At 72.3% G+C, this 56671-nt stretch carries 48 protein-coding genes, 1 tRNA gene and 1 pseudogene (1 of these 50 running past the window's edge); 26 read left to right on the forward strand and 24 right to left on the reverse strand.

The window, feature by feature from the left end:
- Positions 1 to 9 precede the first annotated feature (9 nt).
- Together ETU37_RS16215 and ETU37_RS16220 are read left to right on the forward strand one after the other, a co-directional pair.
- Positions 10 to 645 (forward strand): nitroreductase family protein, encoded by a 636-nt coding sequence (locus tag ETU37_RS16215; RefSeq protein ID WP_129988378.1) that lies wholly within the window; start codon positions 10 to 12, stop codon positions 643 to 645.
- 21 nt (positions 646 to 666) lie between these two features.
- Positions 667 to 1281 (forward strand): DnaJ family domain-containing protein, encoded by a 615-nt coding sequence (locus ETU37_RS16220; protein ID WP_240755780.1) that lies wholly within the window; start codon positions 667 to 669, stop codon positions 1279 to 1281.
- On the opposite strand, the gene hutU is transcribed toward ETU37_RS16220, so the two are convergent.
- Together hutU and hutH are read right to left on the reverse strand one after the other, a co-directional pair.
- Positions 1278 to 2993 (reverse strand): urocanate hydratase, encoded by a 1716-nt coding sequence (gene hutU / locus ETU37_RS16225; RefSeq protein ID WP_129988379.1) that lies wholly within the window; start codon positions 2991 to 2993, stop codon positions 1278 to 1280. The two genes, ETU37_RS16220 and hutU, sit on opposite strands and share 4 nt — an antisense overlap.
- Positions 2990 to 4585, reverse strand: coding sequence for a histidine ammonia-lyase (hutH, locus tag ETU37_RS16230; RefSeq protein WP_129988380.1), 1596 nt, complete (start codon positions 4583 to 4585; stop codon positions 2990 to 2992). Before hutH ends, hutU begins: the two co-directional genes overlap by 4 nt.
- A gap of 87 nt (positions 4586 to 4672) precedes the next feature.
- On the opposite strand from hutH, the gene ETU37_RS16235 reads away from it, so the two are divergent.
- The 4 genes from ETU37_RS16235 to ETU37_RS16250 all read left to right on the forward strand — a co-directional run bounded on the left by ETU37_RS16235 (position 4673) and on the right by ETU37_RS16250 (position 10429).
- Positions 4673 to 5542, forward strand: a complete 870-nt coding sequence (locus ETU37_RS16235) for a GNAT family N-acetyltransferase (protein WP_129988381.1) — start codon at positions 4673 to 4675, stop codon at positions 5540 to 5542.
- The gene (locus tag ETU37_RS16240) at positions 5539 to 6300 is read left to right on the forward strand and encodes an IclR family transcriptional regulator (protein WP_129988382.1); all 762 of its coding nucleotides are present in this window, start codon (positions 5539 to 5541) and stop codon (positions 6298 to 6300) included. The genes ETU37_RS16235 and ETU37_RS16240 overlap by 4 nt, the downstream gene beginning before the upstream one ends.
- Positions 6301 to 6329: 29 nt before the next feature.
- Entirely contained in the window at positions 6330 to 9008 is a 2679-nt protein-coding gene (locus ETU37_RS16245) for an amidohydrolase family protein (RefSeq protein WP_129988383.1), read from the forward strand.
- A 95-nt stretch (positions 9009 to 9103) separates the two neighbouring features.
- On the forward strand, positions 9104 to 10429 hold the full coding sequence (locus tag ETU37_RS16250; protein ID WP_129988384.1) for a ferredoxin reductase family protein: 1326 nt from the start codon (positions 9104 to 9106) through the stop codon (positions 10427 to 10429).
- A gap of 25 nt (positions 10430 to 10454) precedes the next feature.
- On the opposite strand, the gene ETU37_RS16255 is transcribed toward ETU37_RS16250, so the two are convergent.
- Positions 10455 to 10985 (reverse strand): SRPBCC domain-containing protein, encoded by a 531-nt coding sequence (locus ETU37_RS16255; RefSeq protein WP_129988385.1) that lies wholly within the window; start codon positions 10983 to 10985, stop codon positions 10455 to 10457.
- Positions 10985 to 11314: an ArsR/SmtB family transcription factor gene (locus tag ETU37_RS16260; protein ID WP_129988386.1), complete on the reverse strand. Its 330-nt coding sequence runs from the start codon at positions 11312 to 11314 to the stop codon at positions 10985 to 10987. Before ETU37_RS16260 ends, ETU37_RS16255 begins: the two co-directional genes overlap by 1 nt.
- 174 nt (positions 11315 to 11488) lie before the next feature.
- Between ETU37_RS16260 and ETU37_RS16265 the strand changes: the two genes are divergently transcribed.
- Complete coding sequence (locus ETU37_RS16265; RefSeq protein WP_129988387.1) at positions 11489 to 14050, forward strand: heterodisulfide reductase-related iron-sulfur binding cluster; 2562 nt, start codon at positions 11489 to 11491, stop codon at positions 14048 to 14050.
- Between the two features lie 90 nt (positions 14051 to 14140).
- Here the strand turns inward: ETU37_RS16265 and ETU37_RS16270 are convergent, their stop codons facing one another.
- On the reverse strand, positions 14141 to 14911 hold the full coding sequence (locus ETU37_RS16270; RefSeq protein WP_129988388.1) for a phytanoyl-CoA dioxygenase family protein: 771 nt from the start codon (positions 14909 to 14911) through the stop codon (positions 14141 to 14143).
- Positions 14912 to 15037: 126 nt separating this feature from the next.
- Here ETU37_RS16270 and ETU37_RS16275 point away from each other — a divergent pair, with 126 nt between their 5' ends.
- The 3 genes from ETU37_RS16275 (at position 15038) to ETU37_RS16285 (ending at position 19518) form a co-directional block, all read left to right on the forward strand.
- Positions 15038 to 15844 (forward strand): helix-turn-helix transcriptional regulator, encoded by an 807-nt coding sequence (locus tag ETU37_RS16275; protein ID WP_129988389.1) that lies wholly within the window; start codon positions 15038 to 15040, stop codon positions 15842 to 15844.
- Between the two features lie 102 nt (positions 15845 to 15946).
- The gene (locus tag ETU37_RS16280; protein WP_129988390.1) at positions 15947 to 17785 is read left to right on the forward strand and encodes a GH39 family glycosyl hydrolase; all 1839 of its coding nucleotides are present in this window, start codon (positions 15947 to 15949) and stop codon (positions 17783 to 17785) included.
- Positions 17782 to 19518, forward strand: a complete 1737-nt coding sequence (locus tag ETU37_RS16285; protein WP_165372557.1) for a GH39 family glycosyl hydrolase — start codon at positions 17782 to 17784, stop codon at positions 19516 to 19518. The genes ETU37_RS16280 and ETU37_RS16285 overlap by 4 nt, the downstream gene beginning before the upstream one ends.
- Before the next feature lie 75 nt (positions 19519 to 19593).
- Here ETU37_RS16285 and ETU37_RS16290 read toward each other — a convergent pair whose 3' ends face one another.
- The 5 genes from ETU37_RS16290 to ETU37_RS16310 form a co-directional block, all read right to left on the reverse strand.
- Positions 19594 to 21498 carry an ABC transporter ATP-binding protein gene (locus ETU37_RS16290; protein ID WP_129988392.1) on the reverse strand — a complete coding sequence of 635 codons (1905 nt, stop codon included), beginning with the start codon at positions 21496 to 21498 and terminating at the stop codon, positions 19594 to 19596.
- A gap of 5 nt (positions 21499 to 21503) precedes the next feature.
- Positions 21504 to 22442: an ABC transporter permease gene (locus ETU37_RS16295; protein ID WP_129988393.1), complete on the reverse strand. Its 939-nt coding sequence runs from the start codon at positions 22440 to 22442 to the stop codon at positions 21504 to 21506.
- Complete coding sequence (locus ETU37_RS16300) at positions 22439 to 23434, reverse strand: ABC transporter permease (RefSeq protein WP_129988394.1); 996 nt, start codon at positions 23432 to 23434, stop codon at positions 22439 to 22441. The genes ETU37_RS16295 and ETU37_RS16300 overlap by 4 nt, the downstream gene beginning before the upstream one ends.
- 3 nt (positions 23435 to 23437) lie before the next feature.
- Positions 23438 to 25123 (reverse strand): ABC transporter substrate-binding protein, encoded by a 1686-nt coding sequence (locus ETU37_RS16305; protein ID WP_129988395.1) that lies wholly within the window; start codon positions 25121 to 25123, stop codon positions 23438 to 23440.
- A 135-nt stretch (positions 25124 to 25258) separates the two neighbouring features.
- Positions 25259 to 26260, reverse strand: coding sequence for a LacI family DNA-binding transcriptional regulator (locus ETU37_RS16310; RefSeq protein ID WP_129988396.1), 1002 nt, complete (start codon positions 26258 to 26260; stop codon positions 25259 to 25261).
- 152 nt (positions 26261 to 26412) lie between these two features.
- Here ETU37_RS16310 and ETU37_RS16315 point away from each other — a divergent pair, with 152 nt between their 5' ends.
- Complete coding sequence (locus tag ETU37_RS16315; RefSeq protein ID WP_129988397.1) at positions 26413 to 28884, forward strand: beta-galactosidase; 2472 nt, start codon at positions 26413 to 26415, stop codon at positions 28882 to 28884.
- Entirely contained in the window at positions 28884 to 29690 is an 807-nt protein-coding gene (locus ETU37_RS16320; RefSeq protein ID WP_129988398.1) for an ROK family protein, read from the forward strand. The genes ETU37_RS16315 and ETU37_RS16320 overlap by 1 nt, the downstream gene beginning before the upstream one ends.
- 2 nt (positions 29691 to 29692) lie before the next feature.
- On the opposite strand, the gene ETU37_RS16325 is transcribed toward ETU37_RS16320, so the two are convergent.
- Both ETU37_RS16325 and ETU37_RS16330 read right to left on the reverse strand, forming a co-directional pair.
- Positions 29693 to 30577, reverse strand: a complete 885-nt coding sequence (locus ETU37_RS16325; protein WP_165372558.1) for a cupin domain-containing protein — start codon at positions 30575 to 30577, stop codon at positions 29693 to 29695.
- Between the two features lie 32 nt (positions 30578 to 30609).
- The gene (locus tag ETU37_RS16330; protein WP_165372559.1) at positions 30610 to 31323 is read right to left on the reverse strand and encodes a GntR family transcriptional regulator; all 714 of its coding nucleotides are present in this window, start codon (positions 31321 to 31323) and stop codon (positions 30610 to 30612) included.
- An 87-nt stretch (positions 31324 to 31410) separates the two neighbouring features.
- On the opposite strand from ETU37_RS16330, the gene ETU37_RS16335 reads away from it, so the two are divergent.
- The 6 genes from ETU37_RS16335 (at position 31411) to ETU37_RS16355 (ending at position 35967) form a co-directional block, all read left to right on the forward strand.
- Complete coding sequence (locus ETU37_RS16335; protein WP_165372560.1) at positions 31411 to 32178, forward strand: phytanoyl-CoA dioxygenase family protein; 768 nt, start codon at positions 31411 to 31413, stop codon at positions 32176 to 32178.
- Positions 32175 to 33281, forward strand: coding sequence for a Gfo/Idh/MocA family protein (locus ETU37_RS16340; RefSeq protein ID WP_129988402.1), 1107 nt, complete (start codon positions 32175 to 32177; stop codon positions 33279 to 33281). The genes ETU37_RS16335 and ETU37_RS16340 overlap by 4 nt, the downstream gene beginning before the upstream one ends.
- Before the next feature lie 169 nt (positions 33282 to 33450).
- Complete coding sequence (locus ETU37_RS16345; RefSeq protein WP_129988403.1) at positions 33451 to 34029, forward strand: toxin-antitoxin system HicB family antitoxin; 579 nt, start codon at positions 33451 to 33453, stop codon at positions 34027 to 34029.
- A gap of 80 nt (positions 34030 to 34109) precedes the next feature.
- On the forward strand, positions 34110 to 34955 hold the full coding sequence (locus tag ETU37_RS16350) for a DUF4097 family beta strand repeat-containing protein (RefSeq protein ID WP_165372561.1): 846 nt from the start codon (positions 34110 to 34112) through the stop codon (positions 34953 to 34955).
- A 32-nt stretch (positions 34956 to 34987) separates the two neighbouring features.
- A complete protein-coding gene (locus ETU37_RS23295) occupies positions 34988 to 35149 on the forward strand; it encodes a hypothetical protein (RefSeq protein ID WP_165372562.1) in 162 nt (53 codons plus the stop codon).
- A 38-nt stretch (positions 35150 to 35187) separates the two neighbouring features.
- Positions 35188 to 35967, forward strand: coding sequence for an SGNH/GDSL hydrolase family protein (locus ETU37_RS16355; protein ID WP_129988405.1), 780 nt, complete (start codon positions 35188 to 35190; stop codon positions 35965 to 35967).
- A gap of 8 nt (positions 35968 to 35975) precedes the next feature.
- Here ETU37_RS16355 and dcd read toward each other — a convergent pair whose 3' ends face one another.
- Positions 35976 to 36551 (reverse strand): dCTP deaminase, encoded by a 576-nt coding sequence (gene dcd, locus ETU37_RS16360; RefSeq protein ID WP_129988406.1) that lies wholly within the window; start codon positions 36549 to 36551, stop codon positions 35976 to 35978.
- 84 nt (positions 36552 to 36635) lie between these two features.
- On the opposite strand from dcd, the gene ETU37_RS16365 reads away from it, so the two are divergent.
- Positions 36636 to 36711, forward strand: a tRNA-Gly gene (locus ETU37_RS16365).
- A 56-nt stretch (positions 36712 to 36767) separates the two neighbouring features.
- On the opposite strand, the gene ETU37_RS16370 is transcribed toward ETU37_RS16365, so the two are convergent.
- The gene (locus tag ETU37_RS16370; RefSeq protein WP_129988407.1) at positions 36768 to 38342 is read right to left on the reverse strand and encodes a hypothetical protein; all 1575 of its coding nucleotides are present in this window, start codon (positions 38340 to 38342) and stop codon (positions 36768 to 36770) included.
- Between the two features lie 121 nt (positions 38343 to 38463).
- The gene (locus tag ETU37_RS16375; protein ID WP_129988408.1) at positions 38464 to 39783 is read right to left on the reverse strand and encodes a GGDEF domain-containing protein; all 1320 of its coding nucleotides are present in this window, start codon (positions 39781 to 39783) and stop codon (positions 38464 to 38466) included.
- Between the two features lie 51 nt (positions 39784 to 39834).
- On the opposite strand from ETU37_RS16375, the gene ETU37_RS16380 reads away from it, so the two are divergent.
- Positions 39835 to 40464, forward strand: a complete 630-nt coding sequence (locus ETU37_RS16380; protein WP_129988409.1) for a DUF2461 domain-containing protein — start codon at positions 39835 to 39837, stop codon at positions 40462 to 40464.
- A 3-nt stretch (positions 40465 to 40467) separates the two neighbouring features.
- On the opposite strand, the gene lon is transcribed toward ETU37_RS16380, so the two are convergent.
- The 4 genes from lon to ETU37_RS16400 form a co-directional block, all read right to left on the reverse strand.
- Positions 40468 to 42810 carry an endopeptidase La gene (gene lon, locus ETU37_RS16385; protein ID WP_129988410.1) on the reverse strand — a complete coding sequence of 781 codons (2343 nt, stop codon included), beginning with the start codon at positions 42808 to 42810 and terminating at the stop codon, positions 40468 to 40470.
- Positions 42811 to 42907: 97 nt separating this feature from the next.
- Positions 42908 to 43741, reverse strand: a complete 834-nt coding sequence (locus ETU37_RS16390; RefSeq protein WP_129988411.1) for a type 1 periplasmic-binding domain-containing protein — start codon at positions 43739 to 43741, stop codon at positions 42908 to 42910.
- A gap of 14 nt (positions 43742 to 43755) precedes the next feature.
- Complete coding sequence (locus tag ETU37_RS16395) at positions 43756 to 44214, reverse strand: RrF2 family transcriptional regulator (protein WP_129988412.1); 459 nt, start codon at positions 44212 to 44214, stop codon at positions 43756 to 43758.
- Positions 44215 to 44454: 240 nt separating this feature from the next.
- Complete coding sequence (locus ETU37_RS16400) at positions 44455 to 45345, reverse strand: sulfite exporter TauE/SafE family protein (RefSeq protein ID WP_129988413.1); 891 nt, start codon at positions 45343 to 45345, stop codon at positions 44455 to 44457.
- A 178-nt stretch (positions 45346 to 45523) separates the two neighbouring features.
- Here ETU37_RS16400 and ETU37_RS16405 point away from each other — a divergent pair, with 178 nt between their 5' ends.
- A complete protein-coding gene (locus tag ETU37_RS16405) occupies positions 45524 to 46669 on the forward strand; it encodes a hypothetical protein (protein WP_129988414.1) in 1146 nt (381 codons plus the stop codon).
- 55 nt (positions 46670 to 46724) lie between these two features.
- Complete coding sequence (locus tag ETU37_RS16410; protein WP_129988415.1) at positions 46725 to 46925, forward strand: hypothetical protein; 201 nt, start codon at positions 46725 to 46727, stop codon at positions 46923 to 46925.
- Between the two features lie 13 nt (positions 46926 to 46938).
- Here the strand turns inward: ETU37_RS16410 and folE are convergent, their stop codons facing one another.
- Positions 46939 to 47565: a GTP cyclohydrolase I FolE gene (folE, locus tag ETU37_RS16415; RefSeq protein ID WP_129988416.1), complete on the reverse strand. Its 627-nt coding sequence runs from the start codon at positions 47563 to 47565 to the stop codon at positions 46939 to 46941.
- Positions 47562 to 47996, reverse strand: a complete 435-nt coding sequence (locus ETU37_RS16420) for a hypothetical protein (protein ID WP_129988417.1) — start codon at positions 47994 to 47996, stop codon at positions 47562 to 47564. The genes folE and ETU37_RS16420 overlap by 4 nt, the downstream gene beginning before the upstream one ends.
- Before the next feature lie 130 nt (positions 47997 to 48126).
- Between ETU37_RS16420 and ETU37_RS16425 the strand changes: the two genes are divergently transcribed.
- A complete protein-coding gene (locus tag ETU37_RS16425) occupies positions 48127 to 48894 on the forward strand; it encodes a helix-turn-helix transcriptional regulator (RefSeq protein ID WP_129988418.1) in 768 nt (255 codons plus the stop codon).
- 2 nt (positions 48895 to 48896) lie between these two features.
- Here the strand turns inward: ETU37_RS16425 and ETU37_RS23920 are convergent.
- A pseudogene (locus ETU37_RS23920) lies at positions 48897 to 49871 on the reverse strand (PP2C family protein-serine/threonine phosphatase); the annotation flags it as partial.
- Between the two features lie 136 nt (positions 49872 to 50007).
- Here ETU37_RS23920 and ETU37_RS16435 point away from each other — a divergent pair.
- Positions 50008 to 51012 (forward strand): serine hydrolase domain-containing protein, encoded by a 1005-nt coding sequence (locus ETU37_RS16435; protein ID WP_129988420.1) that lies wholly within the window; start codon positions 50008 to 50010, stop codon positions 51010 to 51012.
- 63 nt (positions 51013 to 51075) lie between these two features.
- Here ETU37_RS16435 and ETU37_RS16440 read toward each other — a convergent pair whose 3' ends face one another.
- A complete protein-coding gene (locus ETU37_RS16440) occupies positions 51076 to 52680 on the reverse strand; it encodes an MFS transporter (RefSeq protein WP_206053978.1) in 1605 nt (534 codons plus the stop codon).
- Between the two features lie 313 nt (positions 52681 to 52993).
- Positions 52994 to 54319, reverse strand: a complete 1326-nt coding sequence (locus tag ETU37_RS16445; RefSeq protein WP_129988421.1) for an ABC1 kinase family protein — start codon at positions 54317 to 54319, stop codon at positions 52994 to 52996.
- A 528-nt stretch (positions 54320 to 54847) separates the two neighbouring features.
- Between ETU37_RS16445 and ETU37_RS16450 the strand changes: the two genes are divergently transcribed.
- A complete protein-coding gene (locus ETU37_RS16450) occupies positions 54848 to 56050 on the forward strand; it encodes an NAD(P)/FAD-dependent oxidoreductase (RefSeq protein WP_165372564.1) in 1203 nt (400 codons plus the stop codon).
- Positions 56051 to 56377: 327 nt separating this feature from the next.
- Positions 56378 to 56671 carry the beginning of an acyl-CoA dehydrogenase gene (locus tag ETU37_RS16455; RefSeq protein WP_129988423.1) on the forward strand. The gene runs 1569 nt beyond the window's last position, so only the first 294 of its 1863 coding nucleotides appear in the window; its start codon is at positions 56378 to 56380; the stop codon falls past the right edge of the window.

Consider the following 56671-nt stretch of genomic DNA (forward strand, 5'->3'; position numbering starts at 1 on the left):
ATGGCTCCCATGGAGTTCCAGGATGTCGTACGTCGTCGTCGGATGGTGCGCAGCTACGACCCCGACCGCCCGGTGGACCCCGCGGTGGTGGAGCGGCTGCTGGACAACGCGGTCCGGGCGCCGAGCGCGGGGTTCAGCCAGGGCTGGGGGTTCCTCGTGCTGGAGTCTGCCGAGGACCGCGCCCGGTTCTGGGAGGCCACCTCCGACGACGCCGGCGACGACGGGGCGCCGGACGGCTGGCTCACCGGGATGATGACGGCGCCGTTGATCGTGGTTCCCCTGTCCTGCAAGGAGATCTACCTCGAGCGCTACGCCCAGGACGACAAGGGCTGGACCGACAAGGACGAGTCGCGCTGGCCGGTGCCGTACTGGGACATCGACACCGGCATGGCGTCGCTGCTGATCCTGCAGACCGCCGTCGACGAGGGCCTGGGGGCGTGCTTCTTCGGCGTGCCGCCGGCGAGGATGGAGGCGTTCCGCACGGCGTTCGACGTGCCGGCGGCGTACACCCCGATCGGCGCGATCACCGTCGGCCACAAGCCGGCCGACCCCGCGCAGACCGGCGCGAAGGGCAGCCCGACGCGACGGGCGCGTCGGGATCCGGGCGAGGTGGTGCACCGCGGCCGCTGGACGGCGCGTCCGTAGGATGAGGGCGGGGTGAACGCGATGAGCGACAAGCAGACCAACCGCCTGGCCGAGTGGCAGGACGAGGAACGCCGGTTGCGCGAGGCAGCCGTGACCAAGGCGATGGGCGCCGCGCCCGAGCCGGAGGTCGAGGCCGCCGACGAGGCCGCCGAGGAGAGCGCCCGCGCCCGCATCGACCAGCAGACCGCGTGGGTGGACCGTCAGGTGCGCGCGGCGATCGCGCGCGGGGAGTTCGACAACCTGCCCGGAGCGGGCAAGCCGCTGAAGCTGCCGGATACGCACGACCCCGACTGGTGGACCAAGCGGCTCATCGAGCGCGAGAAGATCACCGGCATCGCGCCGCCGGCCATCGGCCTGCGCGCCGAGGACGCCGCGCTCGACGCGGAGCTCGACCGGATGGCGACCGAGGAGCAGGTGCGCGAGGCGCTCGCCGACTTCAACCGCCGTGTCGTCGAGGCGCGCCGCCAGCTCCAGGGCGGTCCGCCCGTGGTGACGCCCACGCGCAACGTCGAGGACGAGGTCAACGCCTGGCGGCAGCGCCGCGCGGAGCGCCGGGCCGTCGTGCGCGCCGCCGAGCTGCGCGAGAAGGCCGAGACCCCGCGCCGCCGTTGGTGGCAGCGCCGGGCAACCCACTAGCCCTCCTGCATCGGGACACGCACGCCGCGCTCACGCGCGACCTCGACCGCGTCGTCGTAGCCCGCGTCGACGTGCCGGATCACGCCCATGCCCGGGTCGTTGGTGAGGACCCGCTCGATCTTCTGCGCCGCGAGGTCGGTGCCGTCGGCGACCGTGACCTGGCCGGCGTGGATCGAGCGGCCCATGCCGACACCGCCGCCGTGGTGGATCGAGACCCAGGTCGCGCCGGAGGCGGTGTTGACCAGCGCGTTGAGCAGCGGCCAGTCGGCGATGGCGTCGGAGCCGTCGAGCATCCCCTCGGTCTCGCGGTACGGCGAGGCGACCGAGCCGCAGTCGAGGTGGTCGCGGCCGATCGCGATCGGGCCCTTGAGCTCGCCCGACGCGACCATCTCGTTGAACTTCAGGCCCGCCCGGTGCCGCTCGCCGTACCCGAGCCAGCAGATCCGCGCCGGCAGACCCTGGAAGTGCACCCGCTCGCCGGCCATGGTGATCCACTTCCGCAGCCGCTCGTTGTCGGGGAAGAGCTCGAGGATCGCCTTGTCGGTCGCGGCGATGTCGGCCGGGTCGCCGGACAGCGCGGCCCAGCGGAACGGGCCCTTGCCCTCGCAGAACAGCGGCCGGATGTACGCCGGAACGAAGCCGGGGAACTCGAACGCCCGGGCGAAGCCGCCCTTGCGCGCCTCGTCGCGGATCGAGTTGCCGTAGTCGAAGACCTCGGCGCCCTTGTCCTGGAAGCCGACCATCGCCTCGACGTGGCGGGCCATCGACTCCTGGGCCTTCTCGGTGAGCAGCTGCGGGTCCTTGTCGCGCATCGCCGCCCACTTGTCGAACGGCACGCCGGTCGGCAGGTAGTACAGCGGGTCGTGCGCCGAGGTCTGGTCGGTGACGATGTCGATCGGTGCCTCCTTGGCCAGCAGCGCCGGCACCATGTCGGCGGCGTTGCCGAGCACGCCGATCGACAGCGGGCGCCGCTCGTCGCGCGCCTCGACCGCGAGCCGCAGGGCCTCGTCGAGGTTGTCGGCCTGCACGTCGAGGTAGCGGTGCTCGATGCGGCGGGTGATCCGCGACTGGTCGCACTCGATGCAGATGACCACGCCGTCGTTCATCGTCACGGCCAGCGGCTGCGCGCCGCCCATGCCGCCGAGGCCGGCGGTCAGCGTGATCGTCCCGGCGAGGGTGCCGTCGAACCGCTTGTCGGCCACCGCCGCGAACGTCTCGAACGTGCCCTGCAGGATGCCCTGGGTGCCGATGTAGATCCACGAGCCCGCGGTCATCTGGCCGTACATCGTCAGCCCGAGGTGCTCGAGCCGGCGGAACTCCTCCCAGTTGGCCCAGTCGCCGACGAGGTTGGAGTTGGCGATCAGCACGCGCGGCGCCCACTCGTGGGTGCGCATCACGCCGACCGGCTTGCCCGACTGCACCAGCAGCGTCTCGTCGGCCTCGAGGTCCTGGAGCGTCCGGACGATCGCGTCGTACGCCGCCCACGACCGCGCGGCCTTGCCGGTGCCGCCGTACACGACGAGGTCGTCGGGGCGCTCGGCGTTCTCCGGGTCGAGGTTGTTCATCAGCATGCGCAGCGGCGCCTCGGTCTGCCACGACTTGGCGGTCAGCTCGGGGCCACGGGGGGCGCGCACCTCGCGCGGCCCCGGCTCGTTCGGGTGGTCGAGCTTGCGATGTCCTGAGCCTGTCGAAGGGTCGAGACCACTACTCATTGCAGCTCTCCAATCGTCTCCTCGACCACGCGGACCAGGGCGCCGGAGACGACGTCCTGGTAGGCGTGCTCGATCTCGGGAGCGAGGTGCCGGTCGGGACCCGGCCCCTCGACGTTGCGGCGCAGCAGCGCCAGCGCGGCGCCCGTGGCGGGCGACGGGGTCAGCGGCGCGCGCATGTCGAGCGCGCGGGCGGCGGTGAGGTACTCGATCGCGACCACGCGGGCCAGGCCGTCGACCGACCGGCGCAGCTTGCGCGCGGCCGACCAGCCCATCGACACGTGGTCCTCCTGCATCGCGCTGCTCGGGATCGAGTCGACCGAGGCGGGCACCGCGAGGCGCTTCATCTCCGAGACGATCGCGGCCTGGGTGTACTGCGCGATCATGTGGCCCGAGTCGACGCCGGGGTCGTCGGCGAGGAACGGGTGCAGGCCGTGGTTGCGGGCCTTGTCGAGGAACCGGTCGGTGCGGCGCTCGCTGATCGAGGCGACGTCGGCCGCCGCGATCGCGAGGAAGTCGAGCACGTAGGCGACCGGCGCCCCGTGGAAGTTGCCGTTGCTCTCGACCCGGCCGTCGTCGAGCACCACCGGGTTGTCGACCGCGCTCGTCAGCTCGCGGCCGGCGACGGTCGCGGCGTGGTCGACCGTGTCGCGCGCGGCGCCGTGCACCTGGGGGGAGCAGCGCAGGGAGTACGCGTCCTGGACCCGGTTGCAGTCCGGCCCGCGGTGGCTGGCCACGACGCCGGAGTCGGCCAGGAGGAGGCGCAGGTTGGACGCGCTCGCGCCCTGGCCGGGGTGCGGCCGCAGCGCCTGGAGGTCCTCGGCGAACACCCGGTCGGTTGCGAGCTGGGCCTCGACCGACATCGCGGCGGTGACGTCGACGGCCTTGAGCAGGTTGCGCAGGTCGGCGATCGCCATGACGAGCATGCCGAGCATGCCGTCCGTGCCGTTGATCAGCGCGAGGCCCTCCTTGGCGGCCAGCTCGACCGGGGTCAGGCCGGCCTCGCTGAGCGCGACCGCCGCAGGGCGCTTCACACCGTCCTTGTCGTGGACGTCGCCCTCGCCCATCAGCGCGAGCGCGCAGTGCGAGAGCGGCGCGAGGTCGCCGGAGCAGCCGAGCGAGCCGTACTCGTGCACGACCGGCGTGATCCCGTGGGTCAGCATCCCGGCGAGGGTCTGCGCGGTCCGGAGCCGGACGCCGGTGTGGCCGGTCGCCAGCGTCGAGAGGCGCAGCAGCATCAGCGCGCGCACCACCTCGCGCTCCACCTCGGGCCCGCTGCCCGCGGCGTGCGAGCGGACCAGCGACCGCTGCAGCTGGGCGCGCAGGTCGGTCGGGATGTGCCGGGTCGCCAGCGCGCCGAACCCGGTCGAGATGCCGTACGCCGGCGTCGCCGCCGCGGCCAGCGTCTCCACCGCGTCGCGCGCCCGCCCGATCGCAGCGACCGCGTCCTCGCCGAGCTCGACGGCCGCGCCTCCGCGGGCGACCGCGACGACGTCCTCGAACGACACGGGACCGGTGCCGACGACCACGACCCGGGTGGTCGAGCCGTCCCGGGTGGTCGAGCCGTCCCGGGTGATTGAGCTTGTCGAAACCATGACCTCATCCCACCGCAGCCGCGGCCCCGGCACCACGCCCGCCGTACGTCCGCTGTCTCGGATCCGAGACAAGGCTAGAGTGACGCCGTGCAGCTGAGGTTCGCGACCGGAGGCGCCGCCGAGGGGTGGGCGCAGGTCCAGATGTCCGCCAGCCCGTTCCTGGTCAGCTCGGAGGAGGCGGTGCTCCACGACATGGCGCACCACCCCGCGACGCTGGCGCGCTACGTCGTCGTCGAGGACGGCCAGGTGCTCGGCCTGACGCGCGTGCGCGACAGCCGGCCGGGCGAGGTGCGCGCGATGATCCAGGTGCACGTCGACCACCGCGGTCGCGGCGTCGGCACGCTGCTGCTCGCCCAGGTCCTGCGCGTCGCCGGCGACCGCAGCGTCGCGGGCGTGGTGAACGGCGACGACCACTCGGTCGGGGTCAGCGACCACTGGGGCTTCGTCCGCGAGCGGTCGCACCGCATCTCCGCGGTCGACCCGCGCGACGCGCCTCCCGCGCCGCCGACCCCCGACGACCTCACCGTCGTCCCCCTCACCGACGTCGACCCCGCGGGCGTCTGGGCCTGCCTGCAGGAGGTCGCGCTGGACGACCCGTCCGGACTCACCCGGCCGGTCCCCCTCGACGAGTTCCTGGCCACCGAGTGGGCCGACCCGCTGCACCGGCCCGACCTCGGCCGGGCGGCCGTCACGGCGGACGGCACGCCCGTCGCGTACGCCGAGATCACCGCCGCCCACGGCCGCGCCTGGAACGCCATGACCGGCACGCTGCCGTCGCACCGCGGCCGCGGCCTCGCCACCCTGGTCAAGGCGCACGCCCTCGCCGCCTGCGCCGCCGCCGGGATCACCAGCTGCGGCACCGGCAACGACGACGCCAACGCACCGATGCTGGCGGTCAACGACCGGCTCGGCTACCGGCCGTCGGCGGTCACCTGGAGCGCGCGGCGAGCGGGATGAGCAACGTCCCCGCGGCGACCCGCGCGCTGCGGGTGCTGCGCTACCTCGCCAGCCAGCCCGACCCGGTCAGCCTCGACCGGCTCGCGTCGGCGGTGGGGCTGCCCCGGTCCACGGCCTACCACCTGATGGCCGCGATGGAGGCCGAGGGCTTCGTCACCCACCTGCCCGACGAGCACCGCTACGGCCTCGGCGTCGCGGCCTTCGAGGTCGGCAGCGGCTACAGCCGGCAGGCGCCGCTGCAGCGCATCGCCCGCCGCCCGCTCGCCGCACTCGTCGACACGCTCGGCCAGAGCGCGCACCTCGCGGTGCTGCACGGCCGCGACGTGCTGTACGTCGTCGAGGAGCGCGCCCCCGGCCGCCCGCCGCTCGTCACCGACGTCGGCGTCCGGCTGCCCGCGCACCTCACCGCCAGCGGGCGCGCGGTGCTCGCGGCGCTGCCGGCCAACCAGGTGCGCGCCCTCTACCCCGACCGGGCCGCGTTCGTCACCCGCCACGGCTCCGGGCCCGCGTCGCCCAGCGCGCTCCGGGCACTGCTCGCCGAGACCCGCCAGCGCGGCCACGCGGTCGAGGACGGCGAGGTGACGCCGGGGTTCGCCTCCGTCGCCGCGGCGGTGCTCGACCACAACGGGCACCCCGTCGCCGGGGTCGCGGTCACCTACCCCTCGGCCGAGCAGCCGGACTTGCCGTCGCTCGCCGGCCACGTCCGCCGTACCGCCGCGGGACTGAGCCGACGGCTCGGCGGCGCACCGGTGACGTAACCCCCCGGCGTGGAACTCGTTCTACCTGCATGGTGACCCCTGCGCCCGACGACCGCGCCCCGCAACGCCGCCGCCTCGTCGCGGCCGCCGTGCTCGCCGCCGGCACGCTGGTGGGCAGCGCCGTCGTCGTGCCGACGTACGGGATCCCCTTCACCGGTGACGAGTCCGCCACCGAGGCCACGACCAACCGCTGGGCGGGTGACGGCTCCCTCGCCCAGCGGTACGACGCCGCGGTGCGCGAGACCCGCCGGGCCGACGCGCTCCGCGCCCACGCCGAGGCCGAGGCGAAGGCGCTCGCCGACGCCGGCCTCGACGACGGGCACGGGCACAGCCACACCGACGCGACCACCAAGAACGCCGTGTCGCGCAGCGCCGACGACGGACCCGCCACCGAGGACCCGACCACGCTCGGTCAACGGCTCGCCGGGATGCAGGCCGTCGCGCGGCAGCGCGCCGAGAGGGACCCCGAGCTCGTCCCGGTCGCCAAGCGGCCCGACCGGCAGCGCAGCCCCGAGGACCGCTACGCGATGGCGGGCGGCTGCTACGCGCTGCGCAGCACCACGACCGGGCAGTGGGTCGCCCGTGCCGGGGCGGGCTACGCCGCGACCGCCGGTGCGAAGACGCAGGCGGAGCCGTTCCACTTCCAGGCGACCGACCTCGGGACGTACCTCCTGTTCGGGCGCGACAAGACCTTCGCCGCCCGCAAGCCCGGCGTGCCGCTGCTGCAGCCCACGTCGGTCGCCGCCGCCGCGCAGCCCAGTGCCGACGCCGACTGGACCGCACGAAGGGTCGGCACGACGTACTCCTTCGGCTTCCCGAGCGGCGACCGCCTGGCCGTCGACGACACCGGCGCGGTCGTGCTCGGCCCCGACGCGGAGCGCTTCGCCCTGCGCACCACGACGGGCTGCGCGCCGTGGGACGAGATCACGACCAACGTCCAGGGTCGCCCGTTCCGCGGCGTCTCCGCCATCCAGGAGACCCGCGGCTACGTCGACGCGCACACCCACGGCATGGCCTTCGAGTTCCTCGGCGGACGCGCCCACTGCGGCAAGCCGTGGGACCCGTACGGCGTGCAGTACGCCCTCGTCGACTGCCCGGACCACAGCGCCACCGGCGGCTACGGCGCGCTGCTCGAGACCGCGCTGTCCGAGCGCGTCGGCCACGACCCGGTCGGCTGGCCGACGTTCAAGGACTGGCCGGCGCCTGACTCGCTCACCCACGAGGGCACCTACTGGAAGTGGATGGAGCGCTCCTGGCGCGGCGGCCTGCGGGTGTTCGTGAACCTGCTCGTCGAGAACAACAAGCTCTGCGAGCTCTACCCGCTGAAGAAGAACTCCTGCGACGACATGGACTCGATCCGCCTGCAGGCGCGGCAGATGCGTGCGTTCGAGCGCTACATCGACGCGCAGTACGGCGGCCCGGGCGAGGGCTGGTACCGCATCGTCACCAACCCGTTCCAGGCACGCCGCGTCGTCAACGAGGGCAAGCTCGCCGTCGTCATGGGGATCGAGACCTCCGTGCCGTTCACCTGCACGATGAAGGCCGACGTCCCCCAGTGCGACGCCGCCACCATCGACCGGCAGCTCGCCGAGGTGCACAGGATGGGGGTGCGCCAGATGGAGCTGGTCAACAAGTTCGACAACGCCCTCTCCGGCGTCGCCGGCGACGAGGGCTCGACCGGGCTGCTGGTCAACAGCGCCAACTTCCTCGAGACCGGCTCCTACTGGGCGATGGAGCACTGCGCCGGCACCGACGGCAAGCACGACAAGGCCCAGTACGCCGCCCCGGCCGGCATCGACCCGGAGCAGCAGGACGCCCTGTTCGGCGCGATCGCCGAGGTCAGCGGCGTGCAGCCGGCCCCGCTCTACGGGCCGCCCGAGCACTGCAACCGGCGCGGCCTCACCGACCTGGGCAGGCACCTGATCAACCGGCTCGCGCAGCGCGGCATGATCTTCGACCCCGACCACATGTCCGTCGCCGGCCGCGACGCCGCGCTCGACCTGCTCGAGCAGATCGACTACCCCGGCGTCGTCTCCAGCCACTCGTGGTCGACGCCCGACGCCTACCCGCGCATCTACCGCCTCGGCGGCACGATCACGCCGTACGCCGGCGACTCCACCGGCTTCGTCGAGAAGTGGAAGCGGCACCTGTCGTGGGCCGACCCGCGCTACTACTTCGGCTTCGGGTACGGCGCCGACATGAACGGCCTCGGCGCGCAGGGTGACCCGCGCGGCGCCGACGTGCCGAACCCGGTCACCTACCCCTTCACCGGCCTCGGCGGCGTGACGGTCGACAGGAACGTCAGCGGCCAGCGGGTCTACGACGTCAACGTCGACGGCGTCGCGCAGTACGGCCTCTACCCCGACTGGATCGAGGACCTCCGCAAGGTCGCCGACGCGCAGTCGCCGGGCGAGGGCGCGCAGATCGCCGACGACATGGCGCGCGGCACCGAGGCCTACCTGCAGATGTGGGAGCGGGCGGTCGGTGTCGGCAACGACGCCTGCCGGGACCCCGAGGTCGCCAAGCACGCCCGAGTGATCCGCAGGCTGCCGGTCGGCTCGCCGGTCCGCCGGGTGCTGCTCACCGCCGGACAGCCGCACGCCCGCCTCGACGACACCTTCACCTACTGCGCGACCACCAGGTCCGGTGCGACCACGAAGGTCTGGCTGTCCTTCGACGACCGCGGCCGGCTCACCCGGATCCACTAACGGAACTCGCCGTTCACGGCAACAGGTCCAGTCCGGTTCGCTGGTCCGGCTCCAGGACGGTGACACCGCGCCGCGGCCCGTGGCAGGTTCGACAGATGCACGGGTCCCGTGCCCTGGTGGCTCGGATCGGATGGTGGGTGGCCTACTTCGCGGTCATCGGCGTCCCGCTCGCCCTCGCGTGGAGGTCGTTGGAGACGGCCCCCACCCTGGCCACCTGGTACTCCATCGTGACCGGGCTGCTCGCCTTCTCGATGCTGGTCGTCACGGTGGTGCTGATCGCGCGGCTGCCGTTCGTGGTCTCCGCCTTCGGGATCGAGACCGCGCTGCTGATGCACCGCCTCGCCGCCGTCACGCTGGCGGTGCTCGTCGTCGCCCACATCGCCCTGGTCCTCGGCAGCGACCCGCGGGGGTTGACGATCCTCGACCTCACCGACACCACCGCGGCGGCCCGGGCGGCGGTCGTCTCCACCCTGACGCTGACGGCCGCCGTGCTGCTCGCGCTGTGGCGCAAGCGCCGTCAGCCGCGCTACGAGGGATGGCGGTTGGTGCACGTGACCCTGGCCGCGATCACCTTCCTGGCCGCGTTCCTACACATCTGGTGGCTGAACCACCTACGCGCGACCACCTCGATCGCGGTCCTCTTCGACGTGCTGGCCATCGTCGTGGTCCTCGTCGGACTTCGCCGCTGGGCCTGGCTGCCGCTGCGTGCGCGCCGCCGCCAGTACGTCGTCGAGGAGGTGGCTCCGGGTCCGAGCAGCTCGGTCACGTTGGTGCTGCGGGCGCACGGGCACCGCGGCGTGCCCTTCCACGCCGGCCAGTTCGCCTGGCTCAAGGTGAGTTCCTCGCCGTTCGCCTTCGAGGAGCACCCGTTCTCGATCGCCTCGACCGCGCACACCCCGCACCGCAAGGAGTTCACGATCAAGGCGCTGGGCGACTTCACCAGCGCGCTCGGCCAGCTGACCCCGGGGCGTCGCGTCTACCTGGACGGCCCCTACGGCGGGTTCACTATCGACGGCCTGGAGAAGTCACCGGGCTTCGTGTTCATCGCGGGCGGCGTCGGGCTCACCCCGATGCTGAGCATGCTCCGGACGCTGCGTGACCGTGGTGACCAGCGCCGCCACCATCTCGTCGTCGGCGCCCGCAGCCTCGACGACCTGATGCTGCGCGAGGAGATCGCCGGGCTCACGACCGGGCTCGACGTCCGGGTGACCGAGGTGATCGAGTCCCCCGGCGAGAGCTGGGCCGGGGAGACCGGACGGATCGACGGCCGGCTGCTCGACCGGGTCCTGCCCCGCCACGCGCGCCACTACGACTACTTCCTCTGCGGTCCGCCGGCCATGGTGGCCGCCGTCGGGCAGCAGCTGCGCGCGCTCCGCATCCCGGCGGGGCGCATCCACACCGAGCGGTTCGAGGTCGTCTGACACACGTGTCGCGATCCCACCCCGCTCACGCGGATCTCGTCGCCACCGCCCGGTACTCCTCCTCGGTGGCCGCGATCCTGGCGTCCTCGAGGTACCCGACCTCACCCGTGTCCAGCAGCTCCTCGAGCATGGCCAGGCAGAGGTGGTAGCCGGCGCCGGACTTGGTGAGGTACTCCTCGCCGGGTTCACCGAACCACGTCGACAGCACCAGCCGGGTGCCACCGTCGTGGGGCTCCAGCTCCCAGCGCAGCCGGTCTCCCTCCCAGATCCACTCCAGCAGCGTCGGCTCCTCCCACGCGACCAGCTCGCCGTGCGTCACCGGCTCGTCGATCTGCCAGCGCTCCACCTGGCGCGGCCAGAACGGCAGCTCCAGCTCGGCCCCGGGCACCCGCTCGCCGCCCACGACCACCAGGTCGGTCGGGAACCAGTGCACGAGGTGCTCCCCTTCGGTCAGCGCGCGCCACACCTTCGCAGGCTGGTGCTTGAGGTGCCGCACGAACTGCACACCGCCGTCGGGCAGCAGTCGCCCCAGCCGGGCGTCCTCGGTCGTCGTCATCAGTCCTCACTGCCTTTCATGTCGTCCATGGCATCCAGCCGGGCCTCGAGCGCGTCGAGCCGCTCGGCCCAGAACCTGCGGTACGGCGCCAGCCACACGTCGAGCTCGCGGAGCGGCTCCGGCCGCAGCGCGTACACCCGCCGCCGACCCTCCGGCCGCGCCCGCACGAGGCCGGCCTCGGTCAGCGCCCGCAGGTGCTTCGACACGTTGGGCTGCGCGACGCCGAGCGCCGCCACCAGGTCGTTCACCGGCAGCTCGCCCTGCCGCAGCAGGTCGAGGATCCGGCGACGGGTGGTGTCCGCCAGGGCGTCGTACAGCGTGGTGCTCATCGTCCTGAAAATATGCCTCGGTCGGCATATGTTGGTCAACCCGAGCCACGAGGTTTGCCGAAAGTTACTCGTTGGTAGGCTGCGGGCGCACCGTGTGACTTTCACCGCTGACGCGGCCGTCCGCGCGGCACTAGGCTCAGCCGACGCGCGAGCCGTCGCCGCAGAGGAGACTTGATGCAGATCTTCGCCATCGTGGTGTCCCTGGCCATCACCGCCGTCGGTGTCGCCCTGTTCGTGAAGGCGATCCGGCACATCATCGCGGTGGTCAAGCTGGGCCAGCCGACCGCGTCGCGCACCGGCAACCCGAAGGCGCGCACGGTGACGCTCCTCAAGGAGTCGCTCGGCCACACCCGGATGCTGCAGTGGACGGCGGTCGGCGTCGGGCACTGGTTCGTGTTCATCGGCTTCGGGCTGCTGTTCTTCACGCTGCTGACGGCGTTCGGCCAGCTGTTCGACCCGCACTTCGCGCTGCCGCTGATCGGCCATTTCTTCCTCTACGAGTGGATCACCGAGCTCTTCACCTGGGCGATGCTCGTCGCGATCGTCGCGTTCATCGGCTACCGGCTGAGCCGGCCCAAGGAGCGCGAGCGCGGCACTACCGGCCGCTTCTACGGCTCGACGATGTGGCAGGCCTACTTCGTCGAGGCCGTCATCCTCGGCGTCGGGCTCTGCATCGTCACGCTCCGCGGCCTCGAGTACGCCCTGGTGGCCGACGAGGGCGACGCGTCGGTGTTCCACTTCCCGCTGACCTTCTGGCTCGGCGAGGCGTTCGGCGGCCTGTCCACCACCGGCGTCGAGAACGCCATCTACCTCGTCGCGATGCTCAAGATCGTCATCTCGTTCACCTGGATGATCGTCATCTCGCTCAACACCACGATGGGCGTCGCGTGGCACCGGTTCACGGCGTTCTTCAACATCTTCTTCAAGCGCAAGGACACCGGCGGTACGGCGCTCGGCGGGCTGCAGCCGATGATGGTCAACGGCGAGCCGATCGACTTCGAGAACATCGAGGACCTCGACGAGGACGCCGCGATGGGCGTCGGCAACATCGAGGACTTCGCCTGGAAGGGCATCCTCGACTTCACGTCCTGCACCGAGTGCGGCCGCTGCCAGTCGCAGTGCCCGGCGTGGAACACCGACAAGCCGCTGTCCCCGAAGCTGCTCATCACCAACCTCCGCGACCACGCCTACGCCAAGGCGCCGTACCTCCTCGCCGACCCCGACGAGCGCGACGGCCTGCCCGACGAGGTCAAGGCCGCGGCCGAGCGCGAGCTCGTCGGCGCCACCGAGGGCGACCCGACGCTGCCGAGCGGCGGCGCGGTGATCGACCCCGACGTGCTGTGGTCGTGCACGTCCTGCGGCGCCTGCGTGCAGCAGTGCCCGGTCGACATCGAGCACGTCGACCACATCGTCGACATGCGCCGCTACCAGGTGCTGATCGAGTCGAGCTTCCCGTCCGAGCTCAACGGCCTGTTCAAGGGCCTGGAGAACAAGGGCAACCCCTGGAACATGTCGCCCAACGCGCGGATGGACTGGGCGAAGGACCTCGACTTCGAGGTCAAGCAGGTCGGCGTCGACGTCGAGGACCTCGACGAGGTCGACTGGCTGTTCTGGGTCGGCTGCGCCGGCGCCTACGAGGACCGCGCCAAGAAGACCACCCGCGCGGTCGCGGAGCTGCTCACCACCGCGGGCGTCTCGTTCGCCGTGCTCGGCGACGGCGAGACCTGCACCGGCGACCCGGCTCGCCGCGCCGGCAACGAGTTCGTGTTCCAGCAGCTCGCGATGCAGAACGCCGAGGTGTTCAAGGAGACCAAGGTCAAGAAGGTCGTCTCCACCTGCGCGCACTGCTTCAACACGCTGAAGAACGAGTACTCCCAGTTCGGCGTCGAGCTCGAGGTCGTGCACCACACGCAGCTGCTCAACCGGCTCGTCCGCGAGGGAAAGCTGACCCCAGTCGCCGACCGGTCCGCCGGCAACGGCGCGAAGCGGTCCGTCACCTACCACGACCCCTGCTACCTGGGCCGGCACAACCAGGTCTACAGCCCGCCGCGCGAGCTGCTCGACGTGATCCCCGACGCGAAGCTCACCGAGATGCCGCGCAACAGCGAGCGGTCCTTCTGCTGCGGCGCCGGCGGTGCCCGCATGTGGATGGAGGAGAACCTCGGCGAGCGGATCAACCTGAACCGCACGACCGAGGCCCTGGAGACCGGTGCCGACCAGATCGCCACCGGCTGCCCGTTCTGCCGGGTGATGCTGTCCGACGGGCTCACCGCCAAGCAGGCCGACGGCTCGGCCCGCGAGGAGGTCGAGGTGCTCGACGTGGCGCAGCTGCTGCTCGCCTCGGTCAAGCGCGCCCCGAAGCCCCAGGCTCCGGCCGAGCCGGCCGCTGCCGAGCCCGAGCCGGTCGCCGCGGCGACGGCGACCGCGGTGCTCGACCGGCCCGAGGAGACCAGCGAGTCGAGCGGGACCGACGAGGCCGTGAAGGCCGAGCCGGAGCCCGAGGACGTCACGCAGACCGAGGACACGGTGACCGAGCCGAGCGAGGTGGGCCCTGCCGCGGAGGCGAGCGAGGAGCCGACCCCGACGCCGGAGGATCCGGCCGCAGAGACCGAGCCGGCCGATGTCACCGAGCCCGACCCGGCCACGTCCGACGAGCCCGACTCCTCGACCGAGCCCGAGGACGACGCCGCGGTCCAGGCAGACAAGGACGAGAAGCGGGACGACACCCTCTTCTGAGGCACGCTCCCCACGCGAAACTGCCGCATCCGGTGCGAAGTTTCGCGTGGGGCGCGCTGGTTTCCCACCAGATGGTGGGAAACCGACAGCTCACTCCGCGACGACCTCGCCGCCGTCGAGGAACCTCTCGAACGAGCCCTGCGGCTCGGTGCTGCCCTTGGCCGGGATGACCTCGCTGGAGTACTGCGCGAGGTAGACCCGGCGCATCCGGTCGGTCGTGTTCGCGCCGCTCCGGTGGATGACGACCGACGAGAAGCACACGATCGATCCGGCCGGCGCGGTCACCGGCATGCCCGGGTCGGAGCCGAAGTAGCAGACCTGGTCGTTGGTCACCGGGTCCGCGACGTGCTTGATGTAGGAGCGGATTCCCGAGCGGGAGTACGGCAGCAGGTACACCGAGCCGTTCTCCTCGGTGACGTCGTCGAGCGCGATCCAGCAGGTGAGGTACGGCTCGTGGTCCTCGTGGACGTACCCCGAGTCCTGGTGCCAGGCGAACGACGTGTCGGGGTCGCCGGCCTTGATGACGTACTGCTCCCAGAACAGGTAGGCGCTGTCGCCGAGCACGGCCCGGCAGATGTCGGCCATGGTGTCGCCGAACAGGAACCGCCGCAGCTCCGGCCGGTCGTGGTAGATGAAGTTGCTGAAGTAGCGCTTGCCGCGCGCGTTGATGCCGATCCGGTCGACGCCGGCCTCGTCCATCGCCGCGTCGAGCTTGTCGATCGAGAACTGCGCGCCGCTGCGCAGCAGCTCGAGCTCCTCCTCGCCGAGCACGCCGGGCAGCACGAAGTAGCCCTCGGTGCGGTACTGCTCGAGCATCTCCGGCGTCACCAGTGAGGCGCGGGTGTCGGTCGTGGTGGTCATGGGTCCTCCGAGACAGGGGCAGTGCTTGAGGTGCTGACGTCCACGACGCTAGGCAGCACGGCGTACGGCGGGGAATGGCGCGATCCGGACCGGACATGAACGTTCTGGCGCGGCTAGGGTCGCGGCATGCGCAGCGTCGTCGCGGTCTCCGACGGCCCGGTCACCCGGCTCGGCCGGCTCGTGCTGGCCGGCGAGGTGCTCGACGACGAGCCGATCATGCCGCGCAGCCTGCGCACGATGGACGCGTGGGTGCTGTCCGTCGTGGTCGACGGCGAGGGGCACTACCGCGACGGCGACGGCCGGGACGAGGCGCTCGGCCCCGGCGCGCACACCCTGGTGGCGCCGGGGTTCCCGCACACCTACGGCACGACCCCCGGCCGGCGCTGGACCGAGCTCTTCGCCGTGTTCTCCGGGCCCCTGTTCGACTCCCTGGCGGACCTCGGCCTGCTGTCCGGGACCGGCCCGCGGTACCCCCGGCCGGCGCCACCCGTCGAGGCGCTGCGGCTCCTGCTGCGCAAGCCCCCTCAGTCCGAGCGCGCCGCCGAGCACCAGCTCCTCGCCCTGGCCGACTGGCTCGTGGACGTGCAGGACGCCGACGCGGCGCCGGACGAGCGCGAGCTCACCCCGGAGATCGCGCTCGCCGCCGCACGGCTCACTGACGACCAGACGGCCGCGCTCGACCTGGACGAGCTCGCCGGCGAAGCCGGGCTGAGCTACGACACGTTCCGCCGCCGGTTCACCGCCCAGGTCGGCCAGCCACCCTCGACGTACCGCACCAGCCGACGCCTGCAGACCGCCGCCACCCTGCTCCGGCTGACCGACATGACGCACCGCGAGATCGCGCGCACGCTGGGCTTCGCCGACGAGTTCCACCTCTCGCGCCGGTTCCGCGCGATGTACGGCGTGGCCCCGCGCGACTACCGGCGCGGCTGAGCGACCCCGGCCCTTGACACCCCGGCGTCACGGCTGGTGGGGTGTGAGAAACCGGTTTCTGAATCCGGCCTCGCCGCACCACCGCCCCTGGAGGACTCCCCCATGACCACCGGCACCGACCGCGAGATCTCGGCCCGCGACGACTGGGAGCAGCGGATCTCGACCCGCTCCGACCAGCGCGATGCCACGGCCGTCCCCGACCTGCCGCCGCCGGACGCCCTGTCCGCCACCCCCGGCCAGGGTCACGTGACCCTGCGCTGGGCCGCCGTGCCGGGCGCCGTCGGCTACCTCGTCCACCGCGCCCCCGCCGGCTCCCCGCGCGACGCCTTCGTCCCCGTCGACCACCGGGGCGGGGACGTGCTGTCGGTGCCGGACACCTGGTACGTCGACACGACGGGCGAGCCCGGCACGGCGTACGACTACGCCGTCGCGTCGGTACCCACCGTCAACGAGTGCGGCGTCCTCGGCGACCCGGTCACCGCCACCGCGCTCCCCGGCGACGGCTCGGTGCCCGAGGTGCGCGTCGCCGTCGACACCACCGCGGAGGGCACCCCGCTCCCGCGGCCGTGGCAGCCGATGATCGGCAGCGAGCGGCTGAGCCAGCTGCTCTGCGAGGACCTCTCCGGCGGCCGGGTGATCGGCACCGAGCTGCGCGCGGCGCTCGCCCGCGTGCACGACGAGGTCGGCGTCGCGACCGTGCGCGCGCACTCGATCCTGCACGACGACCTCGGCGTGTACCGCGAGGTCGACGGCGAGCCGGTGCACGACTTCACGCTGGTCGACCGGGTCTACGACACGATCCTCGACATCGGGCTGCGGCCGTGCGTCGAGCTCGGCTTCATGCCGCGCGACCTGGCCAGCGACCCCGACAAGAAGGTCTTCGAGTACGGCGGGATCATCTCGCCGCCCAAGGACTACGACCGCTGGGCGGACCTGGTCAGCGCGCTGGTGCGGCACCTGATCGACCGCTACGGCGAGGACGAGGTGCTGGGCTGGGACTTCGAGGTCTGGAACGAAGCGAACCTCACCGTCTTCTGGTCCTCCACCCGACCCGAGTGGATGAAGCTGTACGACGTCACCGCCGCCGCCGTGAAGTCCGTCGACGAACGTCTCGCCGTCGGTGGCCCGTCGTCCGCGGCGGCCGGCTGGGTCGACGAGCTGCTGGAGCACACCAGCCGGTCCGGCTCGCCGGTCGACTTCGTCACGACGCACACCTACGGCAACGCGCCGCTCGACGTACGCCCGACGCTGGAGCGGTACGGCAGCGACGCCCGCATCGTCTGGACCGAGTGGGGCGTCACGCCGACCCACTTCAACCCGGTGAACGACACCGTGTCGTCGGCGACGTTCCTGCTGCACGGCATGAAGTCGTCGGCGGGGCGGCTCGACGCGCTGTCCTACTGGGTGGCCAGCGACCACTTCGAGGAGCTCGGCCGCCCGCCGCGCTTCCTGCACGGCGGCTTCGGGCTGATCACGGTCGGTGGCATCGCCAAGTCGCGCTACCACGCGCTGCACCTGCTCGCCCACCTCGGCGAGACCGAGCTGCCGGTGAGCGCGGACGGCGACGGCGCCGACGGCCTCGTGCAGACCTGGGCCTCGCGGCACGACGACGGCAGCCTCACCCTGCTGCTCTGGAACCACACCCTCGACCAGGGCAAGGCCGAGGGCGACCCCGCGCTCGCGCGCACGGTCCGGCTCGAGCTCGACGGTGTGGCGTCCGGCGCCGACGTCACGGCCACCCGGCTCGACGCCGACCACGGTGACGTCACCACGCTGGCCGCGGGGCTCGGCGTCGGCGACTGGCCGACCGACGAGCAGTGGGAGCAGCTGAAGGCCGCGGACTCGCTCACCGCCGAGCCGGCGACGCTCGACGGGAACGTCCTCGAGGTCGCCCTGGCCCAGCCGTCCGCCGTGCTGGTCCGCATCGCCGCCCCGGCGTGAGCTCGCTGCGCGCCGAGGCGGGGGTCGGCCAGGTCACGCTGACCTGGCCGGCCGTCGCCGACGCGGTCGGGTACGTCGTGCACCACGGCGCCGGTCCCGACTCGCTGGCGCCGCTCGACCACGGCGGCGGCGACCTGCTCGTCGTCCCGTGCGCGCCGTACGCCGACACCCGGCGGGAGGCCGGCGGCTGGTACGCCGTGGCCCCCGTGCGCAGCGTCGAGGACGCTCCGGGCACGCCCGGGAGCCCGGTGCACGCGGAGCCGCTCCCGGCCGACGCCGTCCCGGAGGTCGCGGTCCGCGTCGACGTCGCCGACCGCCGCGGACGGCTGCCCCGCCCGTGGCGCACCTGCATCGGGAGCGAGCACCTCAGCCACCTGCTCTCCACCGACGAGTGCGGCGGCCGGCCGATCGGTGCCGAGTCGGTCGCGGCGCTGGCCCGCGTGCACGCCGAGCTCGGCGTCGAGCGGGTCCGTGCGCACGGCACGCTCGGCGACGACCTGGGCGTCGTCACCACCGGTGTCGACGGCGCTCCCCTGCATGACTTCTCCCGGCTCGACGCGGTCCTCGACACCGCGCTCGGCACCGGCGTACGACCGGTGCTGGAGCTCGGCTGGACCCCGCGGGCCCTCGCCCCTGACGAGCCGTGGCACGAGATCACCCCGGCCGGGCTCGCCGACCCGCCCCGCGACCTGTCCGCCTGGGCGGACCTGGTCGAGGCGTTCGTCCGCCACCTGCGCGAGCGGTACGGCGACGACGAGCTCGCCCGCGGCTGGGCGCTCGAGGTCTGGAACGAGCCCAACCTCGGCTGCTTCTGGACCGGCGACCAGCAGGACTACCTCGACCTCTACGACGCCAGCGTCGCCGCCATCCGGCGCGCGCACCCGACCCTCCCGGTGGCCGGACCCGCGACCGCCGCGGTCGGCTGGCTCGACGCGTTCCTGAAGCACGCCGGCGGCCTCGACATCCTCACCCCGCACGCCTACGGCATCCCGCCGCTCGACCTCCGGCCGGTGCTCGCCCGGCACGGCCGCGAGGACGTCGCCGTGTGGTGGACCGAGTGGGGCCCGACGCCGACGCACTTCCACCCGGTCAACGACCACCCCTGGGTCGCGTCCTTCACCGCCCGCGGCATGCTCGCCGCCGCTCGCGCCGACGCCGCCGTGGCGTGCTGGGTGTCCAGCGACCACTTCGAGGAGCTCGGCCGCCCGCCACGGCTGGTGCACGGCGGCTTCGGCCTGCTCAGCGTCGGCAACCTCGCCAAGCCACGGTTCTGGGCGCTGCGCGCCCTGGAGCTGCTCGGCGACGAGGAGGTCGGCACCTCGGTCTCCGGCGACGGCGCCGAGTCACTCGTCCAGGCCTGGGCCGGCGTCGACCCCGACCGAGTCGCGGTCACGGTGTGGAACGGCAGCCTCCAGCAGCACGACTGGGCCGAGCCGCGCGACGACCTGCGCCGCACGGTCCGGCTCGACGTCGCCGGCCTCGCGTCGGGGCGGTACGCCGTACGGCACCGGCGGGTCGACGCCGACCACTCCCACCTCGCGAAGCATGCCGCGGACCTCGGCGTCGCCGGCTGGCCCGACGAGGACCAGTGGCACACGCTCCGCGGCCTCGACGTGCTCGCCGACCTGCCGGCCGGTCCGGTAGACGTGGGCGCCGACGGGACCGCCACGCTGATGCTGGACCTGCCGACCAGCGCGCTCAGCCTGGTGGAGCTGACCCCCGCATCTCAGTAACGGGTCACGAACGACAAGCCGCGGCCCGCGTGTCGTGTCGCTCGTGACCCGTTTCTCGTCGGCCTGTCGATCTCCTCATGGGAGCGCCGGCGTTGCGACCTCGGCCGGCCCCGCGGTCTGGGCACCGCCGGGCCGCGGCGCTCCCGGGTGCGGGATCGCGGCGAGGAGCTTGCGCGTGTAGGGGTCGCGGGCCTCGCGGATGACCTCCATCGTCGGCCCGTGCTCGACCATCTCGCCCTGGTTCAGCACCATGACCTCGTCGGCGAGCAGCCGGGCACTGAGCAGGTCGTGGGTGATGTAGAGCATCGCGATGCCGCGCTCGCGCACGAGCCGGTCGAGCAGCGCGACGATCTCGGCGCGGATCGACACGTCGAGCATCGAGATCGGCTCGTCGGCGACGAGCACCTCGGGCTCGCTCGCCAGCGCGCGGGCGATCACGACGCGCTGCCGCTGACCACCGGAGAGCTGGTGCGGCAGCTTGTCGAGGTACTGCGCGGCCGGGCTCAGCCCGACCGTCTCGAGCAGCTCGCCGGCGCGCGCCCGCGCGTCCTGCTTGCCCAGGCCGAGGTGGTTGCGCAGCGGCCGCGAGATCGCGTAGGCGACGGTGCGGGTCGGGTTCAGCGCGGAGAACGGGTCCTGGAACACCAGCTGCACGTGCCGGCGGTAGCCCCGCAGCGCGCGGCGGCCCAGCGAGCCGACGTCGGTGCTCCCGAACCTGACCGTGCCATCACTGGGACGCTCGACCCCGGTGATCATCCGGGCGATCGTGGTCTTGCCGGACCCGCTCTGCCCGACGAGCGCGGTGACCCGGCCCGGTCGCAGCGCGAACGACACGTCGTGCACGGCGCGGACGCTCGTGCTCTTCCCGCCGCGGCGCACCTTGTACGTCTTGCCGGCCCCGTCGACGACCAGCACCGGCTCGCCGTCGGCCGCCCCGCGCGGGCTGGCGTCGGCGGCGAAGACGGCGTCGAGCTGGTCGACCGGGGCGGCCTTGCGCGCGGGTACGCCGTCGGCGACCGCCCACTCGACGAGCAGGCAGCGCGCCTCGCCGCGGCCCGCGGGCAGCAGCTCGGGGTGCTCGCTCTCGCAGGCGTCGACGGCGACCGGGCAGCGCGGCGCGAAGAGGCAGCCCTCATGGCTGCGCGACAGGTCCGGCGGCCGGCCGGGGATGAACGCCACCTCGACGTGCTCGTCGCGCGGGTCGGCGTAGGAGCCCATCAGGCCGGCGGTGTACGGGTGCAGGTGGTCGTGCACGATCGCGTCAGCCGGCTGGTCCTCGACCAGCTCCCCGCCGTACATCACCAGCACGCGGTCGGCCATCTCGACGACGGTCCCGAGGTCGTGGCTGATGAACAGCACCGCGAAGCCGAGCTCCTCGCGCAGCTCGGCCAGCCGGTCGAGGATCTCGCGCTGCACGACCACGTCGAGACCGGTCGTCGGCTCGTCGAGGAGCACGAACTTCGGACGCAGCGCGAGGGCGAGGGCGAGGGCGACCCGCTGCTTCATGCCGCCGGAGAGCTCGTGCGGGTAGCGCCGGAGCACGTCGCGCGGCAGCGACACCATCTCCAGCAGCTCGCCGGCGCGCTCGTCGACGTCGAGGCCGCGGCCGGCCGCCTCCTCGTGCGCGGCGAAGCAGTCGGCGAACTGCTCGCGCACGGTGATGACCGGGTTGAGGGAGTTCATGCTCGACTGGAAGACGGTGGACAGGTCGACCCAGCGCAGCGGGCGCAGCTCGTCCTCGCTCGCCTCGGTGATGTCGCGGCCGTCGAAGACGATCCGGCCGCCGCTGATCGCCGCCGGCTTCTCCAGCAGCCGCAGTACGGCGTTGCCGAGCGTCGACTTGCCGCAGCCGGACTCGCCGAGCAGGCCGACGAACTCGCCTTCCTCGACCGAGAAGGTGACGCCGTCGACGGCACGGACCTGGGCGGAGTCGCGCGGGGAGTAGGTGACGGACAGGTCGGTGACCTCGAGCAGAGCCATGGCGCTCAGTCCTCCCGGAGGTGCGGGTTGCTCAGCGCGTCGACGCCGAAGTTGATCAGGGTGAACGACGTGATCAGGCCGGCCAGCACCACGCCCGGCGCGACCAGCCACGCCCACTGCCCGGTGAGCAGGGCGCCGCCGGCGCTGGCCTGGTTGAGCATCGTGCCCCAGCTGATCGTCTGCGGGTCGCCGAGACCGAGGAACGACAGGCCCGCCTCCGCGCCGATCGCGCCGAGGGCCGAGCCCATGAAGCCGACGACGATGAGCGAGGTCATGTTGGGCGCGATCTCGTAGAAGATGATCCGCATCGTGCCGTCGCCGGAGAACTTGGCCGCGGTCACGTAGTCGCGGGTGCGCAGCGTGATGATCTGGGCGCGCTTGATCCGGGCGCCGAACGCCCAGCCGGTCACCGCGATCACGATGATGACGAGCCCCAGACCCTTCACCGGCGCGTAGGCGCTCAGCGTGATCATCAGCGGCAGGACCGGTACGACGAGGCCGAGGTTGATCAGGAACGACAGCACCTCGTCGACCACGCCTTGCAGGTAGCCGGCGGTGAGGCCGATGACGAGCGCGATCACTGTCGACAGCACGCCGGCCACGATGCCGACGATCAGCGACGTCCGGGCGCCGTACACGAGCTGGGAGAAGACGTCCTGGCCGCGGGCGGTGGTGCCGAGCCAGTGCGCAGCCGACGGGCCTTCGGAGAGACCGAAGTCGTCGACGCGCGGGCCGTACGGCGTGACGAGGGGCGCGGCGACGGCGACCACCACGAAGCCGGCCAGCATGACCAGCCCGAGGCGGCACTTGCCGTTGCGCCACAGGATCACGAACCAGCCGGGGACCCGGCCACTGCGGCCCGCCTCGACCGCGGCGACACCGGCGAGCTCGGTGTCCCCGGCGCCGGTGGTGGCGGCGGCGGGGACGTTGCTGGTGCTGCTCATGCCGCCTCCGTCCGGCGGACGCGCGGGTCGAGCACGCCGTACAGCAGGTCGGCGACGAAGTTCGCGACGAGCACACCGATGGTCGTGAAGAGGAACAGTGCCTGCATCAGGGGGAAGTCCTTGTTGGACACCGACTCGAGCAGGAGACGCCCGAGGCCGGGGTAGTTGAAGATCGTCTCGACGAGCACCGTGCCGCCGAGGATGCTGCCGAGCGCGATCGCGAAGCCGGTGACGTTCGGCAGGATCGCGATCCGCGCGCCGTAGGTGAGCGCGATCCGGCGCTGCGGCAGGCCCTTGGCGCGGGCCAGCCGCGCGTAGTCCTGGCCGAGCTCCTGCACCATGTTGTTGCGCATCCCGATGATCCAGCCGATCGGGCCGGTGATCAGCAGCGACAGTGCCGGCAGCACGCTGTGCTGGAAGGCGTCGGAGAAGAACAGCCAGCTCCAGCCGGGCGTGCTGCCACCGCCGTAGCCGCCGCCGTCGGGGAACCACTGCAGCGTGATCGCGAAGACGTAGATCAGGAGCAGCGCGATCCAGAAGAACGGCAGCGTGCCGACGAACGTCGAGCCGAGCGTGATGACCGAGTCGACGCGGGAGTTGCGGCGGTACGCCGCCCACGCGCCGAGCAGCGTGCCGATCACGAACGACAGGATCTGGGTGACGCCGACCAGGACCACCGTCCAGAGCGCGGCGTCCCCGATCACCTCGGTGACGGTGTAGGGGAAGTAGGTGTAGGACAGCCCGAAGTTCCCGTGGACAAGCTCGCCGAGGTAGTCCCAGTACTGCGTGAGCAGACTTCCGTCCGGCGTACCGAGCAGTCTCCGGATCGCCTCCACCTGGCGCGGGTCGACGGCCTCGGACTTCCCGGTCAAGCGGCTGACGATGGCCTCGGCGGGGTCGCCGGGCTGCAGCCGCGGGATCAGGAAGTTGAGGGTGACCGCGGCCCAGAGGGTGGCGACGAAGAAGCCGGTACGCCGGAGGAAGTAGCCCATGGGTCAGCCCTCGTCCCCGGAGTCCTCAGCCGGACGCAGGTGCATCAGCATCGGCAGGAAGTCGTTGCTGCCGGCGTACGGGTCGTCCTCGTTGGGCCAGCCCACGGCGTTCTTGGTGCTGTACTGGAACCACTTGGCGCCGTACCAGATCGGGATGTTCGGCACCTCGTCCATCATGATCTCGGCCAGCCCGGCGACGGCCTCCTGCTGCTCCGACTCGTCGGTCGCGACCTTGAGGTCGGCGAGGAGGGCGTCGGTCTCCGGGTCCTGCCACCGCGTCTCGTTGGAGAGCGCCGGCTTGCCGACCGGTGCCGTGCGGGAGCTGTCGAGCGGGTCCGCGAAGTTGCGGTACATGTCGCAGGTGCCGCCGTAGACGCCGAAGATCATGTCGTAGTTGCCGGTCTTGCGGTCCTCGTCGTGCGTGGCCGGCTGCGGCGTCTCCTGGTCCACCTCGAAGCCGAGGTCCTGCAGGTTCTCGATCAGGATGTCCGACGCGGCGACCCAGTCGAGGTACTCGCCCGGGACCTTGAAGCTGAACGAGATCGGGTTGCCGTCCTTGTCGAGACGGTTGCCGTCGGCGTCCGTCTTGTAGCCCGCGTCGGTCAGCGCCTGGTCGGCCGCCTCGGCGTCGTACGGCATCTTGCCCTCGTTCTCGAGACCCTCCGGCAGCCAGTCCTCCTGGCCGGGGATGACCAGGCCGGTCTGGCTGGCCTGCTCGACGTAGCCGAGCTGGGCCTTCTCGACGACCTCGTCGTAGTTGAAGGCGGTCGTCAGCGCACGCCGGAACTCGACGTCGTCGAACGGCTTCTCGGTCAGGTTCATGTACACGGAGATGACGCCACCGGGCGCGTACCAGTAGTGGTTGTGCTCGGGGTCGCGCTCGACGTACGTCTTCTCGATGTCGGGGACGTACATGCCCTGGGTGTCGTACTCGCCGCGGCTGAGCTTGAGCTGCTCGACCTGGCCGCCGGAGTCGACCTTGTGGAACTTGATCTCCTTGACCTTCAGGTCGTCGGCCTGCCAGTAGTCGGGGTTGCGCTCGATCGTCAGCTCGCGCGGGTTGAACGACTTGATCGTCATCGGGCCGGTGCCGACGGGGTCCTTCGCGTTCGTGAACGTCGTCGGGTCGTCGACCTGCGACCAGACGTGCTCCGGCACGATCGGGACGCCGTTGATCATCTGGAACGCCGAACCGCCGGGCTCCTTGAACGTGAACGTGACCTGGCTGTCGCCGGTCGCCTCGACGGCGTCGAGGTACTGCCAGACGCCGGCAGTGTCGAGGACGTCGTTCTCCTTGATCAGGTTGAACGTGTAGGCGACGTCCTCGTTGGTGAAGTCCTCACCGTCGTTCCACTTCACGCCGTCGCGGATGTCGAAGACGAGGGTCTTGTCGTCGGTCCAGTCGTAGCCGGTGGCCAGCCACGGGATCTCCTGGCAGGAGTAGGTCTCGACGATCATCAGCCGCTCGTAGAGGTACTCGGTGGCGCTGAGCTTGGTGGCGAGGAGGAACGGGTTGTAGTTCTCCTTCGGCATCTCGCCGCCGCCGAAGTCGCCGTAGTTCAGGACGGGGATCAGGCCGTCCTCGGTGGGAGCGGCGCTGGTGCTCTCGGTGCCGGTGCAGCCGGCGAGGGTGAGGCTTGCTGTGGTCGCGACCGCCACGAGGGCAGCACGGAACCGTCGGGGTGTCATGGGAATGACCTCCAAGGTGACCGACGCGGGGGACGGCGTCGGTGGGCGAACAGGGGGGTGACGCGCAGGCTGGGCTCTGGTCACCTCGACGGTGAGGTGGGGCCCCGAGAAACCTGTGAGGGAGCCAGGTGCAGGTCAGCCACCACCGCCGTCCCGGCAGCCGCACGAACCGCGCAGCACGATCTCGGTGGGCAGCAGGACGGCGCCTGCGGGGTCGGGCGACCGGTCGGCCAGCAGACGTGCGGTGGTCGTCGCCAGCTCACGGACGGGCTGCCGCACCGTGGTCAGGTCGGGGTTCACGAGCGAGGCCATCGGCATGTCGTCGAACCCGGTGATGGCGATGTCGTCGGGGACCTTGAGGCCCCGTCCCATCGCCCCGATCATCACGCCGAGGGCGGTCTCGTCGTTGGCACAGACCACGGCCTCGGGCGGCTCGTCGCCGTCGAGGAGCTGCTTCGCGGCGATCACGCCGTCGGACTGCTGGAGTCCCACGCGCACGGGCTCCTTCGGCGGCTTCCGCCGCGCGGTCTTGTGCGCGGCGAGAAACGCCTCCCAGCGGACGGTGACGTCGGTCGAGCCGTCGGGGTTGCCGACGAACGCCAACCGGCGGTAGCCGTGGTCGACCAGCAGGTGCCGGGTCAGACCACGCATGCTGCTGTTGTCGACGCGCACCGAGGCGTGCGCGGGTCCGGTGTCGCCGGCCATGACGACCACGCGCACCATCCCGCAGAGCTTCTCGAGCGCGGCGTCGGAGACCGTGCCGCCGTGGATGGCCATGCCGTCGACGCGGCCGGCCAGGTCGATCACGGTCGCGTCGGTGTCGTCGCGCGAGTGCGACGCCAGCACGAGCACGCTGTCGCCGGTCTCCAGCGCCTGCACCTCGAAGCCCTGGATGAGCTCGGCGAAGTAGGGGCCGGACAGACCGGGAAACACCAGGCCCAGCGCGCCGTGGCGTCGCTCGGCGAGTGCGCGACCGAAGTGGCTCGGCTTGTAGCCGTGCTCCTCGATCACCCGGAGCACCCGCTCGCGGAGCACCGGGTCGACGTGCGTCGAGCCCCGGGAGACCCGCGAGACGGTGGCAGGAGACACCCCGGCGAGCTCGGCGACCCGCCGCACGGTGATCTTGCCGTTGCTCATTCGCGTGACTCCCGTTACGTTCTAGAAACCGGTTTCCGGACCATAACCAGAGACGCAGCGACGTGGCAAGACCCTGTTTCCCGGCTGTTTCCGGGCTGCACCTGGTGGTCCCGGCGACCCCGCCCCTCTGATCTCGGACCCCAGGACCACGCGTGAGCTCTGCTTCTCCCGACCGTTCCATCCCAGCCGTCCAGACCACCCGCAGCGTGCGCCTCGAGCGCCGCCGGATCCTCGTCGACGGCCGCCCGCGCATCCTGATGGCGGGCGAGGTGCACTACTTCCGGCTGCACCGCGAGGACTGGGCGGACCGCCTCGACAAGCTGGTCGCGAGCGGCTGCGACGCGGCGGCCGTCTACATGCCGTGGCTCGTGCACGAGACCGCCGATGGCCGGATCGACCTCACCGGCGAGACCAGCCCCTACCGCGACCTCGTCGGCTTCCTGGACCTCGCCGCCGAGCGCGGCCTGCTCGTCATCGCACGGCCCGGCCCGTTCGTGATGGCCGAGCTGAAGAACGAGGGCATCCCGTTCCGGGTCTACGACGAGCACCCCGACGCCGTACCGCTGGGGTGGGACGGCGTGCCCGCGCCGTCGCGCACCCTCGACTACCTGGAACCGGGCTACCTCGCCGACGCCGAGCGCTGGTACGCCGCGATCATGCCCGTCCTGGCCGAGCGACAGGTGAGCCGCGGCGGGCCGGTCGTCGCCGTGCAGCTCGACAACGAGGTCGGCATGCTGTCGTGGGTCACCAACACCCCCGAGCTCAGCGACGGCTTCCTGACCGGCCTGGCCGAGCGGGTCGAGCAGACGGTCGGCCGCGACGCCGCGGTCACGCGGTTCGGCGCCGACCCCAAGGACCTCGACGCGTGGGTCGCCTGGTTCCGCGCCGGAGGCACCGGCGGCACCGAGGAGCAGCAGCTCGCCGTGCACCACGAGATCGGCGACTTCCACCGCGACCGCTACGCGACGTACCTGCGACGGCTGCACCACGTAGCCCGCGCGAACGGCGTCGAGGACGTGCCGTACGTGATCAACCTGCACGGCACCGGGGAGGGCCGCGGCCGCACCTTCCCGATCGGGATCAGCCAGCTGTCCCGGGCGTACGCCGGCGTCCCGCAGATGACGTCCGGGTCCGACCACTACCTCGGCGAGCTGACCGTCGAGAACGTCCCGGACCTCTACACGGTCAACACGTTCATGGGGTCGGTGCACGACGCCGACCAGCCGCTCACCTCGCTGGAGTTCGAGGCCGGGACGGGCGACTACGGCGAGGACCTCAGCCGGCTGGTCAGTCCGGAGACGACGGAGCTCAAGACCCGGCTGTGCGTGGCGCAGGGCAACCGGCTGATCAGCTACTACCTGTTCGCCGGCGGGCACAACCCACCGCTCGACAGCAAGGTCGGCGACGGCAACGACCGGATCGCGTTCACCGGCGAGCGGCACGGGTTCGCCGCACCCGTCGACCCCGAGGGCGGGCTCAACGCCACCTACGACACCGTCACCAGTGCCGTCCGCGCGGTGCACGGCGCCGAGCACCTGCTCGCCGACATGGACCCCGAGCACGACGACGTGCTGCTCGCGTACGTGCCGGACCACTACCTGACCGAGTACGCCCACCCCGCCTCGCCGCGACGCCGCCACGTCGTCGTCGAGCTCGAGCGTTTCCGCGGCATGGGCACCCGCGACATCCTGGCCCGCGCCCTGGTGCTCGGCGGCTACTCGTTCACCTCCGCCGACCTGTCCGCCGCCGACCTCGACCCGCGCGGCCCGGTCGTCGCGCTGGCCAGCCCGCCGGTGCTCGGCCGGGCGGTCCAGGAGCGGCTGGCCGGCTTCGTCCGGGCCGGGGGGCGCCTGCTGCTGCACGGCGTGCTGCCGGTGCTCGACGACGACGGCACCGCGTGCACGGTGCTGGCCGACGCCCTGGGCCTGGAGGCGGGGCGGCGGGTCGACGGCGGTCCGCACCTCTTCCCGTCCGTGCTGATCCCCGGGCAGCCCGAGGTCCGGGTCGGCGTGCTGCAGCACCTCGACGCCTCCGGCTCCACGGAGGTGACGCCGATGGCCACCGACGTGATGGACGGTTCGACCGTCGTGGCCGAGGTCGCCGCCCCCGGTGGCGGCCGTGCGGTGGTCGTCAGCTGCGACTACCCCTGCCACCTCGACGTCTGGCGCGCTCTCCTCGTCCGGCTCGGCGTCGAGCGGCGGCTGGTCACCCCCGGCAGCACGCCGGGCCTGGTGGCCGGCACGACGACGGACGCCCGCGGCCAGCGGCTGCTGCACCTGCTCAACGTCGCGCCGACGGCGCAGGACTTCGGCGTCACGATCGACGGCGCGTCCTACGCCGACGGGGCGACGGTGCACCTCCCGGCCCGCGCCGGGCTCATGCTGCCGGTCGACGTACGGCTGGACGGCGGGGTGCTCCGCTGGGCCACCACCGAGCTCGACGGCGCCGGCGACGGCTCCACCATGCTGCTCCGACGGCTCGACCGACCCGCGTCCGCGCTCGTCGAGACCGACCGCGAGGTCGACGCCGACGACGACGTGGTGGTGACCCGGACGGGCTCCGGCTGGCTGCTCACCTGGCCCGGCGGTACGGCGAGCGGCACGGTGCGCGTGCGGCTGCGCTGATGACCGACGTCGCCCTGGCGCTCGACGCGGGAGGGACCAAGCTGCTCGCCGGCCTGGTCACCCGCGACGGCACCGCCGTGCTGCGCGAGCAGGTACCCACGCCGCGCGACCACCGAGGCTGCGACCCGGACCTGCGGACGCTGGCGGCGCTCGCCGACCGGGTCCGCCACCGCGCCGAGGCGGCCGGCTTCCGGGTGGTCACGGTCGGCGCGGGCATGCCGGAGTACGTCCGTGACGGCGCCCTGACCAGCGCCGAGGTGTTCGCCTGGACGCGCCAGCCCGGCGAGGTGCTCGCCGGGCTCGGAGTCCCGGTGGCGGTGGAGTCCGACGTCCGGTGCGCCGCGCTGGCCGAGGCGCGCGTCCGTGGCGACGCCGGCTCCCTGCTCTACCTCTCCTGGGGCACCGGCCTGTCGAGCACGCTCGTGGTCGACGGCCGTTGCCTGACCGGCCGGCGCGGCGAGGCGATCGCGCTCGGCGAGTGGCCCGTCGCGGCGGCTGTCGACCCGTCCTGGCCGGGCAACCTGGAGACGTACGCCTCGGGACGCGGGATCGCCGTGCGGGGCGACGACGCCGGTGCCGCCGAGGCCGTCGCTCATGCGGTCGCCGCCCTGGTCCGGGTGCTCGACCCCGACGTCGTCGTGCTCGGCGGCGGCGTCGGCACGTCCGGCGGCCCGTTACCGGCACGGGTCCGCGACGTCGTACCCGGACTGCTGACGCGGACCTGCCCACCGCCCGTGCAGCCCGCCGTCGCGGGCGCCGACGCGGGCCTGCTCGGCGCGGCGCTCGTCGCGTGGGAGGCGGCGTGAGGTCAGGGCGTCCAGTCGTCGGGCACCGGTCGGCCCGAGCCGAGGAGGTACGACGCGGGCTCCGCGCCGCGCACCAGCACGCGCAGCTGCGTGCCGCGCGGGAGGAACGCCGCGTCGCCGGGCCGCAGGCAGGCGACGGTGTACTCCGCGGTCGCCTCGTCCTTGGCGTCGACCCACAGCTCGCCCTCGGTGACGACGAGCACCGACTCGTCCTCGAGCTTGCGCGCGTCCTCGACGTGCCCGGCCGCGACCCGGCCGATCCCGACCGTCAGGTGCTGGGTGTCGACGGTGGTGCCGACGAGGTGGGCGGGGCAGTCGGCGGCGAAGCCCCACAGCGCCGTGCTCACTCCGACCACGTGCAGCCGCGCGCCGGCCGCCCGCTCCTCCTGCGCCTCCGGCCAGCGGCGCGCCCACCGGTCGTCGCGGTAGCGCACCGCCTCGAGCATCGGCCGGGTCACGGCGTACGTCGACGCCGTGCCGCGCGAGGGCGGTGGCGCGAAGAACTCCAGCACCCGGGTCGGACCGCTGCCCGGGTTGAAGCCGTGGTGCCAGGTGTCGCGCCGGAACAGCACCTGCTCGCCCGCCTCGACGACGCGCACCTCGCCGTGCTCCGGGTCGGCGATGACGAGCGTGCCCTCGAGCACGCAGTAGGCGACGTCCGCGGCGAAGACCGTCTTGTTGCCGGGCGAGTGCCGGAACTCCCCGCCGGGGGCGAGCTCGTACTCCAGCACGTGCAGCGTGCCGGTCGAGACGTAGACCCGGTCGGTGACCAGGCCGGACCCCGCATCGCCCCAGACGTGGTGGGCGGTCTCGTCGCGACGCACCACCGTCGGGACGTCGTACGTCGGGCGGGGGGTGGCTCGCCGTGAGCCGGGTGCGGACGTCATGCCGCGGACCATACCATTGGACCGGATTGGTCTTATCCGGCCGCCGCCTGCCGGCTCCGGAAGCGGTAGCGGTCGCCGCGGTAGGCGATCACGCCGACCACGATCAGCCGGCCGCGCGGGTCGAACGCCTCCGACTCGGCGACCAGCAGCGGCGCGCCCGGCTCGGTGCCGAGCAGCCCGGCCTGGCGGGCGTCGGCGGCCCGCGCCTCGACGCTGTAGTCGGCGGTCACGGGCGGGCGCCCGACCGCGGCCAGGCGGGCGTAGAGCGACTCCCGGGACCAGTCGAGGCCGGCCAGGTCCTCGTCGAGCGCCAGTGGCAGCAGGTTGGAGTCGACGGCGACCGGCAGCCCGTCGAGGGTGCGCAGCCGCTCCAGCTCGAGCAGCGCGGCACCCGGGGCGACGCCGAAGGTCTCGGCCTCGCGCAGGGTCGCCGGCCGGACATCCACGCGCAACGGCTCCGCACCCACCTCGACGGAGTCGCCCGCCACCATGTCGTGGAAGCTCAGCAGCGAGTTGGGCGGCTCGCCGAGGTGCCCGGACGAGACGAACGTGCCCCGGCCCTGGACGGCGTGGACCAAGCCCTCCTCGGCGAGCAGGCCGAGCGCCCGCCGCACGGTCACCCGGCTGACGCCGTACTCGACGCTGAGGTCGCGCTCGGTCGGCAGCTGGTGGCCGGGCCGGAGCTCCTCGCGGGCGATCCGGCCGGCGAGGTCGTCACGGATCCGCGTCGTCAGCCGTCCACCCACGCGCCGATCGTAGCCGGACCAGATCCTGACGATCGGACCGCCGCGGCCGGTTGTCTTATGATTGGTCTGCTTGTAGCGTCTGGCGCCGTGCCCGACACCTTCCCGCTGACCGAGACCGAGGTCGCCCACTACGCCGAGCAGGGCTTCCTGGCCGTGGGGCGGCTGACGTCCGCCGCCGAGGTGGAGTCGCTGCAGGCGGTCTACGACTGGCTGTTCTCCGACGCCCCCGTCGCCGAGGACGACCGGATCGCGCTGTCCGGCGACCGGCTGCCGCAGATCCTCAATCCCGACCACTACGCGCCGGAGCTGCGCGCGACCGAGGCCTGGCGCACGGCCACCGCGATGGCCGTGCAGCTGCTCGGCCCGGAGACGGTGCCCACCGGCATGCACGCGATCCGCAAGGCACCCGGCACCGACGTCGAGACGCCCTGGCACCAGGACGAGGCCTACTGGGACCCCGCCCGCGCGCACCACGCCCTGAGCGTGTGGATGCCGCTGCAGCCGGCGACCCGGGAGAACGGCTGCATGGAGTTCCAGCCCGGCAGCCACGCCCTCCCCGTGCTCGAGCACCGGCTGATCGACGCGGCCTCGCAGGGTCTCGAGCTCGTCGACCCCTCGGCCGTGACCGACCCGGTCGCGTGCCCGCTGCCCGCCGGCGGGGCGACCTTCCACGACGCGCGGACGCTCCACTACACCGGCCCCAACCTCAGCGACGCCCCGCGGCGGGCGCTGATCTTCTCCTTCGCCTGCCCGTCGGAACCCCTCGACGAGCCGCGGGACTACCCGTGGCAGCGCAGCGATGCCCCGCCCTGCCCCACCGCCCCCGACCCGTCCACGGAAGGATCCCCGCGATGACGTTGAACATCGGCGTCCTCGGTCTCGGCAGCGTCTTCGCCGGCCCGTACTCGTCCCTGATCACCAAGCTCGCCCACGAGGGCCGGGTCCGGCTCGTGGCCGGCTACGACCCGGACGCGGGCAAGCGGCAGGCGGCCGTCGACCGCTTCGGCATGGACACCGCCTTCGAGACCCCGGCCGAGCTGGTCGCCCGCGAGGACCTCGACATCGTGCTGGTGCTCACGAGCATGAACGAGCACGGTGCGCTCGCGAAGGCGGCGCTGGAGGCCGGCAAGCACGTGCTCGTCGAGAAGCCGATGGCCACGTCGGCCGACGAGGCGGTCGAGCTGCAGCGGCTCGCCGCGACCTCCCCCGGGCACCTCGTGTGCGCCCCGCACGTCGTGCTGTCCCCGACGTACCGGCGGATGCACGAGAAGGTCCGCACCGGCGAGATCGGCGACCTCTACCTCGGCCGCGCGCGGTACGGCTGGTCCGGGCCGTGGTGGGGGAAGTGGTTCTACGAGCAGGGCGGTGGCGCGCTGTTCGACCTCGGCGTCTACAACCTGACCAGCCTCTGCGGCTTCTTCGGCTCGGTACGGCGGGTCACCGCGATGATGGGCGTCGCGATCCCCAAGCGCGAGGCCGAGGGCGAGGTCGTCTCGGTCGACGCCGAGGACAACGCGCACATCGTCCTCGACTTCGGCGCCGGCCGGTTCGCGTCCATCGCCACCGGCTTCACGATCCAGAAGTACCGCTCGCCCGCCGTGGAGCTGTACGGCTCGACCGGCACCCTGCAGCTGCTCGGCGACGACTGGGCGCCCGAGGGGTTCGAGCAGTGGTCCAACGACCGCGGCTCGTGGGAGCTGTTCGGTGAGACCGACCCGCACTGGCCGTGGACCGACGGGCTGCGGCACCTCGTGGAGTGCATCGAGAACGGCACCGAGACGGTGACCCGGCCCGAGCACGCACTGCACGCGCTCGAGGTGATGCTCGCCGCCAAGCGGTCCGCGGCCGAGGGCCGGGTGGTCGAGGTGACCAGCACCTTCCCCGACCTCGTCTACGCCCCCACGGCCGCCGACGGTGGCGCCGCCGCCCGGGCGAAGCACGACCCACGCTCGGAGTAGCCCTCCCCCTCGCAGGCCGCTCCGCTCACGACGAAGCCCCAGGATCTCGGGACCTGGGGCTTCGTCATGCCCGCGTGACGCCCTCCTGACACCACGCGATGTCAGGTGATGTCAGATGTGATGTCATAAGTGCTTGACATGACGTCACAGTGATGTCACGCTGATGCACATGGACATCACCCCGTACGTCGAGAGCCTCCGCCACGACCTGGCCGCCGCGGCCGAGGCCGGCGGCGAGGAGGCCCGGGCCGCCGCCGAGCGCCTCGCGCTGGCCCTCGACCCGGCCGTCCGGCTCGCGCTCATGGACGCGCTCAGCCAGGCCGCCGCCGAGATCACCAGCGAGCTGCCCGCCGGCACCGTCGACGTGCGGCTCAAGGGACGCGAGCCGCAGTTCGTGGTCGACGTCCCGACCATGCCGATCGCCGCTCCCACCCCGCCGGCTCCCCCGGCGCCGCCCGCCCCCGGGGACGCCGATGCCGGTGACGGTGTGGACGTCGAGGAGGACGACAGCACCGCCCGGATCACCCTCCGGATCCCCGAGTCGCTGAAGTACAAGGCCGAGGAGCTCGCCGCCAAGAGCGGGCACTCGCTCAACAGCTGGATCGTCAACGCCGTGCGCACCGCCACCCGCGACCGCGCGATCAACGTCGACGTCGACCTGTCCAGCATCCAGCACACCGTCGACCAGGCGATGAGCGCGGCGTTCCCCGGACGCCGCGGCGGCAAGAAGATGACCGGCTGGGTCTGACCCGCCCACCGCCCACCACCCCTTCCTCCCGCTCACCACCGACGGCCCGCCGGGCCGGCCGGACGGACGAGCACACCCTCGTGACCCTCGTGACCAAGGAGCCCACCGTGCAGCACACCTTCGAGACCCCCGGCCCGACCTCCCTCTTCGTCGAGATCGGCAGCGGCGACGTCGCGGTCCGCGCCGACCAGGAGAGCGGCGTGCACGTCGAGGTGCTCGGCGAGCACGCCGACGATGTCACCGTCGAGCAGCGCGGCGACCGGATCGTCGTGATCGCCCCGCAGCGCAACTCGTTCTTCGGCCGCAGCGGCGACCTCGACGTCCGGATCACCTGCCCGCACGACTCCGACCTCGCCACCCAGCTCGGCTCGGCCGACCTGGTCGCCACCGGCGTCCTCGGCGGAGTCTCCCTCAAGGCGGGCTCGGGTGACGTCGACCTCGAGGCCGCCAACGGCGACAGCCGCATCGAGACCGGCTCGGGCGACATCCAGCTCGGCCTCGTCGCCGGCGACCTGCGGGTCAAGGCCGGCTCGGGCGACGTCACCGTCCGCGAGCTCGGCGGCAGCGCCACCATCTCCACCGGCTCCGGCGACGTCGACATCGACCACGCGTCGGGCGACGTCCAGGCCAAGACCGGCTCGGGCGACCTGCACGTCCGCCGGCCCGAGGGCGACGTGGTCCTCTCCACCGCTTCCGGCGACCTCACCGTCGACGTGATGGGCGCCGGCCAGCTCGCCGCCAAGAACGTCTCCGGCGACATCCGCGTCGGCGTCGTCGGCGGGCTGCCCGTCTGGACCGACGTCACCACACTCACCGGCTCCGTCAGCTCCACGCTCGCCGGCGCGGGCCAGCCCGCCGAGGGCGACCCGTACCTCGAGCTGCACGCCAAGACCGTCTCCGGCGACATCTACCTCGAGCAGCGCTAGCCGCTGCCCCACGACCAGCGAAGGACACCGCCATGCTCGACACGCACACCCAGCTCGACACCCTGGCCGCCCAGCAGATCCGCGAGCGCGTCGCCCGCAGCCGCCAGCCGCGCCTCCCCGGCCCCCGCCGCCCGCGTGGCCGGCACGCCCTGGCCCTCCGGCTGCACCTCCTGGCCGACAAGCTCGACACCTGACCGACGCCGCCCTGGCCGGCCCTCCTACCCTTGACCGGGTGAGCTTCCACCGCTACGTCGCCCTCGGTGACTCCTTCACCGAGGGCGTCGGCGACCACGACGCCGACCGGCCGAACGGCGTACGCGGCTGGGCCGACCGGCTGGCGGAGGCCCTGGCCGTCCGCACCGCCGACCTCGGCTACGCGAACCTCGCGATCCGCGGCCGCAAGCTCGACGCGATCGTCGACGAGCAGCTCGCCCCCTCACTCGAGCTCTCCCCCGACTTGGTCACCATCTACGCCGGCGCCAACGACCTGCTCCGGCCCAAGGTCGACATCGACCGGATCCTCGGCCGCTACGACGACATGCTCGGCAAGCTCAAGGCGACCGGTGCGACGGTCGTGGTGTTCACCGGTTTCGACACGGGCTTCGCCCCGGTCTTCCGCCACCTGCGCGGCCGGGTCGGCGTCTACAACGAGATCGTCCGCGAGCTCGTCGACGCCCACGACCTCGTGCTCGTCGACTACTGGCGCCGGCGCGAGTACCGCGACTACCGGCTCTGGGACGTCGACCGCATGCACATGTCCGCCGCCGGCCACGCCCACATGGCCGGGCTGGTCCTCGACACGCTCGGCCTCCCCCACGACCTCCCGCCGGTCGTGCTGGAGCCGCTCCCCGTGATGGACCGCCGCCAGCAGCGCGAGGCCGACCTCGCCTGGGCGCGCACGCACATGGGGCCGTGGGTCAACCGCCGGCTGCGTGGCGCGAGCTCCGGCGACGGGCTCCAGCCGAAGTACCCGACGTACGTCCGCCCCGACACCCTCGCGCCGCTCGGCTGACCCGTCGGTCAGATCTCCGTGCGGTGGAAGTTGAGGTACGACCGTGACGGGGTCGGGCCGCGCTGGCCCTGGTAGCGCGAGCCGTACTTCGCCGAGCCGTAGGGGTTCTCCGACGGCGACGACAGCCGGAAGAAGCAGAGCTGGCCGATCTTCATGCCCGGCCACAGCTTGATCGGCAGCGTCGCGACGTTGCTCAGCTCCAGCGTGACGTGCCCCGAGAAACCGGGGTCGATGAACCCGGCTGTCGAGTGCGTCAGCAGGCCGAGCCGCCCCAGCGACGACTTGCCCTCCAGCCGCGCGGCGACGTCGTCCGGCAGCGTGACGACCTCGTACGTCGAGCCCAGCACGAACTCGCCCGGGTGGAGGATGAACGGCTCCTCGCCCTCCGGCTCGACCATCCGGGTCAGGTCGGGCTGGTCGGCGGCCGGGTCGATGTGCGGGTACTTGTGGTTCTCGAACACCCGGAAGAATCGGTCGAGCCTCACGTCGATGCTCGACGGCTGCACCATGTCGCGTTCGAGCGGTTCGAGCGCGACCCGTCCGGCGTCGATCTCGGCGATGATGTCGCGATCTGAGAGCAGCACAGGGAGAACCTACTAGGTCCGTCCGGAACCGGCCGGTGTCTCGGGTACTATCGCTGCGCGCTGCCGACCCCGGTCAGCAGCCAGGCGGATGTAGCTCAGTTGGTAGAGCGCGACCTTCCCAAGGTCGATGTCGCGAGTTCGAGTCTCGTCATCCGCTCCACGCGCGAAGGGGCGCCGTCGCAGACCTGCGACGGCGCCCCTTCGTCTTGTCCAGAGTCAGCGGCGCACGGTCACGCAGCGCTGCGCCGACCAGGCCGTGAAGCTCCCGCCCGCGCGGCCACGGGCCGAGAAGCACCAGGTCGACCCGGGCTTCTTCGTGACCTTGGTCGACTGGACGCCGTCCGCGACCTCGATGCGCTTCCAGTCGCCGTACGTCCGTCCACGGTCGCGACGCTCCCGCACCTGCCAGTCGGGGGCGAACGCCCAGGCGGTCTCCCAACCGACGCGGTACGTCGTACCCGTCCGGACGGTGCGCGCCGGCTTCACCATGCGCGTGTAGGCGTCCGGCGCCGTGAAGTCGAAGCGGTAGGTACCGCGCGCGTCGTTGACCGCGAGGAGGAGGTCGCCGTCGCGATCACCGGTGCTGAGCGCCGACCCACCGACGGCCGCCGGACGTCGCGGCGAGACGAGCCGGACGCCGTCCGACCACGACTTCGTCCCGGCCGGGAGGTGCTTGACCCGGACGACGCCGGGCTCGCCCTTGCGCTGGATCGACACCGTGAGGTTGCCGAGGTACGACGCAACCACGTCGGTCGCACGGCCGCGCGTGCCCGGCACAAGCACGGGCTTCTCCAGGTAGCCCGACCCCGGCCGGTCCTCCTGCCACAGCACGAGCCCGTCGTTGGCCCGGGCCTCGCGCCAGCCGACGGTCAGGGTGCCGAATGCGTCGACGAGAACCGTGGGCGCCGGTCGCTTCGCCGAAGGTCCGGTGAGGGTGCGGGGGTTGGTGAAACCGCGCCGACCGGTCGTCTCGTCCACGACCCCGTAGTCGTGCAGGGTCACCGAACCGTCGGTGCCCTGGGAGACCAGACGGCGACCGCGGTCCGTCGACACGAAGTCGACGTAGCGGGCGTTGCCGACCCGCTCGGGCGGCAGGCCGTCGTCGGACACCATGAGGTCACCACTTGCGTCGGTCCAGAAGCCGAGCACACCGTCGTACGGGACGTACTGCGTGCCTGCGGGGCCGAAGGCGGGCCGCGAGGACCAGGACGGGAGCGACGGGTTGTCGTTCGACGTGCTGCCAGGGAAGCGCTGGTGGACGGTCCCGGCGTAGGCGATGAGGCCGTAGCCCTCGTAGGCATCGGCCTCGACCTGCGGCGCCGGCGCACCCTCGACGGCGGGACCGAGGTCGACCGGGTCGGCGTGCAGCGTGCCCTCCGTCTCGGCGCCGGGGTTGTCCGGGTAGTGCAGGAAACCCCACAGCCGGCCGTTGGCGACGTAGGCACCGAGCGTGTAGCCGCCCGCGGGGATGCTGTCGAAGGAGAGCTGGTCGACGGTCGCCGGGAGCGCACGCGGTTTGCCCCAGCGGCCGTTGTCGGTGTGCTCGCGCAGCCGCCAGGTGTCGGCCCCGGTCGCGCCGCCCACCTGGCGTGCCGCCAGTGCCCAGGTGCCGCCGTCGGCGGCGACCTGCACGTCGTCCGCCGCGCGCTCCGCGGCCTTGACGGTCCGGGCGCCGTCCCAGCGCGACGGTGCGTTGTCGCGGTCGGCGGCGGCGGTGGTCGGCACCTGTCCCGCGACGCCGGCGGCGACGACGAGCGAGAGGGATGCGCCCAGAAGGCGTCTTGTTCGCATGGAGATACTCCCCCGAGTCGAGTCTGGCGGGTCCACCCTGCGGGACGGACCCGGTGGTCATCGTGACCCCTACCTGTGTGACGCCCGAGCCGGGCCCTTCGTCACACGCGGCACCGAAACTCTACGTGGCCGACACCCACACCGCCTCGACGCGGTCCGGCGCGTCCGGCGGGGCCACGTACGACCGCGCAGACACCCGGTCGCGTCCGAGCGCCTTGGCCTCGAACAGCGCCTGGTCCGCCTGCGTCATCGTCTCCGCGAGCTCGACGCCGAGCTCGTGCTGCGTGACGCCGGCGACACCCACGCTCACCGTCACCCGCTCGCCCGAGGTCGGCATCACCGCCTCGGCGATCGCGCGCCGCAGCCGCTCGGCGACCGCTGACGCCTCGTCGTACGGCGTCGCCGGGAGGAACACGCAGAACTCCTCGCCGCCGAACCGCGCGATCAAGTCGTCCGCCCGCACCTGGCTGCGCAGGGTGTCGGCGACGACGACCAGCGCCTCGTCGCCGACGAGGTGGCCCCAGGCGTCGTTGTAGCGCTTGAAGTAGTCGAGGTCGACGAACGCGATGCTCCACGGCTGCCGCCGCGCGATGCAGCGCTCGCGGCCGAGGACGGCGAGCCGGCGCCACGACTCGAAGCGCAGCAGGCCGGTCTTGTCGTCGACCTCCGCCTGCTCGCGCAGCGAGTCGTGCAGCGCCGCACGCTGCGCGAGACCGTAGACCGGGATCACCAGCAGCACGAACCACGGCCCGCCGGTCCAGATCGCCGCGAACAGACCGCCGAGCAGCAGCACCGACGCCTCGGTGGTGTAGAAGGACCGGCTGCGCAGCGTGCGCCGCAGCCACTCCTCGTCGCCCGCGTGGTTGAGGTACGCCGACAGGTGGAACAGCCCGGTCTCGACGGCGAGGAACGCCACCGCGGCCAGGACCACCGCGACGGTCCCGCTGAACCCGTTCCCGTGCACGAAGTTGGTCTCGTCGCCCATCACGAAGGCGGCGAACACTCCGGCGACGAACCCGGCGATGACGAGGTACGCCGCCGACCCGACCCACTTCCACAGCGGGACGCGAAGGCCGCGCCAGCGCGCGTGGGCGTAGGAGATCGCCACGACCGGCACGAGGTACGGCGTGGGCAGCAGCAGCGCCGACGTGAACGCCCACGCCGAGAGCGCCTTGTGCGGACGCTGGCTGTCGACCAGGCCGCCCTCGGCGATGCGGCCGAGCTCGACGTTGAGCGCCGACAGCAGGACGAGCAGCAGTGCGGTCAGGATCGGCTGGTGCGCCGTACCGGTGCGGCCGGCGTCGGCCAGCGCGAAGGGGACCACGAGGGCGACGGCGATCGCGGCCACGATGAGCACCTGGACCCGCAGCGGCGTCGCCGAGAACGCGGACCGCTCGGCGGTGTCCGCGCCGGCGGTGCCCGAGTCCCCGTTGGCGCTCACGCTGGGATGCTCCCACAGGGGGCGCTGCAGGGCCGGGATAGCGTCGTGTCCATGACGTTCACGGGCTTCCCGGTCGCCGCCCTCGACTTCTACGACGACCTGGAGATGGACAACACCAAGTCGTTCTGGGCCGCGCACAAGGAGACCTACGACGCCGCGGTCAAGACGCCGATGACCGCGCTCGTGTCGGCGCTGGAGGAGGAGTTCGGGCCGGCCAAGATCTTCCGGCCCTACCGGGACGTGCGGTTCGCCAAGGACAAGACGCCGTACAAGACCCACCAGGGTGCGTACGTCGCGATCGCCCCCGCGACCGGCTGGTACGTGCAGGTCTCCGCCCCCGGCGTCCGCGTCGGGGCCGGCTTCTACGACGCGGACTCGACCCGGCTGGCGGCGTTCCGCGACGGCGTCGCCGACGACCGCACCGGCCCCGAGCTGGAGAAGATCCTGAAGAAGCTCACCCGGGCCGGCTGGGAGGTCGGCGGCGAGACGCTCAAGACCTCGCCGCGCGGGTACGACGCCGAGCACCCGCGGATCGAGCTGCTGCGGCACAAGTCGCTGACCGTCGGCCGCGACTACGGCTTCGAGCCGGTGATCCACACACCCGAGCTGCTCGACAAGGTGCGCAAGGACTGGCGGGCGGCCCGCCCGTTCGTGGACTGGGTGGCCGCCCGCCTCTCCTGAGCGTCAGGCCGCGGTCGTCACCGTCGGCGCCTCGGCGGGCTCGAGCGCAGTCGCGACGATCTGCCGGACGTCGGCGACCAGGTGCACCGTCAGCGCCTCCAGCACCTCGGCCGGGACGTCGTCCAGGTCGGGCTCGTTGCGCGCCGGCAGGTACACCTCGGTCAGGCCGGCCCGCTGCGCGGCGAGCAGCTTCTGCTTCACCCCGCCGATCGGCAGCACTCGCCCGGTCAGCGAGACCTCGCCGGTCATGCCGACCTCGCCGCGGACGTTGCGCCCGGTCGCGAGCGACACCAGCGCGGTCGTCATCGTGACGCCGGCCGACGGCCCGTCCTTCGGTACGGCGCCCGCCGGCACGTGCAGGTGCAGCGGACCGGTCAACGACGCCAGGGCGGCCTCGTCCAGACCGAGCTCGGCGGCGTGCGACCGCACGTAGGTGAGCGCGATCTGCGCCGACTCCTTCATCACGTCGCCGAGCTGGCCGGTGAGGTCGAGCCGGGTTGTGTCACCCGGCAGCGACGACGCCTCGATGTAGAGGACGTCTCCGCCCATGCCGGTCACCGCCAACCCGGTCGCGACACCCGGCACCGAGGTGCGCTCGTGCGCCTCCGGTGTGAACCGCGCGCGGCCGACCAGGTCCTTCAGGCGTGGCTCGTCGACGACCACCGGGGCCTCCTCACCCGAGGCGAGCCTCGTCGCGACCTTGCGGAACGCCTTGGCGATCAGCCGCTCGAGCTGGCGGACGCCGGCCTCGCGCGTGTGGTCCGTTGCCAGGCGCCTCAAGGCCTCCTCCGTCACAGACACCTCGTCCTCGCCCAGGGCCGCGCGCTCGCGCTGCCGCGGCACGAGGAAGTCGCGGGCGATCGCGACCTTGTCGTCCTCGGTGTACCCGTCGATCGTGACGAGCTCCATCCGGTCCAGCAGCGCCGGCGGGATGGTCTCCAGCACGTTGGCGGTCGCGATGAACAGCACGTCGCTCAGGTCGAGGTCGAGCTCGAGGTAGTGGTCGCGGAACGTGTGGTTCTGCGCCGGGTCGAGCACCTCGAGCAGCGCCGCGGCCGGGTCGCCGCGGTAGTCGGAGCCGACCTTGTCGACCTCGTCGAGCAGCACCACCGGGTTCATCGAGCCGGCCTCCTTGATCGCGCGCACGATCCGGCCCGGCAGGGCCCCGACGTACGTGCGCCGGTGGCCGCGGATCTCCGCCTCGTCCCGGACGCCGCCGAGGGCGACCCGGACGAACTTCCGGCCGAGCGCCCGCGCGACCGACTCGCCGAGCGACGTCTTGCCGACCCCGGGCGGGCCGGCGAGCAGCACGACCGCGCCGGAGCCGCGGCCGCCGACGACCTCCAGGCCACGCTCGGCGCGCCGGGCGCGCACGGCGAGGTGCTCGACGATCCGGTCCTTCACGTCGTCGAGCCCGTGGTGGTCGGCGTCGAGGACGGCCCGGGCCGCGGTGACGTCGGTGGCGTCCTGCGTGCGCGTGCTCCACGGCAGGTCGAGCACGGTGTCGAGCCAGGTGCGGATGTAGGACGACTCGGGGCTCTGGTCGCTGGCGCGCTCGAGCCGGTCGACCTCGCGCAGCAGCGCGGCGCGCACCTCGTCGGGCACGTCGGCGGCCTCGACCCGGGTCCGGTAGTCGTCGGTGCCCTCCGGCTCACCCTCGCCGAGCTCCTTGCGGATCGCGGCGAGCTGCTGCCGGAGCAGGAACTCGCGCTGGTTCTTCTCGACGCTCTCGCGGACGTCCTCGCTGATCTTCTCGCTCACCTCGAGCTCGGCGAGGTACTCCTGCGTCCACTCGACGAGCAGCTCGAGCCGGTGCTCCACCGACGGCGTCTCCAGCAGCTCGCGCTTGCGGTCCGTGGAGAGGTACGGCGCGTAGCCGGCGGTGTCCGCGATGACGGCCGGATCGGTCAGCGCGGTGAACGAGTCGACGATCTGCCACGCCTCACGGCGCTGCAGGACGGCGACGACGAGCTTCTTGTACTCGGCCGCGAGCTCGTCGGCCCGCGCCGTCACGCCCTCGTCGTCGACCGGGGTCGCCTCGACCCAGAGCGCCGCGCCCGGGCCGGTCACGCCGGACCCGATGCGCGCACGTCCGCCGGCCCGCAGCACGGCCGCGGCCGATCCGCCCCGGAAGCGGCCGACCTTCTCGATCGTGGCGGTCACGCCGTACGACGCGTAGCGGTCCTCGAGCCGCGGCGCGACGAGCAGCTGGTCGCCGCCCTCGCTGCGGGCGGCGTCGACCGCGGCCTGCGCGGCCTCGTCCAGCTCGATGGGGACGACCATGCCGGGCAGCAGCACGCCGTCGGAGAGGAACAGCACCGGGAGGCGCTGCGGGGTCTGGTCCATGCCTTCACCTCTGTTCTTGACAGGTGAAGGCTCAACTCTTGCGACCGCGCCGGTGTTCCGCCCGAACCGTCCTGTTCGCCCTGGGCGGAACCAACGGTCAGAACTTCACGAACCAGTGGTCCAGGACGTCCTCGGCGGGCGTGCCCGGACACAGCACGTTGTGGTCGCGGTCGTCGTCCCACCACTGGCCGATGACGGCCCGACCGCCCTGGAACCGCCCGGTGCGGCACATCCCGAGCGCACGGCGCTGGTTGGTCGGGCCGGCGCTGCGCCACTCGGGCAGGCCGTAGCGGGTGCCGCCCATGATCTGCCGCCACAACGTCGCGACGGAGTAGAAGCCGACCCTCAGGCCCGCGTCGCGGTAGGCCCGCAGGACGCCGTCGACCACCGGCTTGTTCAGCCGGGGCCGGGCCGTCCAGGGCGCCGGCGGGCTGACCGGCTCGACGTCGACCCAGACGGCCGGGGAGTCCAGCCCGACGGCCTGCATCTCCGCGACGTTGAGCTTCGCCTGGGCGTAGCCGGAGTTGTACAGCCGACCGCGCAGGGTCCGGTCGGAGCGCGGCCCGGCGTCGCCGTACAGGCGCAGCTGCTTGTCCGTCGGGTACGTCGCGACGGCGTACGCCGAGGCCCACATCTGGCGCTCGCGGGCGTACTCGACGTGCGAGGCGAGGCACGGGTTGGGGTGGAACGCCGGTCCGTTGGTGAGGCCGATGACCACGAAGCGGGCGGTGCCGCGCGGCAGCGGCTTGCCCAGGGTCTCGCGGGAGGGGATGCCGAGGCCCTTGGGGCAGTTCGGCCAGGAGATGTCCGCGCCGACGACCGGTCCCGGGCCGAGCCGGGCGGCGTCGGGCTCGGGCATGGGCGTGGCCGACACCGCGGTCGCGGCAGCCGTGACCGCCGCCAGGACCGCCTTGAGCAGCTCGCCGAGCACCCGTCTCCTCGTGGTCAGTGCGGCAGCCAGGCGTCCTCGGACTGGGTCCGGGACGTGACGGCCTTGGGCAGCTTGCCGTCCGCCAGGGCACGGATCGACACGTGCTCGAACACGTCGCGCAGGCTGCTGCGCGCGGCGATCCACACGTGCTGGAGGACGTCGGCGGACTCGTTGTAGGTGACCGCCTCGGGCCGCAGGCCGTAGACGCTGACCAGGGGGCCGTCGACCGCGCGGATCACGTCGGCGACGCTGACGGTGCTGGGGTCGCGGGCCATCCGCCAGCCGCCGGACTGTCCGCGCTGGCTCATGACCACGCCGGCACGGCGCAGGTCGGCGAGGATCGCCTGCAGGAAGCCGTGCGGGATGTCCTGGAGCCGGCCGAGCTCCTCGGCGCTGACCGGGGAACCCTCGCCCCGACTCGCGAGCTCGATGAGCGCGCGGAGGGCGTAGTCGGACTTGGCGGAGACGCGCATGGGCAAAGTTTGTCAGACAAGTACACAAAATGTGCGACAGGCTCCGCGCCCGGGGCGCCGGAGACGCCACTCACCCCGTCCGGTGACCCGGACGGGGTGAGCGTGGGAGCGGACCCCTGTCCGTCCGCTCTCGCTGTGGCACCCGTTTCTCCCCCTGCGTTCCGCCGGCTCTGGCCGGTCGGGGGATACGGGGCCCGGTGGAGGGTGCGCACCACCGGGCCCCGCACTCGTGGGCACGTCTCAGACGTGCACGACCTCCTGCTCCGGCGTGGTCTTGGCGACCCGCTCCTGCTTGACGGCCCAGGCGATCAGGACGACCCAGGCGACGAAGATGGCGGCGGCGGCGACGGCGACCATGCCGCCGGTGGCGCCGAGCGCCTCGAGGATGGTCTTGGCGTTGGTCAGGATGATCAGGCCGCCGGCGGCGACACCGAGCACGCGGGGCGCGATGTGCCGGACCAGCCAGGCGGCGAACGGCGCGGCGATGGCACCACCGACGAGCAGCGCGGCCGCGATGTCCCAGCGGATGCCCTGGCTGCCGAGCGCGAACAGGAAGCCCAGCGAGCCACCGACGGCGACGACGAACTCGGAGGTGTCGATCGAGCCGATGACCTTGCGCGGCTCCATCCGGCCGGAGGCCAGCAGGGTCGGGGTGCCGACGGGGCCCCAGCCACCGCCGCCGATGGCGTCCATCAGGCCGGCGACGAGGCCGAGCGGGACGAGGAACGGACCGGAGACCTTGCCCGAGAACGACGGCCGACGGCCGCCGAGGCGCAGGAAGCGGTAGAGGACGTACAGACCCAGCGCGAGCAGCAGACCCGCGACCCAGGGCTTGGCGGCGTCGCCGTCGATGCTGGCCAGGAAGGTGGCGCCGGCGAAGGCGCCGATGCCGCCGGGCACCGCGATGATGCTGACGGTGCGCCAGTCGACGTTGCCGAGCTTGTGGTGGCTGATGCCGGAGACCAGCGTGGTGCCGATCTCGGAGAAGTGGACGGCGGCCGACGCTGCGGCCGGCGCGATGCCGGTGGCGAGCAGGAGCGTCGAGGAGGTGACGCCGTACGCCATGCCGAGGGACCCGTCGACGAGCTGGGCAAAGAAGCCCACCAGGCCGAGAACGATGAGACTGCGCATGAAGGTTGCACCCTTTCAAGGCGGATTCGGACAGTGAACCGCGTTTGTCTAGCAATTTTGTATCTCTAGCAGTTCAGTACGTTAATGACCCGCCGGCGCAAAAGTCAACCAAGTCAGTCGTGTTGGGCGTGTCACACCGGTTCCCGGCCGCGCGGCACGCTCCTTCTATCCTCGGCACATGAGCAGCGAGCCGGGGCGGGCACGCGTCGTCGTGCACGTGGGAGTCCCCAAGAGCGGTACGTCGTTCCTCCAGGCCACGCTGCGCGAGAACGCCGACCGGCTCGCGGAGCAGGGCGTCTGGCACCCGGCGCAGCAGCACCGTGGCATGTTCCACGCCGCCCTCGAGCTCACCGGCAACCATCCGGGGTGGGGGGTGCCGCAGAAGCGCATCGACGGCACCTGGGCCGAGCTGTGCCGCGAGGCGCTGCGCCGCGGCGGCACCACGGTCTTCAGCCACGAGCTGTTCAGCAACGTCGCCGCGAAGGACGTCGGACCGGCGCTCGCCCACCTCGACGGCGCCGACGTGCACGTCGTCGTCACCGCGCGCGACCTGGCCCGCCAGCTGCCCGCCGAGTGGCAGGAGGGCGTCAAGCACGGTCGCGGGCTGCGCTTCGACTCGTTCCTCCGGCGGGTGCTCGACCCCGCCCGCTCGCACACCCACGCGCAGAAGTTCTGGCGGCACCAGGACATCGCCGAGATCCTCGACCGCTGGGGCGGGTCACTCCCGCCCGACCACGTGCACGTCGTCACCTGCCCGCCGCCGGGAGCGCCGCGCGACCTGCTCTGGAAGCGGTTCTGCTCGGTGGCCGACATCGAGCCGGGTTCGGTGACCTTCCCCGCGGTCGGAGCGAACACCTCCCTCGGCGTCAACGCCGTCGACGTGCTCCGCCGGGTGAACCGCCGGCTCCGCCAGGGCGACGCGCCCCCGCACCTGCGGCGCACCGTCAAGCAGGTCCTGGTCAACGAGGCGCTGCGCTCCGACGACTCCGACCGGGTCGCCACGCCGACCGCCGCACTCCCGCAGCTGCAGGCGATCACCGACGGCTGGCGCAAGCGGATCGAGGAGGCGGGGTACGACGTGGTCGGCGACCTGGCCGACCTCGACCCTCAGCCCCCGACCGGGGGCGTCGCGGCCGACCACCGGGTGACCCCGCGGGCCTCGCGGGACGTCGCCGTCGACGCGGTCGCCGTCCTGACCAAGGAGGTCGCCGCGCTGCGGGCCGAGGTCAAGGAGTTCCGGGACGCCCGCGAGGCACGCGCCTCGACCTCCACCGCGCGGCGCGTGGCGCGCGCGGTGAGGCGGCGGCTGCGCCGCTCGCGGTAGGTCGGGTCGGTCGCCGGGTCTTGCCAGCCGGGCCGGTCGGGCTGAGGCTGGCCGCATGAGCGAGCAGGCCGGCGAGTCCGACTACGGGTACGACCTCGTCCACGAGGAGGTCGTCGCCGCGCGGCCGACACCCCCGCCCGACGCCGGCCGACCCGCCGCACCCGACGTGGGCCCCGAGCTCGAGGACGGGGGCGACCTGTCCTACGACCTCGCGCACGAGGTGCCGCGCGCCGAGGAGCAGGGCTCGGGCTCCTAGGGTCGCGGGACGGTCAGCGCGGGCGCGTCCCCCGGACGAGGTCGAGGAACTCGGCGCGGCTCGACGGGTGGGTGCGCAGGGTGCCCAGCAGTGCGGAGGTGACGGTCCGCGTCCCGGGTGCCCGCACCCCGCGCAGGGTCATGCACGTGTGCTCGGCCTCGATGACGACGCCGACCCCGCGCGGCGTGAGGTGCTCCTGGAGGTGCTCGGCGACCTGCTTGGTCAGCCGCTCCTGGGTCTGGGCACGATGGCTGTAGAGGTCGACGACGCGGGCGAGCTTGGACAGCCCGAGGACGTGGTCGGCCGGCAGGTAGCCGACGTGCGCGACCCCGACGAACGGGAGCATGTGGTGCTCGCACAGCGACCGGACCGGGATGTCCTCGACGACGACCAGCTCGTCGTACTCCTCGGAGTTGGGGAACGTCGTGAAGTCGAACGACGGTGCGGTCAGCATCTCGGCGTACGCCGCGACCATCCGGCGGGGCGTCTCGCGCATGTGTGGCGAGTCGAGCGGGAGGCCGAGCGCGGCGAGGAGGGTCGTGGCGGCGGCTTCGGCGGTCTCGCGGTCGACGTCGACGTGGGGGGCCGACATCCGGGCCCGCAGGGGCAGCACGTGCGCCTCCGGCTGACGCGAGCTCATGCGACGTCCGGCGCGGTACGGCGGGCCGCGGCGAGCCGGGCCAGGGCGAGCGCCGCGACGAGCAGGCCGAAGTCACGCAGGGCGATGTCGTAGTACTCGCCCATCGTCACGAGGTTGACGATGATCCCGAGCAGCCAGGCGGCGACGACGTACCCGCCGAGGTCGGGTCGCACGGCGACCAGGATGCCGGCCACCACCTCGACGACGCCGACGACCAGCATCGCCTGGTGGGCGGTGCCGGGGACGAGGTCGTTGACCCAGGGCGCGAGGTACTGGTCCCAGTCGGTGAGGAGGCCGGCGAACTTGTCCAGCCCGAACGCGATGGGCGCCACCGTGAAGACGGTGCGCAGCAGGAGGAAGGCCTGGTCGGCGCCGCGGGACGCGCCGACCGCGGTGGTGGACGAGGACTGCGGGATGTCGGTGTGTGCCATGGCGGGCTCCTCACTTCTAAAAGGTAGATTCTTGAACGCTAGAACCTCCTCCACTGTTTCGTCAAGATGCTCGTCCTTTAGAATGTGGACGCGAGAGTGGACGCCGGACCGGACGGACCAGGGAGGCGATGTGACCGACGAGCTGGGCGAGCAGGTCGCGAGCGTCGCCGTGCTGGCCGAGCCGGCCCGCTGGCAGCTGTACCGGTACGTCGCCGCGTCACCGGAGCCGGTCAGCAGGGAACAGGCCGCGGCCGCGCTGGACATGGCGTTGCACTCCGCGAAGTTCCACCTCGACCGCCTGGCCGACGAGGGACTGCTCGAGGTCGAGTACCGCCGGCTGACCGGCCGCACGGGGCCGGGGGCGGGTCGACCGTCGAAGCTGTACCGGCGCGCGGACCGGCAGGTGAGCATCGCGCTCCCGGGGCGTCGCTACGACCTGGCCGGCGACCTGCTCGCCGCGGCGGTGGAGCGCTCGATGCGCGACGGCCGCCCGGTGCGCGATGCCGTCGCCGAGGTCGCTCGCGAGGCCGGCGTCGAGCTGGCCGCCGACCGCGGGACCGCGAGTGGCGATCTCGAGCTCGTCCTCGACGTCCTGACCGGCCTCGACTACGAGCCGCGGCTCGACGCCGGACAGGTCTGCCTGGCCAACTGCCCGTTCGACCGGCTCGCCAAGGAGCACACCGAGCTGGTCTGCGGGATGAACCTCTCCCTGCTGACCGGGGTCGTCGACGGGCTCCGGATCACCACGCTGCGGCCGCGGCTCGACCCCGAGCCCGGCTACTGCTGCGTGAAGCTCGCCGGCTCGCCTCCGGAGACCTCCCGGACGGCGACGGGCGAGTTCTCCAGCAGCACGAGCGCGAGGTCGTCGTCGAGGGGCCGGCCGCCGGAGACGTGCTGACGCAGCCGCGCCAGCAGGGCTTCGAGTCCCTCCTCCGCCGTCCCCCCACGCACGACGGTCGCCGCCTCGAGCAGCGGCAGGAACTCCCCCTCCGCGTCGCGGGCCTCCGCGAGGCCGTCGGTGTACATCAGGAGCCGGTCACCAGGCGACCACGGCACCGTCGCCGTGACGTACTCCCCGGCGCCGACGCCCAGGCCGAGCGGCAGGCCGGTCGGGGACTCGACGTACCGGGCCGGCCCGACCTCGGGCACGAGGATCGGCGGCGGGTGGCCGCAGCTGGTCAGGACGACGGTGTCCGGTTCGGTCACGTCGACGAGCAGGGCGGTGACGAACTCCTCGTCGTCGAAGAACGGGGTGAGGTAGGTGTTCATGTCGTCCGCGATGCTGTCGGTACCGGCGTAGAGCGCGGCCGCCTGCCGGAACGAGCGGATGACGCGAGCGGCCTGCTCTACGGCGGCGATGCCCTTGCCGCGGACGTCGCCGACCAGGAAGCGGGCGCGGTGGCCGACCAGGGAGCAGTCGTACAGGTCGCCGCCCACGACCGCGTCCCGGGCCGCGGAGACGTACTGGCTCGCGACGGCGACCCGCTCGGTCGCCGTGGGCAGGGTGGGCAGGATGGCGCGTTGCGCCACCTCGGCGATGGCCGTGATCCGGGCCAGTCGTTGCTCGCGGCGCACCCGGACGGTGGCGATGACGACGGCCGCCGCGGCGACCAGCGCGACGTTGGCGACGCGCACCCAGGTCTGCGTCTCGTCGAGGGCGCCGTCCCACCAGCTGGTGGCGAGGACGGCCAGCACCGAGGCGACGCCCACGACTGCGGTCACGCCCCCGGGCAGGAACGCGCACGCAAGCAGCGGCGCCAGCCCGAACGTCGGCGACAGCGTGACCGGCAGCGGCGTCGCCAGCTCGGCAGCGACCAGGACGGCCAGCAGACCGAGGGCTGCCAGACGTTCTCGCTGCAACCGTGTCTCTCCCACCAGTGCCGTCGACCCTCCTCCCCCGCGATGCCCCGCAGTCTGGACGAGTCACTGCGAAGCGTACGCCGACGAGCCTGCCCTCGTCCGCGTAACGCGGAACCACCCGCGCGCCGGAGCGCGTGGCTAGGCTCGGGCGGTGCAGCCACTCGAGGAAGCAGTGGACGAAGCGGCGGCGCGCACCGGGTTCTCCGGCGTCGTCCGCGTCGACCGGGCGGGCGAGAACGAGGTCCTCCGGGCCTACGGGCTGGCCGACCGCGCGCACGGCATCCCCAACACCCACGAGACCCTCTTCGCGACCGCGAGCGGGACGAAAGGCTTGACGGCCCTGACCGTCATGGCCCTCGTGGAGCGGGGGACGCTCCGGCTCGACACGACCGCCCGCTCGTTGCTCGACGCGGACCTGCCCCTGATCGCCGACGACGTGACGGTCGAGCACCTGCTGGCACACCGGTCCGGGATCGGCGACTACCTCGACGAGGGCGAGCTGGACGACAGGAACGCCTACGTCGTGCCGATCCCGGTGCACGAGCTGACGACGACCGAGCAGTATGTCCGCATCCTCGACGGACACGCGACCGTCTCCCCGGCCGGGGAGCGGTTCGCCTACAACAACAGCGGCTACGTGGTGCTGGCGCTGCTGGCCGAGCGGGCGAGCGGCGTGGCCTTCCACGAGCTCGTGCGCACGCTGGTCTGCGAGCCCGCGGGCATGGTCGACACGGCGTTCCTCCGCTCCGACGAGCTGCCGGGACGCGCCGCGCTGGGCTACCTCTCCGCCGACGACCTCAGGACGAACGTGCTCCACCTCCCGGTGCTGGGCTCCGGGGACGGCGGGCTCTACTCGACCGCCACGGACTTCATCGCCTTCTGGGACGCGCTCTTCGCCGGCCGGATCGTCGCGCCGGAGCGAGTCGCCGAGATGGTGCGACCGCACAGCGACTGGCCGGAGGAGTCCAAGCGGTACGGGCTCGGGTTCCACCTCGACGCGACGGGCGACGGCGTCTGGCTCGAGGGATCCGACGCGGGCGTCTCGTTCGACAGCCTGCACCAGCCCTCGTCGTCGATCACCTACAGCGTCATCTCGAACCGGACCGCCGGCGTGTGGCCGCTCGTCAGGTGGCTCGACGAACGGCTCGGCACCTGAACGCTGCGGGCCGCGCCGCTAAAACGAGCTCGGGCACGTCGGAGACCGGCCGGTCCTACTTGCTCAGGTGGGGCTGTCCACCGTGGCGTCGTTGGCCCTCTGCTTGTTCCTGGACTCGAGTGCCTCGTGCGGCAGATCTTTGGTGAAGGCAGCCGAAAGCAGGGCCAGGAATGCCGCCGCGAGCAGTCCGGCCTTGAGGGACTGCAGCTGTGCGGCCTCGTAGTCGTCGACGAGCGCCTCGGTGGTCGGCTCGTCCAGTCCGGCTTCACGGGCGGCTGTTGCGACCTGGTCTGCGGACACGAAGTCGACTCCGGACCCGACCGCGACGCCTACCTGCTCGGCGACGGTATCGCTGATCCGCTGGTCGGAGGAGATGTTGGAGACGAACGCCGTCGTGAGCCCGGACAGCACGATCGCCCCGATCAGAGCGACCCCCAGCGACGAGCCGAGTTGCTGGCCCGTGAACTGCAGTCCGCCGGCTTCGCCACGGCCGGAGGCGTCGACGGAGGACTGCACGACGTTCCCGAGCTGGGAGGCGATCAATCCCATTCCGACGCCAAGTACCGCCATCGACCAGGCAAAGCTCGAGCTGTCGAGCTCCGGGTCGATCGTGGCCAGAAGCATCACGGTCGCGATCGTGGTGGTCGCCAGACCGGTGCGCACGATGGACCGGATGGAATAGCGGCCGGAGAGTCGTGACCCGGCTGCGGAGGCGAGGAACATGGTGATCGATACCGGGAGCATCGCGAGGCCCGTCTCGAGGGCGTCGAGGCCGATCACGAGCTGCAGGTAGAGCGGAATGGTGAAGAAGACGCCCATCAGGATCAGGTTCTGACTGAACAAGCCGATCAGACCGGACCGCAGGGGGGCGATCGTCAGCAGCGCAAGGTGCACCAGCGGATCGTGGTCGCTGCTGACCCGGTGCCCCTGCCACGCCGTGAACGCCCAGAGCAGAGCAGCCCCGGAGCCGATGACGAACACCGTGAGCGAGAAGCCGAACGGTGTCACCGGGGAGTCTTCGGTGGGTTTGACCCAACCCCAGGTGCTTGACTGAAGCACCCCGAGGACGACCAGGCCCAGGCCGGCGGCGGACAAGAACGTGCCGACGATGTCGAGCCTCGGTGCCGGGCCGTCCCGGCCGGCGTCGGCGACCTTCGGCGTCATCACCAGGATCAGCCCCACCAGCAACACCTCGCCGGCGAAGATGATCCGCCAGGAGTACTCCGTGGTCGCCCAGCCGCCCAGGATCGGCCCCACGGCGATTCCTGCTCCCGCGACCCCGCCGATGACGGCGTACGCGACCTTTCGCGAGGCCCCCTCGAAGTTCCCGGCGATCAACGCCACCATGGCCGGCAGAACCAGTGCGGCACCGACCCCCTCCAGGACCGACCAGCCGAGGGTCAGGACGGCCACCGTCGGCGCCAACGCCGTCACGGCCGAACCGCAGGCGTAGATGATCAACCCGACGACGAACGCCTTCCGCCGGCCGATGATGTCGCCGACCTTGCCGCCGGTGAGCATGAACATCGCCATCACGAGGCAGTAGAAGGTGATCACCGCCTGGATCGTGGTCACTGTCGTGTCGAAGTCGGCCACCAGCGCGCTGATCGACACGTTCATCGCCGACTGGTCCAGCACCATGACGAACTGGGCGATGGCCAACGCCACCAGCGGCAACCAGCTCTGCCTCGACCTGGGTACGGTCTGTCGCTTCTGGGACGCACCGGTAGTCACGCCGTCATTCCTCCTCGGTGCGAAGCCCGATCCCCGCGGCGTTCGTAGTGACTCCGGCGAAACCGTAGCCACTGCTGCGAGACGACCGAACCACCCTCACGGGGTGAAGTGACCGCTGCTGGTCGGTGCACTTTGCGACGAAACGCACCGATGGCGCCTGCAGCGACCCTTCGGCCAGGCATGGGGCGCGGCCCAACCGCCGGTCTGTCCCCGACTCCCCGGACCGCGCCACAGGGTGACGCCTCGCTCACGCAGCGGCGTCGTGAAATCCAGGCAGCCAGGTGACGGCCTCGTCGGCGACTCGGACGCGTGCGCCCAGAGTGCACAGCACACCGGTGGTGCCGGCCAGGACGCGCTGGACCAGCAGGTAGTGGGCTGGGACGTGCAGGTGCCGCTGCACCCGGGCGGCGGTGCCTCGGGGGTCGGAGAACCGCGTGGTCTGTGAGCGCAGCCAGCCGCGGGAGAACGCGAACCGGGGCACGCGCAGCGGCGCCAGCAGCGGGTCGAGGGTCTCCACGAGCCGCTGACCGCTGACGGTTCCGGGAGCGACGAGCCCTCCGTCGACCATGACCGCAAGAAGAGCGGTGGCGTCCCGGTCGACCGCGGCCCGGAGCAGCTCTCCCAGGCGTGGTGGCCACCCGTGCGGCAACGCGAGCGTGGAGCCGAAGTCGAGCACCACCAGGCGCCCGTCGTCGGTGAGCCGGAAGTTGCCGGGGTGTGGGTCGCCGTGCAGGCGTCCCACTCGGGCGGGGCTGGACAGCAGGAACCGCACCAGCAGCTCACCGGCCCGGTCGCGCTGGGGCTGGGTGCCGGTGCGCGCCACCTCTGCAATGGGGGTTCCGTCGACCCACTCGCTGACCAGCACCCGTCCGGTGACCGCGACCACCTCGGGGACGACGAAGTCCGGGTCGTCGACGAGGGCGCGGTGGAACTGCGTCTGTGCGGTTGCCTCCTGCTCGTAGTCGGTCTCGGCCATCACGCTGGCACGCAGCTGCGCGAACAGGTCACGGGCAGGCACCCCGGGCGCCGCGACCCGGATCAGCGGTGCGAGCCGGTCCAGCTGGCGCAGGTCGACCGCCAGCGCGTCGCCGGCGCGCGGGTACTGCACCTTCACCGCCACCGCGCGCGAGTGCTGCCCGCCGGACCAGGAGGCACGGTGGACCTGCCCGATGCTGGCCGCCGCGGCGGGGGTGTCGTCGAAGTAGAGGAGCTGGAGACGCCAGTGCGGGCCGAGATCCTCGGCCAGCACTCGGTGGATGACGCCGGGCGGCAGCGCCGGCGCCGCCTCCTGGAGCCGGGTCAGCGCCTCGCCGTAGGGGCCGGCGACCTGGTCGGGCAGTGCGGCCTCCATCGCGGACAGCCACTGCCCGACCTTCATCGCGCCACCCTTGAGGTCGCCGAGCGCCGTGAACAGCTGCTCGGCGGTCCGCGCCTGGACCTGTTGGGTGAGGAGCTCGGCCGGCTGTCCGCCGAGCCGGCGGCCCAAGCTCGCGGCCCGGCGGCCGACGTGGGCGGCGGGCAGTGCGGCCAGCCGGGCCGCGCGAGCCAGACCGCGGGTGGGCAGGTCAGGCATGCCGGCCTCCTCGGTCACACCCGCACCGCGCCGGGCGGCCGGGTTCGCAATTCGGATGGGGGTGGTTCACGGTCCCGGCTTGGGAAGCCAGACGGTTGCCGGGCATGGCGGTGACTGACCCCAGCACGAGGGCGACCCGGGGCTGTGGCTGCACGCGCGGACGCTGGCGCGCCTTCGTGCAGCACGTCGGCTGCGTCCACCGGGTGGGTGCCGGGCGGCGGGGCTGGGTCGGGACGGGCGACATCGGGGGCCTTTCGGAGTCGGCGACTGATGTGCCGACCAGACTTCCCGGCGCTCCGTCGACCATCGTACGTGCACCGGGGCGGGCTCCACGAGCACCGCAAGGGCGGCGGCCGGCGCGTCCGCCACCAACACGCGTCCGCGTGGGACGACTGGGTCGAAGGTCCTGCCTGCTCGGGTCCCGCGCCTGTGGCGACGCCGGGACGCCATGGCAAGCCTGGAGACAGGACCAACCCCGGCCGCCGTGGTCGCCGTGGTCGCCGTGGTCGCCGTGGAGAGGAGCACTCGATGCGCAAGCATGTCGTCGTTCTCGGAGCCAACTTCGCGGGGCTCACCGCCGCCCTGTCGGTGCGCCACGAGCTGCACGGCGACGTGGATGTCACCGTCGTCTCACCGCGGGCGAACTTCCTGTTCACGCCGAGCCTCATCTGGCTCCCGTTCGGCAAGCGTGACCGCGGCGACATCACCTTCGATGTCGAACCGACCCTGCGCCACCACGGCGTTGACTTCGTCCAGGCCGCCGCTACCGGCCTGGACCCGACGGCCCGGACCGTGACACTGCAGGACGGCAGCACACTGCGCTACGACTACCTGGTCATCGCGACCGGGTACCGCAACGACAGCGACGTCGTCCCCGGGTTCGCCGAGAACGCGGTCACCATCACCACCCTCGAGGATGCCGAGCGGGCCGGTCACGCCTGGGAGCTGTTCCTGCGGGACCCGCGCGACGTCGTGGTCGCCGCCACCCAGGGCGCCGGCTGCTTCGGAGCGGCGTACGAGTTCCTGTTCAACCTCTCGTTCCAGCTGCGTCGACACGACCTGCACCAGCGGGTCAAGCTCACCTACGTCACCGCGGAGCCGTTCCTCGGCCACTTCGGCATCGGCGGGCTGCCGCACGGTGAGCAGCTGCTCGGCATGTTCCTTCGCAAGGAGGGCATCGACTCGCGCCTCAACGTCGGCATCGACCACGTCGCGCAGGACGCCCTCGTCCTGGAGACCGGGGAGGAGGTGCCGTTCGGGTACGGCATGGTCGTGCCGCCGTTCCTCGGTCAGGAGTGGCTCACCGCCGTGGACGGGCTGACCGACGCCAAGGGCATGGTCGCCGTTCGCGACAGCTACCAGACGCTGAAGTACGACGACGTCTACGCCGTCGGCGCCGCTGCCGCGGTGGAGGTGCCCTGGACGACGCCGACGCCGGTCGGCATCCCGAAGACCGGCTTCCCGACCGAGGTGATGGCCCACGTCGCCGCGCGGAACATCGCCGCCCAGATCCGAGGCGAGGAGCCGACCGACGAGAAGGCGTTCGGCGACATCAAGGCCATCTGCGTGATGGATGCCGGGAACAACGGCGTGGTCATCCTCGCCGACAAGATGCTGCCGCCCCGCAAGCACGGCGTGCTCATCCCCGGCCCGCAGGCGCACGTGATGAAGCTCGGGTTCGAGAAGTACTTCCTGTGGAAGATGCGCAACGGCTACGTCCAGCTTCCCTGAACGCCGGGCGGCGTCCGCCTGCGTGACGACCGGACGGACCAATCACGCCCAGAGACCGTCCCCGACCGGCTCCGGCTGCCCGGGGCCGCAGCACTCTCGGCCCGTCGCCACCCGCACGCAGCGTGTCAGGTCGTTGCCGTGCTCGGCTTCCCGCACATACGTGCACCACAACACCCGTCGGCCGGCTTTCGGAATCGAGGGTTGAGATCCCTACTCGCGGGTAGCATACTGGTGTTACTGACGAGTAGTAACCGGCTGCACGGCAGCCGGCCGCACCCACGGACCCGCCCCGGGACCCCCGTTCCCCGAGATTTCGAAGGTGGAGCAGTGAGCCACTACAAGAGCAACATCCGCGACATCGAGTTCAACCTCTTCGAGGTGCTCGGCCGCGACCAGGTGCTGGGCACCGGCCCCTTCGAGGAGGTCGACGTCGACACCGCGAAGTCGATCCTCGCCGAGGTCGACCGGCTCGCCCGCCAGGACCTCGCGGCGTCGTACGAGGACAGCGACCGCAATCCGCCGGTCTTCGACCCCGAGACCAGCACGGCGCCGATCCCCGAGTCGTTCAAGAAGAGCTACCAGGCGTGGATGGACGCGGAGTACTGGCGCCTGTCCCTGCCC

The organism is Nocardioides iriomotensis (assembly GCF_004168035.1).
GTDB classification, from domain to species: Bacteria; Actinomycetota; Actinomycetes; order Propionibacteriales; family Nocardioidaceae; genus Nocardioides_B; species Nocardioides_B iriomotensis.

What these genes read in the sequence shown, in the direction of transcription:
- ETU37_RS16310 (WP_129988396.1), bottom strand. Translation starts at nt 26,260, where the DNA reads ATGAGCAACGGCAAGATCACCGTGCGGCGGGTCGCCGAGCTCGCCGGG.
- ETU37_RS16450 (WP_165372564.1), top strand. Translation starts at nt 54,848, where the DNA reads ATGCGCAAGCATGTCGTCGTTCTCGGAGCCAACTTCGCGGGGCTCACC.
- ETU37_RS16215 (WP_129988378.1), top strand. Translation starts at nt 10, where the DNA reads ATGGAGTTCCAGGATGTCGTACGTCGTCGTCGGATGGTGCGCAGCTAC.
- ETU37_RS16320 (WP_129988398.1), top strand. Translation starts at nt 28,884, where the DNA reads ATGACCGACGTCGCCCTGGCGCTCGACGCGGGAGGGACCAAGCTGCTC.
- ETU37_RS16245 (WP_129988383.1), top strand. Translation starts at nt 6,330, where the DNA reads ATGGTGACCCCTGCGCCCGACGACCGCGCCCCGCAACGCCGCCGCCTC.
- ETU37_RS16265 (WP_129988387.1), top strand. Translation starts at nt 11,489, where the DNA reads ATGCAGATCTTCGCCATCGTGGTGTCCCTGGCCATCACCGCCGTCGGT.
- ETU37_RS16400 (WP_129988413.1), bottom strand. Translation starts at nt 45,345, where the DNA reads ATGCGCAGTCTCATCGTTCTCGGCCTGGTGGGCTTCTTTGCCCAGCTC.
- ETU37_RS16220 (WP_240755780.1), top strand. Translation starts at nt 667, where the DNA reads ATGAGCGACAAGCAGACCAACCGCCTGGCCGAGTGGCAGGACGAGGAA.
- ETU37_RS16295 (WP_129988393.1), bottom strand. Translation starts at nt 22,442, where the DNA reads ATGAGCAGCACCAGCAACGTCCCCGCCGCCGCCACCACCGGCGCCGGG.
- ETU37_RS16250 (WP_129988384.1), top strand. Translation starts at nt 9,104, where the DNA reads ATGCACGGGTCCCGTGCCCTGGTGGCTCGGATCGGATGGTGGGTGGCC.
- ETU37_RS16280 (WP_129988390.1), top strand. Translation starts at nt 15,947, where the DNA reads ATGACCACCGGCACCGACCGCGAGATCTCGGCCCGCGACGACTGGGAG.
- lon (WP_129988410.1), bottom strand. Translation starts at nt 42,810, where the DNA reads ATGGACCAGACCCCGCAGCGCCTCCCGGTGCTGTTCCTCTCCGACGGC.
- ETU37_RS16255 (WP_129988385.1), bottom strand. Translation starts at nt 10,985, where the DNA reads ATGACGACGACCGAGGACGCCCGGCTGGGGCGACTGCTGCCCGACGGC.
- ETU37_RS16370 (WP_129988407.1), bottom strand. Translation starts at nt 38,342, where the DNA reads ATGCGAACAAGACGCCTTCTGGGCGCATCCCTCTCGCTCGTCGTCGCC.
- ETU37_RS16345 (WP_129988403.1), top strand. Translation starts at nt 33,451, where the DNA reads ATGGACATCACCCCGTACGTCGAGAGCCTCCGCCACGACCTGGCCGCC.
- ETU37_RS16270 (WP_129988388.1), bottom strand. Translation starts at nt 14,911, where the DNA reads ATGACCACCACGACCGACACCCGCGCCTCACTGGTGACGCCGGAGATG.
- ETU37_RS16305 (WP_129988395.1), bottom strand. Translation starts at nt 25,123, where the DNA reads ATGACACCCCGACGGTTCCGTGCTGCCCTCGTGGCGGTCGCGACCACA.
- ETU37_RS16445 (WP_129988421.1), bottom strand. Translation starts at nt 54,319, where the DNA reads ATGCCTGACCTGCCCACCCGCGGTCTGGCTCGCGCGGCCCGGCTGGCC.
- ETU37_RS16405 (WP_129988414.1), top strand. Translation starts at nt 45,524, where the DNA reads ATGAGCAGCGAGCCGGGGCGGGCACGCGTCGTCGTGCACGTGGGAGTC.
- ETU37_RS16300 (WP_129988394.1), bottom strand. Translation starts at nt 23,434, where the DNA reads ATGGGCTACTTCCTCCGGCGTACCGGCTTCTTCGTCGCCACCCTCTGG.
- ETU37_RS16410 (WP_129988415.1), top strand. Translation starts at nt 46,725, where the DNA reads ATGAGCGAGCAGGCCGGCGAGTCCGACTACGGGTACGACCTCGTCCAC.
- ETU37_RS16420 (WP_129988417.1), bottom strand. Translation starts at nt 47,996, where the DNA reads ATGGCACACACCGACATCCCGCAGTCCTCGTCCACCACCGCGGTCGGC.
- ETU37_RS16325 (WP_165372558.1), bottom strand. Translation starts at nt 30,577, where the DNA reads ATGACGTCCGCACCCGGCTCACGGCGAGCCACCCCCCGCCCGACGTAC.
- hutH (WP_129988380.1), bottom strand. Translation starts at nt 4,585, where the DNA reads ATGGTTTCGACAAGCTCAATCACCCGGGACGGCTCGACCACCCGGGAC.
- ETU37_RS16380 (WP_129988409.1), top strand. Translation starts at nt 39,835, where the DNA reads ATGACGTTCACGGGCTTCCCGGTCGCCGCCCTCGACTTCTACGACGAC.
- ETU37_RS16290 (WP_129988392.1), bottom strand. Translation starts at nt 21,498, where the DNA reads ATGGCTCTGCTCGAGGTCACCGACCTGTCCGTCACCTACTCCCCGCGC.
- ETU37_RS16260 (WP_129988386.1), bottom strand. Translation starts at nt 11,314, where the DNA reads ATGAGCACCACGCTGTACGACGCCCTGGCGGACACCACCCGTCGCCGG.
- ETU37_RS16240 (WP_129988382.1), top strand. Translation starts at nt 5,539, where the DNA reads ATGAGCAACGTCCCCGCGGCGACCCGCGCGCTGCGGGTGCTGCGCTAC.
- ETU37_RS16395 (WP_129988412.1), bottom strand. Translation starts at nt 44,214, where the DNA reads ATGCGCGTCTCCGCCAAGTCCGACTACGCCCTCCGCGCGCTCATCGAG.
- ETU37_RS16340 (WP_129988402.1), top strand. Translation starts at nt 32,175, where the DNA reads ATGACGTTGAACATCGGCGTCCTCGGTCTCGGCAGCGTCTTCGCCGGC.
- hutU (WP_129988379.1), bottom strand. Translation starts at nt 2,993, where the DNA reads ATGAGTAGTGGTCTCGACCCTTCGACAGGCTCAGGACATCGCAAGCTC.
- folE (WP_129988416.1), bottom strand. Translation starts at nt 47,565, where the DNA reads ATGAGCTCGCGTCAGCCGGAGGCGCACGTGCTGCCCCTGCGGGCCCGG.
- ETU37_RS23295 (WP_165372562.1), top strand. Translation starts at nt 34,988, where the DNA reads ATGCTCGACACGCACACCCAGCTCGACACCCTGGCCGCCCAGCAGATC.
- ETU37_RS16275 (WP_129988389.1), top strand. Translation starts at nt 15,038, where the DNA reads ATGCGCAGCGTCGTCGCGGTCTCCGACGGCCCGGTCACCCGGCTCGGC.